Here is a 56864-nt window from a genome sequence, read left to right as displayed (position 1 = left end):
GCCTCCAGCGTCCGGGTCACCAGCTCGTGCGGCGGGTCCTGCTCCAGGTAGAAGTGCTCCCCGGGCAGCGTCCGGAACCGGAACGGACCCCCGGTGACCCCCCGCCAGGCCGCCGCCTGGGCCGCGCTCACCCGGGGGTCCGAGGCGCCGACCAGCGCGGTGACCGGGCAGGCGAGCGGGCCGGCGGGACCGCGGCCGTACCCGGCGAGCATCCGGAAGTCGGCCCCGATGTAGGGCAGGACCAGGTCCACGAACGACCGGTTGCGCAGCAAACCCGGGTCCGTGCCGCCCAGTTCGAGCAGGGTCCGGGTGACCGCCGCCTCGTCCCAGGTGGTCGCCGCCGCCGGGTCCGGCAGGTGCAGCTGCGGGGCGCGGGCCCCCGAGGCGAACAGGTGGTCCACGGCGCGGCCCGCCGCCTCCAGGGCCCGGGCCGTCTCGTAGGCGACGGTCGCCCCCATGCTGTGCCCGAACAGGGCGAGCGGCCGGGAGTCGTCCACCGCCAGCAGCTCCGCCGCGATCTCCCGCGCCATGGGCGCGAGTTCGGTGGCGTACGGCTCACCGAACCGCTCGGCGCGCCCCGGATAGCACACCGCGAGCACCTCCACCGTGCCGAGGGCCTTCCCCCAGCCGCGGAAGAAGTACGGCGAGCCGCCGGCGTGCGGGAAGCACACCAGGCGCCGCTCGGCGAAGGGTCTCGGTTCCACCACTTGTGTCCACAGCATGCTGCCCCCTGGGATCGTCGCTCGCTCACGCACTCACCGGTGCCCCGGCCATGCTCGTGCGCCGCGCTGACACCCCGCTGACACGGCGGCCCCCGCCCGTGCTGTCAGCCGCCTGTCAGGGCCGCTCGCCAGCATGGACGGTACGGGCCTCCTGCCGCCAGCGGCAGGACCCGTCCCGTCCCCCGACCCACCCCAGGAGCATCATGCCGCCGGCCACCTCGACGTACCCCTCGATCACCGAGGCCATCATGATGCCGCGCCTCGTCCGGCTCGGCTCCAACCTCTACGGGGCCGTCTTCACGCTGATGAAGCTGCTGCCCGCCCACTACATCCTGCAACGCGCCCGGGACCGGGGCGAGCTGGGATCCGACACGGTCATCGTGGAGACCACCTCCGGCACCTTCGGGCTGGCCCTCGCCATGCAGGCCGCCCTGCTGCGCCGCAAGCTGATCCTGGTCAGCGACCCGGCGATCGACGCCAACCTGTACCGCAGGCTCACCGACCTCGGCGCCCGCGTCGAGATCTGCCAGGAGCCGTCCCCGGTCGGCGGCTACCAGACGGCCCGCCTGAACCGGCTCGCCGAGATCCGGGCCGAACTGCCCGACTCGTTCTGCCCCGAGCAGTACAGCAACCCCGACAACCCGCGCTCCTACGGCGCCGTCGCCGACCAGCTGCAGCGCACCCTCGGCACGGTCGACTGCCTCGTCGGGCCGGTCGGCTCCGGCGGCTCCATGTGCGGCACCACCCGGGGTCTGCGGGTCCGCACCCCGCACACCGTCGCCCTCGGCGTCGACACCCACCGCAGCGTCCTGTTCGGCCAGGAGGACGGCCCGCGCGAGCTGCGCGGCCTCGGCAACAGCCTGTGGCCGGCCAACCTCGACCACAACGTCTTCGACGAGGTCCACTGGCTGTCCGCCGCCGAGGCCTACGCCAGCACCCGCGCGCTGCACACCCGGCACGCCCTGTTCCAGGGCCCGACCAGCGGCGCCGCCTACCAGGTCGCCCGCTGGTGGGCCGAACGCAACCCCGACCGCACCTGCGTGGTGATGCTCCCCGACGAGGGCTACCGCTACCAGGCCACCGTCTACGACGACGCCTGGCTCGCCGCCAACGGCCACGCGGCGGCGGACCGCCCGGCCGAACCGCTGCGGGTCACCGGGCCGCAGGCCGCGGGGGAGCGCTGGTCCCGGCTGGTCTGGCGCCGCCGCGGGTACGACGCGGTACCGGGCACGGTCGCGCGGCCCACCGGGGACCGGACGGTGCCGGCGGACGGGGTGCTGTCATGAGCGTCCAGGACCCCGGAGCCGGGGACACCGGCCGCCTCACCCGCACCCTCGCCCCGCGCACCCGCCGCATCGTCTACGGCGAGCAGGGGCCCGACGACATCCGCCGCGAGCTGGAACCCATCACCACGGTCGACCTCGCGCACATCGTGATGCTCGTCCGCAGCGGGCTGCTGCCGGGCACCGCCGGGGCCCGCCTCGTCACCGCCGTCCGCGCGCTGCGCGACAGCGGCTTCCGCGCGCTGGACGGCCTCGACGCGCCGCGGGGCGCCTACCTCATGTACGAGGGCCACCTCTCCGACGCGCTGGGCGCGGACGTCGGCGGCAAGCTGCACACCGCCCGGTCCCGCAACGACCTCAAGGCGACCGTCACCGCGATGCGGCTGCGCACCGAACTCGGCGGCCTCTATGGGGAGCTGATGCGCCAGCAGGGCGTGCTGCTCGCGCGGGCCCGGGCGCACGCCGACGTCGTCATGCCCCTCTACACCCACTTCCAGCCCGCGATGCCGGTCAGCTACGGCTACTACCTCGCGGGCATCGCCGCCGCCCTCGACCGCGACCTCGCGGCCCTGGCCCACACCGTCGACGAACTCGACCGCTGCCCGCTGGGCGCGGGCGCCGTCGCCGGCACCGACCTGCCCATCAACCCCGAGCACACGGCCGCCCTGCTCGGCTTCACCGCACCGCCGCTGCACGCCACCGACGCCGTCGCCGCCCGCGACACCCTGCTGCGCTCCCTCGCCGTGGTCGCGTCGGCCGCGGTCACCCTCAGCCGGCTCGCCACCGACCTGCAACTGTGGAGCACCCAGGAGTTCGGCTTCCTCGACTTCCCCGAACGGCTCGTCGGGGGCAGCTCCGCGATGCCGCAGAAACGCAACGCGTTCCTGCTGGAGCACGTCAAGGCCAAGGCGGCGATCGCCGTCGGCGCGTGGACGGCGGCGGCCTCCGCCATGAAGTCGACCCCGTTCACCAACTCCATCGAGGTCGGCACCGAGGCCGTCTCCGTCGCCTGGCCCGCCCTGGCCGCCGTACGGGACCAGATCCTGCTGGGCCAGGTGCTGGTGTCCGGGGCGCGCCCGGTCGCCGGGCGGATGGCGGACCGCGCCCGGGAGGGCTTCGTCACGGCCACCGTGGTCGCCAACCGGATGGTCGCGCAGGGCGTGCCGTTCCGCACGGCCCACCACGTCGTCGGCGCGGCCGTGCGCCGTGCGGTCGAGGCCGGCGAGACCGAGCTCACCGGCCTCGACGGGACCGGGCTGCCCGGACTGCACGAGGTCGTCGCGGACCTCGACCGCGGCGGCGGCCCCGGGGAGTGCGCCAAGGTGGTGGACGCCCTGCGCGGCCGGCTGGCCGAGCACGCCCGGTGGGCCGCCGTCCACCGGGCCCGCCTGCGCCAGGCCGCCCGCCGGCTGGACGACGAGGCGGCGGCCGTCGTGGCGCGGTACGCCCCCGGAGGCGCGGGGTGAGCGGCGGCTGGTTCGTGTATCTGTACGGCGCCCTCGCGCGAGCGGGGCGCCGTCCGAGGGAGAGGCGTGCGATGAACGGCAGATGGATGGCGTTCCTGGAGAGCAACACCACCGGCACCGGACGGGAGTTCTGCGCCGCCGCCCGCGCCCGTGGTCTGCGGCCCGTCCTGCTCGCCCGCGACCCGGGACGGTACCCGTACGCGGCCGAGGACGGGATCGACACCCGGACCCTGGACACCACGGACCCGGACGCGGTGCTGCGCACCCTGACCGGCCTCGCCGACGACGCCGGCCTCGCCGGTGTCACCTCCAGCTCCGAGTACTACGTCGCGGCGGCCGCCCGGGCGGCCGCCCGGCTCGGCCTGCCCGGACCGGACGGCGACGCGGTGGAGGCCTGCCGCGCCAAGGACGTCCAGCGCGCGCGGCACCGCGCGGCGGGCGTCCCGGTGCCGGGGTTCGCGACCGTGACCGACCCGGAGGCGGCCGTCGCCGCCGCACGGTCCATCGGCCACCCCGTCGTGCTCAAACCGGTGAGCGGCTCCGGCTCGGTCGGCGTACGGCTGTGCCGCGACGCCGACGACACCCGCGCCTGGGCCCGCCGGCTCCTGGACGGCACCCCGGACGCCCGCATCCTGGTGGAGGAGGCGGTGTCCGGACCGGAGTTCTCCGTCGAGACCTTCGACGGCGAGGTCGTCACCGTGGTGGCCAAGCACATCGGCCCCGCCCCCTATTTCGTGGAGACCGGCCACGACGTCCCCGCCGTCCTCCCCGAGCCCACCGCCGGGGCCCTGGGGGAGACGGCCGTACACGCCGTCACCGCGCTCGGCCTCGGCTGGGGCGCCGCCCACACCGAACTGCGCTGGTCCAGCGGCGGCCCGGTCGTCATCGAGGTCAACCCCCGCCTCGCGGGCGGCATGATCCCGGTCGCCGTCCGCGCCGCCCTCGGCGTCGACCTCGTGGACGCCGTGGTGGCCCGGGCCGCCGGTCTGCCCGCCGCGGACCCGGTGCCCGGCACGGGCCACGCCGCCGTCCGCTTCGTCCGGGCCACCCGCGAGGGCCGGGTCGGCCGGGTGCGGGGACTGTCCGCGGCGGCCGCGGCCCCCGGCGTCCTGGCCGCCCGGGCGACCACCGCCGTCGGCCGGGACGTCCGGATCACGCACTCCTTCCAGGACCGCCTGGCCAGTGTGGTGGCCGCGGCCCCCGACTCGCCGCGGGCGGCCCGCCGCGCCCTGGCGGCCGCCGACCTCATCGAGATCGACCTGGAGCCGGCTGCCGCCGCCCCGCACCCGACACGAGAGAGGGCCCCCGTCCGATGACCGAGACCACCGCCCCCGGCGGGGGAGGGCGGGAGCACACCGGCCCCCTCGCCCCCGGCGCCGGGACACCGCCCGGGCAGGGCCCGGCCGAGTTCACCGCCGTCCTCCCGCGCTGGCGCGCCCCCCACGCCGGCGGCCCCGGCACCGCCACCCTCCGCGCCCCCCTGCCCCCCGGCCTCACCGACGCCCTGGACCGCACCGCCCGCGCCCTCGGCACCGGCCTGCCGTCCCTCCTGCTCGCCGCGCACGCCCGGGTCCTGGCCACCCTCACCTCCGAGCAGGGCGTCGTCTCCGGCCACGTACCGGCCCGGCAGGGGAGCGCGACGCGGGCGCTGCGCCTCACCGTCGCCCCGTCCACCTGGGCCGCACTGGTCGACGCCGTCGGCAGCGCGCCGCACACGACCGGGCCCCACGACGCCGTACTGGACCTGTCCGGGCTCGCGACCGGCACGCCCGGCGCGGGCCCGGACGCCGTGGTGCGGTTCTCCTGGGTACGCGACCGCCAGGGCGTCGCCCTGCACGTGACGTACGACCTCGCCGCCTTCGACGGCGACCACGCCGGGCGGCTCGCCGGATACCAGCTGGCCGCCCTGCGCCTGCTCACCGAGGACCCGTCCGCCCGCCACGATCGGCAGAGCCTGCTCTCCCCCGAGGAGGCCGCGACCCAGCTCTACGCCCTCGCCGGGCCGCGCGTCGACGCGCCCGCCCACACCTTCGTCGACCTGTTCCGGCAGCGGGCACGTCAGGACCCGCGCGCCCCCGCCGCCGCCCACGGCGCCCGCACCTGGACCTACCGGGAACTGGACGAACGCTCCGACCGCGTCGCCCGTGCCCTGGCGGCGGCGGGCGCGGGCGCCGAGGACGTGGTCGCCGTCGTCATGGACCGCACCCTGGACTGGATCGCGAGCGCCCTCGGCGTCCTCAAGGCGGGCGCCGTGTACCTCCCGATGTCCCCGGACCTCCCCGCGGAGCGGGTGGCCGTCCAGCTGGACGAGGCCGTCTGCGTGCTGGCCCTCACCGACGACCGCGGCGAGGCCGTCGTCCGCAAGGCCTCGGCCGAACTCGACCACGGTCCGGCCGTGCTGACGACACGGCACGTCGAGGACGCCTGCGGGCACCCCCTCCCGGAACCGCCGGCCCTCACCCAGGCCGCCTACATCTACTTCACGTCCGGCTCCACCGGCACCCCCAAGGGCGCCCTGTGCGAGCACGCCGGCCTGGTCAACCACCTCCACGCCAAGACCGACGACATGGGGCTCGGCACGGGGTCCGGCCAGGTCGTGGCACAGACCGCGTCCCTGGGCTTCGACATCTCCCTGTGGCAGTTCGCCGCGCCCCTGTCGGCCGGTGCCACCGTGCGCATCGTCGACACCGACGTCCTGCTCGACGTGTCCGGGTTCCTGGACGAGCTGGTCGCCGGCGGCGTGACCGTGGCCCAGACCGTGCCCGCCTACCTCGACGTCCTGCTGCGCCACCTGGAGCGGCACCCGCGCGGCCTCGGCCCCCTGCACACCCTCTGCGTCACCGGCGAGGTCCTCGGCCACGAGCTGGTCCGCCGCTGGTTCGCCGCCCAGCCGGGCGTCCGCCTCGTCAACGCCTACGGCGCCACCGAGGTCTGCGACGACACCATGCACGAGGTCCTCGACACCGTCCCCCGACACGGCTTCGTCCCGCTGGGCCGGTCCTTGAGGAACGTCAACCCCTACGTCCTCGACCACAATCTGCAGCTCGTCCCCCTCGGCACGACCGGCGAGATCGCGTTCTCCGGGGTCTGCGTGGGCCGCGGCTACATCAACGACGAGGACCGCACCCGGCAGGCCTTCGTCCCCGACCCGTTCCGCGCCGACACCCGCATGTACCGCACCGGCGACTTCGGCCGCTGGCTGCCCGACGGACGCCTGCAGTTCCTCGGCCGGCACGACGAACAGGTGCAGATCCGCGGCTACCGCATCGAACTCGGCGAGATCGAGCACCGGCTGGCGGCCATGCCCGGCGTGCGGGAGGCCGCGGTCGTCAGCGACGGCGACCCGGGCGCCGCCCGCGCCCTCACCGCCTTCTTCACCACGGACGGCACCGATCCCGAGCTGCCCGACGCCGCCCGGGCCCGGGACTTCCTCGCGGCCCTGCTGCCCGACTACATGGTGCCGACCTACTGCCACCGGCTCGAACGCCTCCCGCTCACCGCGAACGGAAAGGTCGACAAGTCGGCACTGAGCGAACTCGCCGGTACCCTCGGCCACGGCGGCGCCGCCCGGACCGCGCCCGCGACGGCCGACGAGCGGCGCCTCGCCGTGGCCTGGGCCGAGGTGCTCGGCGTCCCGCTGGAACGCATCGGCACCGACGACGCCTTCTTCGCACTCGGGGGCACCTCCCTGGCCGCCGCCCGCCTCATCGCCCACCTCGGCCGCCACCTGACGGTCGCCGACCTGGTCGCCCACCCGGTCCTCGCCGACCTCGCCCGCGTCCTGACCCGCCGCCGCGCCGGCGCGCCGGGCCGGGAACGGCACGGCAGGCTGCTGCACCCGCTGCTGGAGGTACCCAGCCCGCACCACACCCTGGTGTGCTTCCCGTACGCCGCCGGGAACGCGGTCAACTTCCGGGCGCTCGCGGAGGAGCTGAAGTACGACGGCATCGCCGTGTACGGCGCCGAGCCGCCCGGCCACGACTTCGCCGCCCCCGACGAACCCCTCCAGGACGTGCCCCGGCTGGCCCGCCGGGCCCGCGACGAGATCCTCGACCACCTCACCGGCCCCGTCCTGCTGTGGGGGCACTGCGCGGGCGCCGCGACCGCCCTGGAGACCGCCCGGCTCCTCCAGGAGGCGGGCCGGCCCGTCGAGCGGGTCTTCCTCGGCGCCCAACTGCTCCCCGACGCCGACCGGTTGCGGGCGGAGCTCGCCGACCTCGCGGCGGTGGACCGGCCCACCCTGCTGGGCCGGCTCCGCGGCGGCCGGGCGTTCGTGGAGCTGGACGCCTACCAGCCGGAGCGCGCCGCGGTCGCCGACCGCGCCTACCGGCACGACCTCGGCACCGCCCACCGGCACCTCATCCGCCTCCAGGAACAACCGGACCCGCGCCGGCTGGCCGCCCCGGTGGACGTCGTCGTGGCCCGCGACGACCCGCAGACCGCGGACGCGGCGCGCGCGGCCGGCGCCTGGCGCAGCCTCGCCGAGCACGTCACCCTCCACCAACTGGACGACGGAGGACACTACTTCGTCGGCACTAGGCCCGCGCTCAGCGCGGCGCGCGTACGGGCGGCGCTCGCCCCCGCACCCGCGTCCGGGCACCTGCCGGACCCACCGGAAAGGACGTACACGTGACCACGATCGACCACCGCCGGGTGACCGCCACCGGCGTCAGCACCGCCTTCGGCACCTTCGGTGAACTGCTGCAGGGCGTGCTGCCCGAGGACGACGGCAACTTCCTGGTCACCCTGCCGGTCGCCCGCTGGTCCACCGCCCGCTTCGAACTCACCCCGGACGAACCGGAGGTGACGGTCGGCCCCGCGCACAAGAAGAAGGCGCTTCGGCTGGCCCGGATGATCCTGGACGACTGCGGAACACCCGGCGGCGGGGTGCTGCACATCGACAGCACCCTGCCCGAGGGCAAGGGACTGGCCAGCTCCTCCGCCGACCTGGTGGCCACGGCACGCGCCGTCGCCAACGCCCTCGGCGTGCCCATGCCGCACCGCCGCATCGAGACGTACCTGGCGCGCATCGAACCCACCGACGGCGTCCTGTACCCGGCGATCGTCGCCTTCCACCACCGCAGCGTGCGGCTGCGCGCCCGGCTGGGCTCACTGCCCCCGATGACGGTCGTCGGCATCGACGAGGGCGGATCCGTCGACACCGTCGCCTTCAACGCCCTGCCGAAACCCTTCACCGCGGCCGACCGGCGGCGCTACGCCCGCCTCCTCGACCGCATCACCCACGCCGTGGCCCGCCACGACCTCCCCGAGGTCGGCCGGGTCGCCACCGAGAGCGCCCGCATGAACCAGGTCCTGCGGCACAAACGCTCGCTGGAGCCGATGATCCGCATCTGCGAGGACATCGGCGGGCTCGGCGTCGTCATCGGCCACAGCGGCACCTCGCTGGGCATCCTGCTGGACGCGGGCGCCCCCGGGCACGTCGGCCGGCTCGCCGCCGCCGCACAACGCTGCCAGGAGCTCGAGGGCAACGTGACGGTCTACCACACCCTCAGTTTCCACTGAGCCGCACGGGGGTCCACCAGGTGGTGGACCCCAGGTTCAACCGGTCGCTGCTGTCGCCGGCACACCCCCCGCGAAGAGCATGGATGCATGAAGAATCTTCCTGTACGCATGGCTCGTTGGAGCGCCGCCCACCCGTGGCGGGGCATCGTCGGCTGGCTGGTGTTCGTCGTCCTCTGCCTCGGCATCGGCATCTCCGTCGGCACCAACGCGGCGACCACCGAGGACTTCCGCATCGGCGAGGCGGGACGCGGTGAGGAGATCGCCGCCGAGGGCGGGCTCCAGCAGCGCCCCGTCGAACACGTCCTGATCACCGCCCGGCCCGGCAGCGGATCGTTCGACATCGCCGCCGCCGACACGGCCGCGGCCGACATCGCCGCCCGGATGCACAAGCTCCCCGAGGTCCGCTCCGTCGCCGACCCCGTGCACAACGCGAAGAACACCGCCGTCCGCGTCACGGTCACCCTGAAGGGACCCGAGCTGGAGGGCAAGAAGCACGTCGACCCGCTGCTCGCCCAGACCGCCGCCGTCCAGAAGGCCAACCCCGGCCTGCGGGTCGAGGAGACCGGGTCGCCCTCCATCAGCAAGGGCGTCGACGGACTGCGCGGTGACGACCTCTCCCGCACCGAGGTCATCGCCCTGCCGGTCACCCTCATCACCCTGCTGCTGGTCTTCAGCTCCATCGCCATGGCGCTCGTACCGCTGCTGCTCGCCCTGTCCTCGATCGTGGCGGCCGTGGGCCTGTCGATGGTGGCCTCGCACGCCTTCCCCGACGCGGGTGTCGGCACCAACGTCATCCTGCTCATCGGCCTCGCCGTCGGCGTCGACTACACCCTCTTCTACCTCAAGCGCGAGCGTGAGGAACGGGCCCGGTCACAAGGCAGGCTGAGCCCGCAGGCCGTGGTCGAAATCGCCGCCGCCACCTCCGGCCGCGCCGTCGTCCTCTCCGGTCTCGCCGTCGCCGTCTCCAGCGCCACCCTCTACCTCGCCGACGACGTCATCTTCTCCTCCATCGCCACCGGCGCCATCGTCGTCACCCTCGTCGCCGTCGTCAGCTCCCTCACCGTGCTGCCGGCCCTGCTCGCCATGATGGGCACGCGCGCCGAGCGCCGGGCGGAGCGCCGGGCCGCCCGCGGGCTCGCCCCGAAGAAGCAGAAGGCGCACCGGAACGGCCCCGGCCGGCTGACCGCCGCCGTGCTGCGCCCCGTCGCCAAGCGCCCCGCCGCCACCCTCACGGTCACCGTCCTCGCGCTGCTCGCCCTGGCCGCCCCGGTCCTCGGCCTGAAGCTCACCGACATGGGCCGCGAGACCCACTCCCGCTCCATCGTGGCCATGCAGGTCTACGACCGCCTCAACGCGGCCTTCCCCGACCTGAAGTCCATGCACCAGGTCGTCGTCCGCGCCGACGCCGACCGCTCCGCCGAGGTCACCGCCGCCCTGCGCGAACTCGCCGCCGACGTCAAGGACGACCCGCGCCTGAGCGGCACCTCCACCCTGACCACCTCGCCGGACAAGCGGATCAGCATGCTCCAGCTGCAGGTCCCGCACTACGTCAGCTCGGACGAGGCCCAGAGCTCGCTCAAGGACATCCGCCACACCTACGTCCCCGAGACGGTCGGCAAGATCACGGGCGCCGAGACCGCCGTGACCGGTGACGTCGCCCGCTACACCGACTACCCGACCCACCAGGAACAGAAGCTGCCGCTCATCATCGGGGCCCTCCTCCTGGTCACCTTCGGCATGACCGTCTGGGCGTTCCGCTCCGTCGTCCTCGGCCTGGTCGGCATCGTCCTCAACATGCTGTCCGCGGCCGCCTCGCTGGGCATCCTGGTCATGGTCTTCCAGCACACCTGGGCCGAGGGCCTGGTGGACTTCACCTCCACCGGATCGATCGGGTCCCGCGTGCCGCTGTTCCTCTTCGTGATCCTGTTCGGCCTGTCGATGGACTACCAGGTGTTCGTGATCAGCCGGATCCGGGAGGCCGCCCTGCGCGGGGTCCCGACCCGCAAGGCCGTCATCGAGGGCATCGGCAGCTCGGCCGGCGTGGTCACCAGCGCCGCCGTGGTCATGGTCACCGTCTTCGCGAGCTTCGCGGCCCTGCACCTGATCGAGATGAAGCAGATCGGTTTCAGCCTCGCCGTCGCCGTCCTCCTGGACGCCTTCGTCATCCGCATGCTGGTCCTGCCGTCCCTGATGCTCCTGCTCGGCGAGGCCAACTGGTGGCCCTCCAAGGGAGTCCGCCGTGCCCGCACCACCACCGAACCGGCCGCCCGCTCCCTGGAAGCCGTCCGGTGACCCCCGCCGCCGATACGATCTCCCAACGCCCCCCCGATTGAGGTGAATCAGCGTGTCCCAGTGGCAGCAGCAGCCGAGCGACCGGCTCACCCTGGACCGGATCCGTCGCTGGAACCTGGCGGGCTGGATCCTGCTCGGCCTGCTGCCGACGGCCGTCGCCGTGGCCGACCGGTCCCCGGCCCGCAAGTTCTGGCTGCTCGGCCTGCTCGCCCTGATCGCGCTGTGCCACACCGTCACCCTCGTCCGGCCCCGCAACCGGGTCCTGACCCGCCGCGCCTACCTCGGCGTCCTCGCCCTCGTCCTGGGCGCCAGCTCCTACCTGCTCGACGGCGGTGCCGCCTTCTACGTGGTGTCCCTGCCGCAGTTCTGGCTCTTCACCCGCGGACCGCGGGAAGCGGCCGCGTTCAGCGGTGCGGCCGCCGCCCTCACGGTGTTCGGCGGCACGCTCGGCCAGGGCTGGAGCCCCCAGTTCCTCACCGGCAACGCGGTGTTCACGGTCATCGCCTACGCCGCCGGGGTCGGCCTGGGCCTGTGGATGCACCGCTTCGTCGGCCAGAGCAACGAGCGCCAGGAGCAGCTGACCGCGGAACTGGTCCTCACCCAGGAGGAACTGGCCGCCGCCTACCAGCGCCAGGGCGCGGCCGAGGAACGCGAGCGGATGGCCCGGGAGATCCACGACACCCTCGCCCAGGGCTTCGCCTCCATCGTCGTGCTCGCCGAGGCCGCCCGCGCCGCCGTCGACGCCGACCCCGGGCGCTGCGCACAGCAGCTCGCCTCCATCGAGCAGACCGCGCGCGAGAACCTCACCGAGGCCCGCGTCCTCGTCGGCTCCGTCCCGGCGAGCGGCGTCGCACCCGGCTCGGTCGCCACCACCCTGCGCCGGACCCTGGACCGCTTCGTGCAGGACACCGGCCTCACCGTCACCGCCGAACTGCCGGACGTCGACCTGGACCAGCGCACCCGCGTCGCCCTGCTGCGCTGCACCCAGGAATCCCTCGCCAACGTGCGCAAGCACTCCGGCGCCTCCACCGTCGGGGTCGTCCTGTCCGAGGTACCGGGCGGGGTCGAGCTGGAGATCACCGACGACGGCAACGGGTTCGTCGTGGAGGAGTCCCGCGGTTTCGGCCTCGACGGCATGCGCCGGCGCCTCGCCGAACTCGACGGTGAACTGACCGTCACCAGCTCCCTGGGGGACGGCACCCGCGTCCTCGCCACTCTTCCCACACAGGGCCCCGAACACGGCTGAGGCGCGGCCTCGGCTCCCGCCGGGCCGTCGTGGCCACCCGATCGCGAAGGACATCAGATGACCGACACCGACAACGACCGGATCCGCGTGGTCGTGGTGGACGACCACGCCGTGATGCGCGCCGGGGTCGTCGCCCTGCTGACTGGCGAGCCCACCATCGAGATCGTCGGCGAGGCGAGCGACGGACGCGAGGGCGTCGACCTGGTCCGGCGGCTCGCCCCCGACGTCGCCCTCCTCGACCTGCGCATGCCGGTCCTCGACGGCGTCGCCGCCACCACCGAGATCGTCGCCCTGCCGGTGCGGACCCGGGTGCTGATCCTCACCACCTACGACACGGACGTGGAGATCGAACGGGCGGTGGAGGCCGGCGCCGTCGGGTACCTGCTCAAGGACACCACCCGGGAGCAGCTCGCGGACGCCATCCGTTCGGCGGCGCGCGGGGAGACGGTCCTCGCGCCCAAGGTCGCCGAACGCCTCGTGGCCAGAATGCGCCGTCCGGAACCGGTCGCTCTGACCGCGCGGGAACGCGACGTGCTGCTCGCGGTCGCCGACGGGCTGTCCAACGCGGAGATCGGCCGCCGCCTCGTCATCGGCGAGGCCACGGTGAAGACCCATCTGCTGCGGGTCTTCGCAAAACTCGACGTCAGCGACCGCACGCGGGCCGTCGTCGTCGCCCTCGAACGGGGCCTTCTCGCCCGCTCCTGACCATCCATGTCATCTCCACACGTATCTGTCGTGAGCGCACAACTCCTTACGTGATCCACATCTCCCTCGCTTATGCTCCGCACGGGTGGCGCCGCGTGAGAGGGGATGCGAACGTGATGTGCCGACACAAGTCCTCGCCAAAGGTGACCGAGGGTGCCGGGCAGCCGGACGCACTGCTCGTCAGGAGCGGGCACCTTCCCGCCCCCCGGCTGGGCCGGCTCGTTCTCCTCGCCGCGCTGCTGTGCTACTTCAGCATCACCCTGCTCAACATCCTCAGCTCCCACGCCTCGGCGACCGAGGCCGGCCTCGCGGTGGTGTGCCTGTTCGGCATCATGGGGCTCCAGCTGCTGCACTCCAGACCCGGTGCGCAGCTGGAGCCCGCGCCCCGCAAGGCGGTCACGCTGAGCGTCCAGGCGCTCCTCACCTACCTGCCCTTACTGATCTTCCGGACGCAGTGGGGCTCGATGGCGGGGTTCCTCGCCGGCTCCCTGCTGCTCCTCCTGCCGCCGAACCGGGCCTGGCTCATGTACGCGGTGGTGGGCGCCTCGATGCTCATGCCGCCGCTCCTCGCCGACCTGCCCCTGGTCGAGATGTTCTACTACGTCCAGTCCACCCTGCTGACCGGCCTCGTGGTCTTCGGTCTCACCCGGCTGGCCGACCTGATCCGCGTCCTGCACGAGACCCGCGGCGAACTGACCCGCGTCGCCGTCACCCAGGAACGCCTCCGCTTCGCCCGCGACCTGCACGACCTGCTCGGCTACAGCCTCTCCGCGATCACGCTCAAGGGCGAGCTGATCCACCGCCTGCTGCCCACGCACCCGGGCCGCGCCAAGGCCGAGGTCGAGGAGGTGCTCACCATGTCCCGGCAGTCGCTGGCCGACGTGCGCAGCGTCGCCAGCGGATACCGTGACATGTCCCTGCAGGAAGAGATCAGTTCGGCCCAGTCCGTGCTCAGCGCCGCCGACGTGCGCGTCGACGCACGGGTCCGCGTCGGAGAGCTGGAACGCGAACTGGACACGGTGTTCGCGACCGTCCTGCGCGAAGCGGTCACCAACGTGCTGCGCCACAGCCGCGCCACCTACTGCGAGATCACCGCCGAACGCACCGCGGACCGGGTGCGGCTCGTCATCGTCAACGACGGCGTGGCGAGCGGTTACCGGGACTCCTCCCCGCACAGCGGCAGCGGCCTCGGCAACCTCCAGACCCGGCTGAGCGCCGTCGGCGGCACGCTCACCGTGCACCAGGGCGAGGACGGAACGTTCCATCTCGCGGCCCGGGTGCCCGAACACCGGCGCTCCGGCACCGCGCGGACCGCCGACGCCGACGACGGCCAGTCGGCCGCCTGAACGCGGACCAGTCTGTTGAACCGCGTAGTTGATAGGGTGACGGGCGTAGATCGCTTTGCCAAATGGGGGTGGCGTTGCGGTGATTCGGATATTGCTCGCAGAAGACATGAACATGGTCCGGGGGGCGCTCGTCGCGCTGCTGAGCCTGGAAAGCGATTTCGAGGTCGTGAGCGAGCTGGAGCGCGGGGACCAGATCCTCGACGCCGCACTCAAGGTCGAGCCCGACATCGCCGTGATCGACATCGACCTGCCGGGCCTGGACGGCCTCAGCGCCGCCACGCAGATCCGTGAACGGCTGCCCCACTGCCGGACGTTGATGCTCACCAGCCTCGGCCGTCCCGGCACCCTGCGCCGCGCCCTCGCCGCGGAGGTCGACGGATACCTCCTCAAGGACGAGTCGCCCGCCGAACTCGCCCACGCCATCCGGCGCGTGGTCGCCGGCCACCGGGTCATCGACTCCAAACTCGCGCTGGCCGCGTGGAGCGGTACGGAGAGCCCGCTCACCGAGCGGGAGACCGAGGTGCTGCGCCTGGCCGCGGAGGGCTCGGAGGCCAAGGAGATCGCCGGCACGCTCCACCTGTCCACCGGAACCGTGCGCAACTACCTGACGACGGTGGTCGCGAAGCTGAACGCCCGCAACCGGGTGGACGCCATCCGCATCGCCCGTGACGCGGGCTGGCTGGTCTAGGGCCGCTCTTCCGGATCCTGCCGGGGTCGCGCGGGGGGACCCCCCTCGCGTCGACGTCCTCCTCCGCCGTGCGGCCGCACGCACCAGACCCCGCTCGGGTCGGCCGACAGGCACCGTCGCGCGGAGCCGGCCCGATCCGAGAGAGAGGCCCTGGCGCGCCGGGTCCGCCAGGAGTCGCCGCCGTCACTCACACCGGTGAGCGCCGCCGTGCCCAGCGCCGTACCCGGCGTCGTACTCCCCGCCGTACTCCGCGTCGTCCACCGGAGCCGCCATGCCGGCCGCCGCCAGATAGCGGATGATGCCCTCGGTCATCTGCGGCGGCAGCGGCAGCGAGGCCGACGCCTTGTCCGGGGTGACCGGCCAGGCCAGCATCGCGACCACGAGCGCCGCCTCCGGCCGGTGCAGCACGACCGTGTGGCGGCCGCCGACGGCCTCCAGCGACAGACCCGAGTCCAGCCGGGTCAGGACGACGTGGCGGGGCAGCCGCACGGGACGCTGGCCCGGCAGCCAGACCAGCGCCAGCGGGGCGTCGTGCGCCACCGGGAACACCGACAGCAGCGGACCCCGGAGATCGTCGACGCTGAGCGTGCGCACCACCAGATGGGAGAGCCTGCTCAGCGCCGGCAGCATCACCGCGTACAGGTCGACGTGCTGCCCGGCGGCGTTGGCGAGGGACACCGGCCCCAGTTCCATCCGCCGCAGGGCCTCCCGCACCTCGGCACAGGGCCGCTCCACGTAGTCGACCCCCCAGCGGCTCTTCAGCACCACCTGGTCGTTCTCGTCGTCGTGCTCCACGATCACGTCCTCGGACAGCGACCACAGATGGACCGTGACGGCGGCAGCGGGTATGTCTTGCATGACTTACCTTTTCCTGTCAGGAGAGCCTGGCGGGCCTGGCGCTACAGCGGTGCCAGCGTGCGCAGCGGGGCGTCGAGATGCGGCTCACCGGCCAGCACCCGGCAGTGCAGCTCCTGGAGCCGCCGTGACGGCTCGATCCCCAGCTCCCGCACCGAGGTCTCCCGCAGCCGGCGGAACGCCTCCAGCGCCTGCGACGGACGACCGCTGCGGCTGAGGGCCACCATGAGCTGGGCGTGCAGGTTCTCCTGCAACGGGTGGAGGGTGGTCAGCGCGGTCAGCTCGCTCACCAGACGGGCGTGGCGGCCCAGTCGCAGCTCCGCGTCGATGCGCGTCTCCAGGGCGGCGAGCCGCATCTCGTCCAGCCGCAGCGCCTCGGCACGCAGCGCCCCCGACGCCCGTACGTCGCCCAGCGCCTGCCCCCGCCACATCGCGAGACCGTCGGACAGCAGGCGTACACCCCGGTCGTCCTGACCGTCGGCGATCGCCTGGTGACCCTGCTGCACGAGACGCTCGAACTCCCGTGCGTCGACCCGGACCTGCGGCATGTGGAGCTGGTACCCGCTGTGACCGCGCAGAAGGATCCGTTTCGGGTCGATCCGGGGCGTGAGCCGGGAGGCCACGGGGGCGATGCGCTGCCGCAGCTGCTTCACGTACGTCTGTACGGCCGCGGACGGGCCGGTCGGCGGGCACCCCTCCCACAGGCCCTCCGCGATCGAGGTCATGCTCACCTCGCGCCCGGTGTCGATCGCCAGCAGTGCCAGGAGCCTGCGCTGCTTGGCCGCGGTGGGGACGATGGACGCACCGTCGATGCACGCCGTGAACGGCCCGAGGAGCCCGATGTCCAGATGCGCCATGCCAGTTCCCTTCTCTCCGGATGGCGTGAGCCTGGCACGAGGGGCCGAGCGGCGGACAGTGACAGCCCCACAAGAAGGGGATGAATGTGAAAGCCCGCCCATATGAGAACTTCACGTCCCCGTGAGCCGCCCCCGGCCCGGCCCTTCGGGAAACGGGCCGGGCATGCTCTCCCCGTCCGGACGGAGGCCGTCACTCCTCGAACAGCGCCTCCTGCTCCCCCTCCCTCAGCCGCCGCAGCCGCCGGTTGCGCGTGCCCACGACCACGGCCGTCGCCGCCGCCGTCGCGCCGAGGGCGGCCGGGACCATCCAGCCGCGGTCGAGGACGTGTCCGAGCACATGGTCGAGGGAGAGCCGGCCGGGGCCGGTGACGGCGAGTCCGGCCGCGGCCAGGCCCAGGGTCGCCGCGTGCTCGTAGCCGCCCTCCTGGGCGAAGAAGCCGTTGGGCGCGTGGACCGCCGACGCCCCGGCCATCGCGCCGGCCGCCGCCGCGCCCGCCGCCGGGGTGGCGAGGCCCAGCGCCAGCAGCGTGCCGCCGCCCGCCTCCGCCAGGCCCGCCGCCGTGGCGCTCGCCTTGCCCGGGACGTAGCCGACGGACTCCATGAACTGGCCGGTGCCCTCCAGCCCGTGACCGCCGAACCAGCCGAACAGCTTCTGCGCGCCATGCGCGGCCAGCACTCCGCCGGTGCCCAGCCGGAGCAGCAGCAGGCCCAGATCACGTCGGTCGTAACAGCTCACGGTGACTCCCCGGCAGACAGGCGGACAGGTCCCTCCCCGGCTCCCACCCTCGCACCCCCGGCCCCGGCCGGCCCGTCCTGGCTGCCGTTCGGGTGGCGGGACCGGGGGAGCGGTGTGAGCCTGACGCCATGACGATTCAGCCGGCCAGACTCAGCGATCCGGCGGTCCGGGCCTTCGTCCACGCCGTCAACGCGCACGACCGGGAGGGCTTCATGTCCCTGCTCGCGCCCGGCGCGACCATGGCCGACGACGGCTCCGACCGGGACCTCGCCGAGTGGATCGACCGGGAGATCTTCTCCTCCCACGGCCACCTGGAGGTCGACAGCGAGTCCGGCGGGGGCCGCACCCTGCTGGCCCGCTACAGCAACGACACCTGGGGCGAGATGCGCACCAGGTGGAGCTTCACCGTCGACGAGGACGGGCGGATCTCGCGGTTCGAGACCGGACAGGCGTAACCCGCCCCGCGTGGGCCCGCGTTCGCGTGCGCTGCGGCCTCCGGCGTCCGGGGCATGACGGCACGGTCGCCGGGACGCGCCGGCATCGAGGTGAGGGCGAGGGAGCGGGGTGGCTCATCGGATTCTCATAACGCGGCAAATTCCGGTCCGTCGGGCCCCACGGGTCGCGAATCCCCTGCTCGAAGCGGTGTACGGTCCCCGGGTGCGCGAATGTTCCCGGCTCAGCCGGCGTGCCGTCCTCGGGCTGACGGCCGCCGCCCTTCCCCTGTCCACCGCCGCCGAGGCCGCCGCCGCGACCCCGGTCGTCGGCGGTGAACGCCTGGCCCGCACCGGCGTCCAGGTGCGCGGCGCCTCCGGACTGCCCGGCAAGCTCACCGCCCAGGCCTGGCTGGTCGCCGACTGCGAGAGCGGGGAGGTGCTCGCCGCGTTCAACGCGCACCGCCGGCTCGCGCCCGCGTCCACCCTGAAGATGCTGTTCGCGGACACCGTGCTGAAGAAGTTCGGCCGCACCGAGCGGTACGAGGTCACCGACGCCGACCTCGCCGACGTCCCGGCCGGCTCCAGCCTCGTCGGCATCAAGCCCGGCCTCACCTACACCGTCGAGCAGTTGTGGCAGGGCGTGTTCCTGCGCTCCGGCAACGACGCCGTGCACGTGCTGTCCCACATGAACGGCGGCATCGCGAAGACCGTCGCCGAGATGCAGGCCAAGGCCGAGGACCTCCAGGCCCTGGACACCCATGTGGTCAGTCCCGACGGCTTCGACCACAAGGGGCAGCTCTCGTCGGCGTACGACCTGACGCTCTTCGCCCGCCACGGCCTGAAGGACGCCGACTTCCGCGGCTACTGCGGCACCCGGACCGCCGACTTCCCGGCGGGCGGCAAGAAGACGTTCCAGATCCAGAACACCGACCGCCTCCTGACCGGGGCATGGGGCCTGAAGACGTACGAGGGCCTGATCGGTGTCAAGAACGGCTACACCAGCCACGCCGGCAACACCTTCACCGGTGCGGCCACCCGCGGCGGGCGGACCCTGCTGGTCACCGTGATGCACCCCGAGTCCGGCGGAAACGCCGTGTACGAGCACACCGCCGCACTGCTCGACTGGGGCTTCACACGCGGGCGTTCGGCCCAGCCGGTGGGCATCCTGGTCGCGCCGCTCAGCGAGGGCGGGGCGGGCACGGGCGCGAGCGCGGCGCCCGGGCGGAAGACCGTGCAGGCGGCGGCGGGCGCGCCCGGCCCGGCGCCCGGGGGCGGCGCGGGGTGGCAGGCCGCCGGTGGCTCCGCCGGGGCGCTGGCGGCCCTGGGACTGGGTGCCTGGGCCCTGCGCCGGCGCCGGGCACGGACGGCGACGGCGCCGGAGGAGAACGGAACCGGACCGCGCGACACCGTGTGACGTGGTGCGGCGGCCGTTCCACCGGCCGGCGTGTACCCGCGGCCCGCCGCGAGGTCCACCCCCAACTCCGGCCCGGTGGAACGGCCGCCGCCTCCCCCCTCGGAGTGGCCGCGGAACTTCCGTGCATCACATGTGAAGCTCTCGTGGAGAAAAGTTGAGCACAGGTCCACGACCGGCCGCAATAGCGCGGATGTTCTACTTCCGCTTGCCGGGGTGCCGGGGGAGCGCCGCTCAGCCCCGCCCGACGTACGGCATCGTCGTCGCCAGCACCGTCGCGAACTGCACGTTCGCCTCCAGCGGCAGCTCCGCCATGTGCCGCACCGTGCGCGCCACGTCGGCCACGTCCATCACCGGTTCCGGGGCCACCTCCCCGTTCGCCTGGAGCGCCCCCGTCCGCATCCGGGCCGTCATGTCGGTCGCCGCGTTGCCGATGTCGATCTGCCCGACCGCGATCCGGTACGGCCGCCCGTCCAGCGACAGCGACTTGGTCAGACCGGTCAGCGCGTGCTTGGTCGCGGTGTAGGCGACCGAGTGCGGGCGGGGCGCGTGGGCCGAGACCGAGCCGTTGTTGATGATCCGGCCGCCCTGCGGATCCTGTTCCTTCATCCGCCGGTAGGCCGCCTGCGCGCACAGGAACGCCCCGTTGAGGTTGGTGTCCACCACGTGCCGCCAGGCGTCGTACGGCAGTTCCTCCACCGGGACCCCGCCCGGCCCGAAGGTCCCCGCGTTGTTGAACAGCAGGTCCACCCGGCCGAACCGCTCCACGACCGCCGTGAACAGCGCGTCGACGTCCTCGGGCCGGGACACGTCGGCCGGTACGGCGAGCGCGGCCGCCCCCGGCACCAGCGCCGCCGTCCCCGCGAGCGGCTCGGCGCGCCGGCCGGCCAGCGCCACGGACCAGCCGGCGCCCAGCAGTTCCACGGCGACGGCCCGCCCGATGCCCGAACCGGCCCCGGTCACCACCGCGATCTTCGAGTGCGTGTCAGTCATGGCACCGCAGCGTAGGCGGCGAGTCCGCCATGCGGAATCAGGTGTCCGCCATACGGTTAACCGACGAGCGCCGTCTCCTCGGCGCCCGCCGCCTCCTCCGCGGGGTACCGCACCCCGATCCGCTCCCGCACCCCGTCCAGCGTGCGCATCACCGCGAGCGTCCCCTCGAGCGGCACGAGCGGCGACTCCTTCTCACCCGCCCGCAGCGCCCGCATCACCTCCGCCGCCTCGTGCCGCAGACTGGTGCGCGGCCCGTCGGCCGGATCGGCGGTGAACTCCTCCGGGTCACGGCCGTCCCGGTGCAGGACGAAACGGTCCGGGTGGAAGAACCCGGACGGGATGTCGATCCGGCCGCGCGAACCGGTGACCGACGCGGTCACCGCCGTACCCCCGACGATCGAGCAGTGCAGCGAGGCCAGCGCCCCGCTCTCCCAGGACAGCACGGCCCCCGTCTGCAGATCGACGCCCTCCGGCGACAGCACCGCGCTCGCGGCGATCCCGTCCGGCTCGCCCAGCAGCAGCTGCGCGAACGACACCGGGTACACACCCAGGTCCAGCAGCGCCCCGCCGCCCAGCGCCGGATCCCGCAGCCGGTGCGCCGCGGGGAACGGCCCGGCGAGCCCGAAGTCGGCGTGCACGGTCCGCACCTCGCCGATCGCCCCGTCCTCCACCAGCGCCTTCAGCCGCCGCACCAGCGGATTGCAGTACATCCACATCGCCTCCATCAGGAAGCGGTCGTGCTCCCGCGCCAGCGCGACGAGTTCCTCCGCCTCGCGCAGGTTCAGCGTGAACGGCTTCTCGCACAGCACGTTCCGGCCCGCCGCCAGGCACAGCCCGGCCGCCGCCCGGTGCGCCGCGTGCGGCGTGGCGACGTACACCACGTCGACCTCCGGGTCCGCCGCCAGCGACTCCCAGTCGCCGTACGCCCGCCCCACCCCGAACCGCTCGGCGAACGCCTCCGCCGACTCCCGGCGGCGTGACGCCACCGCCACGATCTCCGCGTCCGCGAGATCGACCAGATCCGCCGCGAACGCCGCCGCGATCCCGCCCGTCGCCAGGATCCCCCACCGCACGCCCTGCTCCGCCATCCCCACCCTCGCTCACGTGTGCCTCGGCAGTGTGTACGAGCTGAGAGCATAGGGGCCGGCCGCACCGACGACACCGATGTCAGACGAGCGGCGGACGAGCAGCGGACAAGCAGCAGCCGAGCACCAGGGAGGGGCACATGCCGGACCACGCGGCGGCACCGACACCGGAACAGGACCAGCGGTCCGGCTCCGCCCCCACACCTTCACCCGCCCGAGCCCCGTCCCGCACCGGCCCCCTGGTCACCTTCCTCCTCGGCAGCCTCACCGCGACGACCCCGCTCGCCATGGACATGTACCTCCCGTCCCTGCCGGAGGTCACCCGCTCCCTGCACGCCCCCGCCGTCACCGTCCAGCTCACCCTCACCGCCTGCATGGCCGGACTCGCGCTCGGCCAGCTGGTCGTGGGCCCCCTGAGCGACCGCTGGGGCCGGCGCCGCCCGCTGCTCACCGGGCTCGCCGTCTACCTCGTCGCCACCGCCCTGTGCGCCCTCGCGCCCACCGTCGAGACACTGACCGCCTTCCGGCTGGTGCAGGGACTGGCCGGCGCGGCCGGGGTGGTCATCGCCCGGGCCGTCGTACGCGACCTGTACGACGGCGTCGCCATGGCCCGCTTCTTCTCCACCCTGATGCTGATCTCCGGCGCCGCCCCCATCGTGGCCCCGCTCGTCGGCGGCCAGATCCTGCGGGTGACGGACTGGCGGGGCGTGTTCATGGTGCTCACCGCGATCGGCGCGCTGCTCACCGCCCTGGTCTGGCTGCGGCTGCCGGAGACCCTGCCCCCGGCCGAACGGCACCGCGGCGGCATGGGCGAGACCCTGCGCGCGATGCGCTCCCTCCTCGCCGACCTGCCCTTCACCGGCTACATGCTCGCCGGAGGCTTCGCCTTCGCCGCGCTGTTCGCCTACGTCAGCGCGTCCCCCTTCGTGATCCAGGAGATCTACGGCGCCTCCCCGCAGACGTTCAGCCTGCTGTTCGGCCTCAACTCCGTCGGCCTGGTCGTCGCCGGGCAGATCAACGGCAAGGTGCTGGTCGGCCGGGTCAGCCTGGACAAGGTGCTCGCCGCCGGACTCACCGTGATCGTGCTCGCCGCGACCGCCCTGCTGCTGATGTCCACCGGCGTCCTCGGCGACCCCGGGCTCGTCCCCGTCGCCGCCGCCCTCTTCGTCCTCATGTCGGCGATGGGCATCACGCTCCCCAACGCCCAGTCCCTCGCCCTGCTGCGCACCAGGCACGCCGCCGGCTCCGCCTCCGCGCTCCTCGGCACCTCCTCCTTCCTGGTCGGCGCGGTCGCCTCCCCGCTCGTCGGCGTCGCCGGGGAGCACACCGCCGTACCCATGGCCGTCGTCCAGCTGACCGGAGCACTGGTCGCGGCGGCCTGCTTCGTGGGACTGTGCCGTCCCTGGACGGCACGGGCCGCCGCCCGTGCCGGCTCGGAGGGAGACGAGAGCTGAGCACCCCGAGACTGCGCACCGGCACACCGGAACGGGCCGGGCTGGACCCCGCCGCCCTCGCCCGACTGGTCGACGAGGTGCGCGCCCTCACCGCCGGCGAGCGCCCCTGGGCGGCCGGCGCCGTCGTGCTGGCCGGACGCGGACCCGTGATCGCCGTCGCCGAGGCGTCGGGCTGGGCGGTCCGCTACTCCTCCTGCGACCCCGAGTCCGGCACCGGCGTCGAGCTGCCGCCCGCCGCCCGGGTCCCGGTCACCCTCGACACCCCCTTCGACCTGGCCTCCCTCACCAAGCTGTTCACGTCCGTCGCCGCCGTGCAGCAGATCGAGCGCGGCACCCTCGGCATGGACGCCCGGGTCGGCGACTACCTGCCCGACTTCCACGCCGCCGCCGCGTACCGCGTCACGGTACGGCAGCTGCTCACCCACACCTCCGGCCTGCGCCCCGAACTCCCGCTGTACGACTGCCCGGACGACGCCACCCGCCTCGACCTCCTGCGCGCCGAGGCCCCGTCCGCCGACCCCGGCGAGTACCGGTACTCGGACCTCAACATGCTCCTGCTCCAGCACGTCCTGGAGCGCATCACCGGCCGCACCCTCGACGTCCTCGTCCGGGACGGCATCACCCGGCCGCTCGGCATGACCGCCACCGGGTTCGGACCCCGCCCCGGCGCCGCGGCCACCGAGGACCAGCGGCGGCCGTGGGCCAAGGCCGACCGGGGGATGCTGCGGGGCGTCGTGCACGACGAGAACGCCTGGGCGCTGGGCGGGGTCGCCGGCCACGCCGGCCTCTTCTCCACCGCACCCGACCTCGCCGTCTTCTGCCGCGCCCTCCTCGCGGGCGGCTCCTACGGCCCCGCGCGCATCCTCGGCCCCGACTTCGTGGAGCTGCTCTTCACCCCGCCCGGCCTGGGCTTCGCCCTGGACCAGCCCTCTTTCATGGGCGAACTCGCCGGCCGCGGCGCCGCGGGCCACACAGGCTTCACCGGCACCTCCCTGGTCCTGGACCCGGCGACCGACACCTTCCTCGTCCTCCTGGCCAACACGGTCCACCCCCGCCGCCGCCCCCCGGACAGCGCCCCCCGAGCCCGACTGGCCACACACCTGTCGAGAGCCCTGAACTGAGCCGGACACGTGCCGCCACCCTCCCGGCCACCCGGGCGGTGAGCCGGCCGTACGCGGTGATCGCCTCCGCGGTGGCCTCCGGGCCGTCGTGGTAACCCCGCATGACGTTGGCCCCTGCCTGCCGCCACCCTCCCAGCCACCCGAGCGGTGACTCCCGTGACGGCTCCCGGCCGACCGAGCCGGGTGGCGCGGCCGCGCCTTTTCAGCCACCCGCGCGACGTTTCCCTCTCAGCCGCCCGCCCGGCCCCTGCGTGCGGGCGCCTTCCCGGCCACCCGGGCGGTGGCTCCCGTGACGGTGCCCTCCCGGCCGACCGAGTCGGGTGGCGTGGCCGTGCCTTTCCGGCCGTCCCCAGCGGGCCCCGAGCGGCGTTTCCCTCGCAGCCGGCCGCCCGGCCCCGGCGTGCGGGCGTCTTCCCGGCCACCCGGGCGGTGACTCCGGGACGGTGCCCTCCCGGCCGACCGAGCCGGGTGGCGCGGCCGTGCCTTTCCGGCCGTCCCCAGCGGGCCCCGAGCGGCGGTTCCCTCGCAGCCGGCCGCCCGGACCCCGCGTGCGGGCGCCTTCCCAGCCACCCGGGCGGTGACTCCGTGACGGTGCCCTCCCGGCCGACCGAGTCGGGTGGCGGGTGGGCATAGGCCGGGGGTCTGGGGGCGGAGCCCCCAGCAGGCCGGCATCAGCGCAGGGCGCCATGCAGCCGCCGCCCGGCCGGATGGCATCCGCAGGGTGCCGTGCAACCGCCGCCCGGCCGGATGGCATCCGCAGGGTGCCGTGCAGCCGCCGCCCGGCCGGACGGCATCCGCAGGGCCCCGTGCCACCGCCACCCCGCCGGACGACCCCCGGAACCCCCGCCCAGCCGAAAGGCCCCGCGCCATAGAATCGCCGGGTGAACGACCCCGCCTCCCCGGCCGCGACCCTCCGCACGGCCCTGGCCGACCTTCTCGACGGCATGTCCCCCACGGAGGTCACCGCCGCCGTGGACCGGCTGATCGCCACCTACCGCGGCGACACCCCGACCCACGCCCCGATCCTCCGCGACCGCGCCGACGTCGCCGCGTACGCCGCCTACCGCATGCCGGCCACCTTCGAGGCGGTCCGCTCCGCGCTCACGGCCTTCGCCGACACCGTCCCCGGCTGGACCCCCGGCAGCCACACCGACGTCGGCGGCGGCACCGGCGCCGCCACCTGGGCCGTCTCCGCCACCTGGCCCGGCGCGCGCAGCGTCACCGTGCTGGACTGGGCCGAGCCCGCCCTCGCCCTCGGCCGGCGGATCGCCGCCGCCAACCCGGCCCTGGAAGGCGCCCGCTGGCAGCGCGCCCGGATCGGCGGGGACCTCGCCCTGGACGCCACCGACCTGGTCACGGTGTCGTACGTCCTGAACGAACTCGCCGAGCCCGACCGCGCCGCCCTCGTCGACGCCGCCGCCGGCGCCGCGCGGACCGTCGTGATCGTCGAGGCCGGCACCCCGGCCGGCTACCAGCGGATCATCGAGGCCCGCGACCGGCTGGTCCGCGCCGGCTTCCGCGTCGCCGCCCCCTGCCCGCACAGCGCCGCCTGCCCCATCGCGCCGGGCACGGACTGGTGCCACTTCTCCGCCCGGGTCGGCCGCTCCTCCCTGCACCGCCAGGTCAAGGGCGGTTCGCTGGCGTACGAGGACGAGAAGTTCTCCTACGTCGCCGCCACCCGGCTGCCCGCCGAGCCCGCCCCCGCCCGCGTGGTCCGGCGCCCCCAGATCCGCAAGGGCCAGGTGCTGCTCGACCTGTGCGAGACCGAGGAACGGCTGCGCCGTACGACGGTCACCAAGCGCCACGGCGACCTGTACCGGGCCGCCCGGGACGCCGACTGGGGCGACGCCTGGCCGCCGTACGACTCCGCGTCGTAGCCCGCCGCCCCGGCTTGTTACTTTCGACCCCATGGTCGACAAGTCCGCCCCCGACGCCACCCGCCGCAGCGAGAAGTCCCGCCGGGCGATCTACGCCGCCGCCCTCGCCCTGGTCGGCGAGGTCGGCTACCCCAAGACCACCGTCGAGGCCATCGCCGCCCGGGCCGGGGTCGGCAAGCAGACCATCTACCGGTGGTGGTCGTCCAAGGCGGACGTCCTGCTGGAGGCCTTCCTGGACCTCGCCGCGCAGGCGGCCCAAGCGGCGGGGCAGGAACCGGACGCCGCGGTCCCGGACACCGGCGACCTGGCCGCCGACCTGAAGGCGGTGCTGCGGGCCACGGTGGACGAGCTGCTCGACCCCCGCTTCGAGGTGCCGGCGCGGGCGCTGGCCGCGGAGGGCGTGGTGAACGAGCAGCTCGGCCGCGAGTTCGTCGGCGCACTCCTCGAACCGCAGCTCCAGCTGTACGTCGCCCGCCTGCGCTCGGCACAGGACGCGGGGGCGGTCCGTGCCGACGTCGACCCGCGGATTGCGCTGGAGCTGTTCGTCTCCCCGCTCGCGCAGCGCTGGCTGCAGCGGACCGGACCGATCTCGTACGACTACACGGACACCCTGGTCGAGTACGCCCTGCACGGCATCGCACCCCGCTGACGTGCCTCCGCACAACGCCTGACGTGCCTCCGCACAACGCCTTCCGGACCCCCCGAAGTACGCGAAGATGGGACGATAAGGCATGCTGTCCGCACACCAGCGAGGCGACCACGGGACCGAGGGGATAGATGAGCGAGACGTTCGGCGGCCGGACCGGCCGGCAGGGCAGACTCTCCCAGTGGCTGCTCGGACGCCGCGCGAAGGAGACCGCCGCGGACGACGGCGGCCGTGAGCCCCTCCTGCTGGCCGCCGCGGCGGCGGGTCTGCCCCTCGCGCCCGCCGCGCACCCCGCCGACGGCTACCGCTGCTCCTGCGACCGCGTGGGCTGTCCCACCCCGGCCCGGCACCCGGTGTCCTTCGCCTGGCAGACCCAGTCCACCACCGACCGCGCCCAGATCGAGCGCTGGGCCCGGCACCAGCCGCAGGCGAACTTCATCACCGCCACCGGCATGGTCCACGACGTGCTGGACGTGCCCCTGGAGGCCGGCCGGGAGGCCATGGAGCGGCTCCTCGGCTCCGGCGTGGAGGTCGGACCGGTCGCCGAGAGCGACGACGGCCGCATGCTGTTCTTCACCCTCACCCGGGGCACCCCCGAGGACGAGGACGAGTGGTGGCCCTGCGAGCTGGACTGCCACCCGGAGACGATGGACGAGCACCCCGGCCTGCGCTGGCACTGCCGGGGCTCCTACGTCCTCGTACCGCCCGCCCGGCTGCCCGGCGTCGACGACCGGCAGGTGCGCTGGGTGCGCGGCCCCGAGCACCCGCTGCCCGACCCGTTGACCCTGCTGGAGGCGCTCACCGACGCCTGCGCCCGGCACGTGGGCGCCGAGGCCGGCCGGCACGGCACGGCCTGGCCCCTGCACCGCTGACCGGCCGCCGGTCCGCCCGCCCCGCTACTCGCCCTGGGCGGACGTCAGTCCCTGGACCCGCCCCAGCATCCGCACCGGGCCGCCGCCGGCCGGGTCGAGGACGGCCTCGTTGGCGACCGACTCCATCGTCAGGGACTGCTTCACCTCGCCCTTGACCAGGGCCTGCACGGACTTGTTCGGGACCTGCACCAAGCCGCCGGTGTAGGCGGTCTGCTTCTCGTAGTGGTGCGTGGTGAAGAAGACCAGCGCCCCGCCGTCCGCGGTGCGCAGCGCGAGCGGCGCGTACGCGCCGCGGGTGAGCGGCTCGTCGATGAACTGGCGGACCAGGCCGGGCTTCCTGGCCTCCTTGGCACGGTCGGCGCGCAGCTTGCTGGTGTCCGGACCGTCGGCGAAGGTCTTCCCGCCGCTCTTCAGGTAGGACGCGTAGGACGTGCTCAGCTCGTCCGGGCGGACGGCGAGTTGCGTGGTGCCGGCGGGCACGGCCTCGGCCCAGCCGTCCTCGTCCTTCCGGAACTCCGGCACCGTGCCGGGGGCCATGAGCGTCAGATAGGCCACCCGCCAGCGCTCGCCGAGGTCGCCCCGGGTGAAGACCAGCACCCAGCGGTAGCTCCCGCCCTTGTTGCCCTGGGCGTCGGCGACGAACCAGCGGGGCCAGCCCGCCTTCTTCGGGATCGTGATCCGCACGTCCGTCAGTTTCAGGGGGGTGTGGTCCGGGTTCCCGGACGGGCTGTTGACGTGCCCGGCCTTCAGCCGGGCCGCGTCGATGTCGGCGAGGGCGCCGGTCACGTAGGGCGCGTCCAGGGAGCTGTCGTAGGCCTTGTCGGCCTTGTTGTACGCGTCCGTGAACGCGGTGAGCGCCTTGGCGGCCTCGGCGCGGGTGGCCGCCGGGAGCACCTCGCGCTCCCCGTGCACCACCACGCATCCGCTCGCGGTCAGCGACAAAGCGGTCAGCGAGGCCGCTATGAGTGCGTTCCGGTCACGCCTGGGAAGCCGTCGACGGCTGCGTTCCCTGGTCATCGGGCTCCTTCACCTTCCCCTTTCCGGAGGCGAACCCTACCGGGGAGAGGAACAGCGCGAGCACCGGGACCAGGTACAGCGCCCACACCGTGATCTGGACGACCGTCGGGTCGGGCTGGAAGTTGAACACGCCCTTCAGCAGGGTGCCGTACCAGCTGTCCGGCGGGATGACGCCGCTGATGTCGAAGGCCAGTTCGTTGATGCCCGGGATCCAGTCCGCCTCCTGCAGGTCGTGGAAGCCGTACGCGAGCACGCCCGCGGCGACCACGACCAGCATGCCGCCGGTCCAGGTGAAGAACTTGGCCAGGTTGATCTTCAGCGCGCCCCGGTAGAACAGCCAGCCCAGGAGGACCGCCGTGGCCAGGCCCAGCGCGACACCGACCAGCGGGCGCGGGGTGCCGTCGCTCGCCGCGTGCACCGACGCCCACACGAACAGCGCGGTCTCCAGGCCCTCCCGGCCGACGGCGAGGAAGGCGGTGGCGACCAGCGCGCCCGTGCCGAGCTTCAGGGCCGCGTCCAGCTTGCCGTGGAGCTCCGACTTCAGGTGCCGGGCGGTGCGCCGCATCCAGAACACCATCCACGTCACCAGGCCCACGGCGACGACCGACAGCGAGCCGCCGAGCGCCTCCTGCGCCTGGAAGGTCAGCTCCTGGGAGCCGAACTCCAGGGCGCAGCCGAAGCCCATGGCGATGGCGATCGCGATGCCGATGCCGATCCAGATCGGCTTCACCGCGTCCTTGCGGCCGGTCTTGACCAGGTAGGCGATGAGGATGCAGACGACGAGCGACGCCTCAAGCCCCTCGCGCAGGCCGATCAGGTAGTTGGAGAACACCGGCTACGCCTCCTTCGAGAACAGCGTGCGGCCCCACCAGTCGCCGGAGTCCCGGACGCCGGGCGGGACGGCGAAGACCGCGGAACCCACGTGCTGGATGTACTCGTTGAGCGCGTCGTGGGCCGAGAGTTTGCGCTGGAGCGGGATGAAGCCCTTGCGCACGTCCCGCTGGTAGGCGAGGAAGAACAGGCCCGCGTCGAGCCGGCCCAGGCCGTCGGTGCCGTCGGTGAAGGAGTAGCCCCGGCGCAGGATGGTGACCCCGTTGTTGGAGTCGGGGTGCGCGAGCCGCACGTGCGCGTCCGGCTTCATCGCCTTCAGGAACGGCTCGTCGTGCTCCTTGGCCTTGCCGACGGGGGCGCCCTCGCGCTTGTCGCGGCCGAACACGTCCTCCTGCTCCTGCAGCGAGGTGCGGTCCCAGGTCTCGATGTTCATCCGGATCCGCCGGGCGACCAGGTACGACCCGCCGGCCATCCAGTCCGGCCCGTCGCCCTCGCCGACCCACACGAACTTCTTCAGCCGCTCGGTCTCGGTGCCCGCGATGTTGCGGGTGCCGTCCTTGAAGCCCATCAGGTTGCGCGGGGTCTGCGCGTCCGGGGTGGTCGAGGAGGTCTTGCCGAAGCCGAGCTGCGACCAGCGGATGGCGACCTTGCCGAAGCCGATCCGGGCGAGGTTGCGGATGGCGTGCACGGCGACCTGCGGATCGTCGGCGCAGGCCTGGACGCACAGGTCGCCGCCGGTGCGGCTGCGGTCCAGGTTGTCGCCGGGGAACCTGGGCAGGTCGACCAGGGCCTCCGGCCGCCGGTCCTTCAGCCCGAACTTGTCGAACAGCGACGGCCCGAACCCGATGGTCAGCGTCAGCCGGGAGGGCTTGAGCCCGAGCGCCTCGCCGGTGTCGTCCGGCGGGGCCTCGGCGAGTCCGCCGTAGGCGCCCTCGCCGACCGCCTTGCCCGCGGTCATCCGGCGGGCCGCGTCGGTCCAGTCCTTCAGCATCCGGACGAACGCGTCGCGGTCCTCGGTCTTCACGTCGAACGCGGCGAAGTGCAGCCGGTCCTGCACCGGGGTGGCGATGCCGGCCTGGTGGGCACCGTGGAACGGCACCGCGCCACCGGTCTCGGCGGCGGCCGGGTCCATGTCGTCGCCCGTCCTGGCCATCGCCGCGGCCCCGCCGGCCACGGCGGCCCCGAGCGCGAGCCCGGCACCGCCCCAGCCGATCAGCGCCCGGCGCGACGGACTGCTCTCCCGGGACTCCCGGGCCTCCTGGGTCTCCTGGCTCTCGGTCATCGCTTGCGCCCCCCTGCTTACTTCACGACCGCGGCGGCGAGCTTGGACAGCGGCTCGGCGAGCGCGTTCACCGCGTCCGACAGCTCCTTGCGCTGGTCCTTGGTGACCTTGTCGTAGGAGACGAAGTCGTAGGACGTCTTGTCCGTCCGGTACTTGTCGAGCAGCGCGTCCAGCGCCGCGAACTGCTCGTCCAGTTCCCTGGCCAGCGCCGGGTCGTTCTTCGCGGCGACCGGCTTCAGCAGGTCGTACGCCTTCTGGGCGCCCTCGACGTTGCCCTTGAAGTCGACCAGGTCGGTGTGGGCGTAGCGGTCCTCCTCGCCGGTGACCTTGCCGGTGGCGACCTCGTCCAGCAGCTCCTTGGCGCCGTTGGCCATGGAGGACGGGGTGATCTCGGCCTTGCCGACCCGGCCCTGCCAGTCCTTGAGGTCCGTCAGCAACCGGCCGGCGAGGGCCTTCTCCTCGGCGCCGATCTTCTTGTCGTGCCAGAGGGCCTTCTCCAGCCGGTGCCAGCCGGTCCACTTCTGGCCGTCCTCCAGGCCGTCCTCGCGGACGTCGACCTTCGGGTCGATGTCACCGAAGGACTCGGCGACCGGCTCGGTGCGCTCCCAGCCGAGGCGGGAGAGGCCGTAGGCCTTCTTCGCGGCATCCAGGTCGCCGGCCTGGACGGCCTTCACGAAGGCCTCGGCCTTCGGCAGCGTCTCGTCGGCCTGGTCCTGGGCGTACTGGCGGTAGTCGGCGACGGCCTTGTCCAGCCGCGGGTCACGCTTGGCCGCGCTGCCGCCGCCGGTCACGGTCAGCTTCTGCCGCACGCCGTGGCCCTTCATGCCGGGCCGGCAGGCGATCTCGTACGACCCGGCCTTCACCTCGGCGGTCAGCGTGTACTTGGTGCCCGGGCCGATGTTCTCCTTCTCGGAGACGATCCGGTCGTCCGGGAACAGGATCTCGACCTCGGTCGCCTGCGACCCCTTGTTCTCGATTTTCAGCGTGACCTGCCCGGCCGGCACGGAGGTGCTGGAGGTCTCGCACTTCGAGTCGGCGGCCGTGACCTGGATGGCGTCGCCGTCCTTGGCATCGCTCTTCGCGGTGCAGGCCGAGAGGGCGGTCAGAGCCGCCGCGGTGGCGGCGGCGGTGACGGTCAGTCGGACGGCTCGCATGCGGGCTCCAAGCGGATCTGATCTGGTGAGGCTGCCCTAACTTACATGAGGCTTACCTCACCCATACCCCTGCGTGCCGTGATTCAGCTCTCACCGTGAGATCACCGACACGGCCGGATCGCGATGTCTCAAAAGAGACGGCAAACAACGGCAAAGGCAACGCCAAGCGGTGGGAGGGTGGTGGTCATGGGGGAGAGCGCGCGCAGAGAACTGCTGGGGCCCGGCGGCCTGGTGCTGGACGTGCGGAACAGGCCGGGACCGCCGCCGTTGCGCTTCGAGGCGGCCGACGGCGGCCGCCTGCTGCTGCGGCAGGACGAGCGGGTGCTGCTGCTGGCCCGGGTGGAGGAGGCGAACCAGGGCGTGTACGTCAGCCGGTACGCCGGTTACCGCCCGCCCCTCCCGCCGATGCGCTCGGCGCTGATGCGCGACCCGGGCAACTGGGTGCACGCCTACGCCCGATGGCTGGAGGAGACGCGCCACGGCCCGCTGCACGACTCCCGTTGGCGTCTGGGAGTGCGCACGGTGTTCCCGCCGTACGTCTGGCACGCCGCCGACTTCGTCCGCGCGTGGCCCCACTGCCATCTCGACTGGTCCGGATACGGCTGGCACGGAGTCGTTCCGCTGCGTCCGCTCTCCTCCGAGGACGCGCCCCGGGTGCGGGCCTACCGCAAGCACGCCCGCGACGGCACCCTGGCTCCGGTGCTGCTCTGGTGGGTCACCGCCCTCGACGGCTGGCTGCTGCTCGACGGGCACGACAGGGCCGTCGCGGCGGTCGCGGAGGGGCGCACTCCGCCGTGTGTGGTGCTCGCCCGGGTACCGGACGAGGAGGACTGGCGGCGGGAGGCCCGCGAGGCGACCGAAGCCCATCGGGTGCGGTCGGCCGCCGCGGGCCCCGAGCAGCGCGAGACGCTGGCGCGGGCCTACGCCGACACCCTCTCCGGCCTGCCGTACGAGGAGGCCCGCACCCGGTCCTGGCCGCTGCCCGGCGGTGCCCCCGCCTGGGAGGCGCTCGCCGCGGACGCGGTGTTTCAATTCCCCGGTGACTGATTACGACGTACTCCGCGTCTTCTGCGGACCGAACGGCGGCTACGGCAACGAGCTGGGCGTCGTCCGCGACGGTTCGGTGCTGCCCGAGCGGAGCGACCGGCAGGCGCTCGCCGGCAAACTCGGCTTCAGCGAGACCGTGTTCGTGGACGACCCCGAACGCGGCCTGATCGACATCTACACCCCCACCCTCCGGCTGCCCTTCGCCGGTCACCCCTGCGTAGGCACGGCCTGGCTGCTCGACGTACCGGAACTGGTCACCCCCGCCGGAGTCGTCGGCGCCCGGCTGGACGGGGAGTTCAGCTGGATCGAGGCCCGCGCGGAGTGGGCGCCGCCGCGCACCCTGCGCCAGTACCCCGACGCCGCCGAGGTGGACGCGCTCCCGGTGCCGCCGAAGGGGGAGTGGATCTACGCCTGGGCCTGGGAGGACGAGGCGGCCGGGCGGATCCGGGCCCGCGCCTTCCCCGGCCGCGACGACGGCATCGAGGAGGACGAGGCGACCGGCGCCGCCGCCCTGCTCCTGACCGAGCGACTGGGCCGGGCCCTCAACATCGTCCAGGGCCGGGGCTCGCAGATCCTGACCGCGCCCCAGCCGCACGGCTGGATCGAGGTCGGCGGACGCGTCCACCTGGAACGCTGACGCACGGCGCCGGCGCGCCGACGGCCGGTACGGCGTCCGGGGGACCGTCCGGGCACCCGTCCGGGTGGATCCGCGTGTGCGCGCGAGGGCGAACGGGGACCACTGGGCGTGACCACTCCGCCTCCCCGAGAGGAGCACCCATGCGCATCAGATCAGTCGTGGCCGCGACCTGTCTCGCCGCCGCTCTCGCCGCCGCCGGCGCGACGACGGCCGGTGCCACCAACTACGGCGCCAAGGACGACGACGAGGCCGTCTGCAGCCCGTACGCCGGTTCGCTCACGTCACTGGAGAACCACCTCACCTGGTCCGGCGCCCACTGCAGCGACTACCTGCGCTGATGCGACCCGGGTCCCCCGCACGCGGTGCGGGGGACCCGGTCGTCCAGGGCTCGCGCGCTCCGCGCGCGGTGCTCAGGGGAGAGTCAGGATCTCCGCGCCGGTGTCCGTCACGACCAGCGTGTGCTCGAACTGCGCGGTCCGCTTGCGGTCCTTCGTCACGACCGTCCAGCCGTCGTCCCACATGTCGTACTCGTGGGTGCCGAGCGTCAGCATCGGCTCGATCGTGAAGGTCATCCCGGGCTGCATCACCGTCGTCGCGTGCGGACTGTCGTAGTGCGGGATGATCAGCCCCGAGTGGAACGACGTGCTGATGCCGTGACCGGTGAAGTCCCGGACCACGCCGTAGCCGAAGCGCTTGGCGTACGACTCGATGACCCGGCCGATGACGTTGATCTGACGGCCCGGCTTCACCGCCTTGATCGCCCGGTCGAGCGACTCCCGGGTGCGCTCCACCAGCAGCCGCGACTCCTCGTCCACGTCACCCACGAGATAGGTGGCGTTGTTGTCGCCGTGCACCCCGCCGATGTACGCCGTCACGTCCAGGTTGACGATGTCCCCGTCGCGCAGGACGGTCGAGTCCGGGATGCCGTGGCAGATGACCTCGTTGACCGAGGTGCACAGCGACTTCGGGAAGCCCCGGTAGCCCAGCGTGGAGGGGTAGGCCCCGTGGTCGCACATGTACTCGTGGGCGACCTTGTCCAGCTGGTCCGTGGTGACCCCCGGCGCGATGATCTTCGCGGCCTCCGCCATCGCCCGCGCGGCGATACGGCCGGCGATCCGCATCGCCTCGACCGTCTCGGGTGTCTGCACCTCCGGCCCGGTGTACGGCGACGGCGCGGGCTTGCCGACGTACTCGGGGCGGCGGATGTTTCCGGGAACCGGACGGGTGGGAGACAGCTCCCCTGGTACGAGCAGCGACTGGCCAGACATGCCAGCGAGTCTAACCAGCGGACATGGGGGAACATGTCGGTGGCGAGAGGAGCTGGTCATGGCCCTGTTCAAGAAGCGCACCGCAGGCAAGCCGGGCGAGTGGTACTACTGCCTGGAGCACAAGAAGGTCGAGGAGGGCCCGGACTGCCCGGGCAAGGACCGCTTCGGGCCGTACGCGTCCCCCGAGGAGGCCCGGCACGCGATGGAGACCGCCGCCGAACGCAACCTGCAGTGGGAGAACGACCCCCGCTGGCACGACGCGGCCGCCGGCGGCCCCACGGAAGAGAGCTGAGCGGACCGCGGACGCCCCGCCGGCCGGCGGGGGGCCGGCGGCGGGTGGCCGGGCGAGGCACCACGGAGCCGGCGACCAGGGGGACGGCCGGTTCACCAGGGGGCCGGCGGGGGAGCCGTCAGCGCTTCCGTCCAGCGGGACAGGCGGTCCCGGAACCCGCGCCGCGCCCGCGGAGGGCCCCCGTTCTCCCCGGCCGCCGCGCTGACCAGGTGCTGCACCGTGTCCAGGTCGAGCTCCGCCCCCTGCGGCACGGCCAGCGTGTCATGGGCCATCGCGGCCAGCTCGCCCCCGCCCGCGCCCAGCGCCAGCACCGTCACCCCGGCCCGCCGGGCGTCGTGCACCCGCTCCAGCAGCGGCGCCGGCTCCCCGGGCGCCACGACCAGCAGGGTCTCACCGCGCCGTGCCGCCGCCAGCCGCCCCGGCCCGACCGCCAGATGCGCGGGATCCGAGGGGCGCGCGTGATGCCGTACCAGCGTCGGCGCCAGCTCCGGCGTGCCCGACCAGGCCGCCTCGTCCACCAGGTGCGCGGCCAGGTGCCAGGGCTCGTACTCCGGCGTGCCCACGAGCAGCAGCCCGCCCCCGTGCGCGACCACCGACCCGCGCAGCACCCCCGCGAACCTCCGGGTGGCCCCCAGCCACTCGGTCCCGGCGAGTACTTCCCGCAGCAACGCGACCCGTACGGCGTCCATGCGACCGCATCCTGCCGCAACCGCTCACCCGTGACGCCCCGTTCACCCGGAATTCGCCCGACCCGGGGATGGTGGCGGTCCGTCCGCAGGCCTTCAGGAGCCGCCCGATGACCGACGTGACCGTCCCCTTCCGCGCGGGCCGCGAGGGATACGCGAGCTTCCGCATACCGGCCGTCGTCGCCTCCCGCTCCGGCACCCTGCTGGCCTTCTGCGAGGGCCGCGTCGACTCCGCCGCCGACCACGGGCACGTCGACATCGTGCTGAAACGGTCCACCGACGGCGGCCGCGCCTGGGGACCGCTCCAGGTCGCCGCGCGCAACGGCACGGACCTCGCAGGCAACCCCGCCCCCGTCGTCCTGGACACCGGCCGGATCCTGCTCGTGCACGTACGCGCCTCCGCCTCCGCCACCGAGGCCGCCATCCTGCGCGGCCAGGTCGCGGACGCCGACGGCCGCAGGGTGTGGGTGCAACACAGCGATGACGACGGACTGACGTGGTCCGAGCCCAGGGAGATCACCCCGCAGGTGAAGAAACCCGGCTGGCGCTGGTACGCCACCACCCCCGGCCACGCCCTCCAGCTCGGCTCCGGCCGCGTCCTCGTCCCGGCCAACCACACCCTGCCGCCCACCGGCACCGACACCGGCGCCGAGGCGAAGTACAACAGCGGACACTGCCTGCTGAGCGACGACCACGGCGAGACCTGGTACCTCGGCTACCTCGACGAGAACACCGACGGCTACGTCAACGTCAACGAGACCACCGCCGCCGAACTCCCCGACGGCCGCGTCTACCTCAACACCCGCAACGACTCCCCCTCGCCCGGCAACCGCGCCGACGCCCACTCCGAGGACGGCGGGAAGACCCTCGTCAAACCCTTCCGGCCGCAGGCCGGACTGACCGCACCGGTCTGCGAGGCCGCCGTGCTCCAGCTCCGCGACCCCGACCTGCTCCTCTTCTCCGCCCCCGCCGACCCCGGCGGCGCCCGCGCCCTCATGACGATCCGCGCCTCCCGCGACGGCGGCACCACCTGGACCACCGCGTACACCGTCGACGGGCTCCCCGCCGCCTACTCCGACCTGGTCCGCGTCGACCCGCACACCGTCGGCCTGCTGTACGAGACGGGCGACTTCGGCGCCTACGAGACGATCACCTTCCGCCGGGTGCCCGTGCACCGGCTGACCTGAGCCGGTACCGGCCCGGCGGCGGACGTAGAGTCGGCCCATGACCTCTACCGACAGCGCACAGACCCCTGCCAAGGCCCCCGCCAAGGACCCCTGGGACCTGCCCGACGTCTCCGGGTACGTCGTCGGCGTGCTCGGCGGCACCGGACCGCAGGGCAAGGGCCTCGCCTACCGGCTCGCCCGGGCCGGGCAGAAGGTGATCATCGGCTCCCGCGCCGCCGAGCGCGCGCGGGCCGCCGCCGACGAACTCGGCCACGGCATCGAGGGCGCCGACAACGCCGAGACCGCGCGCCGCAGCGACATCGTGATCGTCGCCGTACCGTGGGACGGCCACGGCGGCACGCTGAAGTCCCTGCGCGAGGAGCTGGCCGGCAAGCTCGTCGTGGACTGCGTCAACCCGCTCGGCTTCGACAAGAAGGGCGCCTACGCCCTCAAGCCGGAGGAGGGAAGCGCCGCCGAGCAGGCCGCCGCGCTGCTGCCGGACTCCCGGGTCACCGCCGCCTTCCACCACCTGTCGGCCGTCCTGCTCCAGGACCCGCAGACCGAGCGGATCGACACCGACGTCATGGTGCTCGGCGAGGAACGCGCGGACGTCGAGATCGTGCAGGCGCTGGCCGGGCGCATCCCCGGCATGCGCGGCGTCTTCGCGGGCCGGCTGCGCAACGCGCACCAGGTCGAGTCGCTGGTCGCGAACCTGATCTCCGTCAACCGCCGGTACAAGGCGCACGCCGGGCTCCGCGTCACCGACGTGTGAGCCGAGGAGGGCGATGGGGGACACTGGTCGGCGAAGCAGTGTCCCCCGACAGGAGCCCACCCCCATGCCCCGCATCGCCCTCTACCCCCTCGTGGTCTGCGTCCTCGCCGTCGCCGCGGCCGTCGTCTCCTTCGCCCGCGGCAGCTGGCTGGGGATCGTCTGGGTGCTGCTGGCGGGCCTGTCGTCCAACATGACCTGGTACTACGTCAAGCGCGGCAGGGCGGACCGCAGCGGGTCCGTCACCGGCTGACCGAGCAGTAGTCGTTGGTGCCCTCCCAGAACCGGTACAGCTCCTGTCCGCAAGCCTGGGAGAAGTCGTCGACGTTCAGCGCCCGCATGACCGAGTCGACCACGTCGAAGAACACGCCGTTGACCGACGGCAGCCACAGCAGCGCGAACACGAACAGCAGACCGAACGGAGCGAACGGCTCCACCTGCCGCTTCACGTTGTACGACAGCCACGGCTCGATCACGCCGTAGCCGTCCAGGCCCGGCACCGGCAGGAAGTTCAGCAGCGCCGCCGACACCTGCAGCAGCGCCAGGAACGCCAGCGCGAACCGGAACTCCGCGGGGACGCCGTCCAGCGCGTCCAGCCAGAAGGGGGCCGTGCACACCGCGGCGAACAGCACGTTCGCCAGCGGGCCGGCCGCCGAGATCAGGCTGTGCCGCCAGCGGCCCCGGATACGGCTCCGCTCGATGAACACCGCGCCGCCGGGCAGACCGATCCCGCCCATGATCACGAACAGCACCGGGAGCACGATGCTGAGCAGCGCGTGCGTGTACTTCAGCGGGTTCAGCGTGAGATAGCCCTTCGTGCCGACCGTGATGTCCCCGCTGTGCAGGGCGGTGCGCGCGTGCGCGTACTCGTGCAGGCACAGCGAGACGATCCAGGCCGCCGTCACGAACAGGAACACCGCGATGCCCGGCTGCGTGGCGAACCCGGTCCAGGTGGCCCAGCCGGTCACCGCCGTCACGGCCAGTATGCCGACGAACACGGGGCTGATCTGCCGGTCGCCGCGGCGGCTGGTGGCGGTGGTCATGGGCAGGCTCCTGGTCTGCGGGAACGGACGGAACTGCGACCGTACCGGCCGCGGACACGTGGGGAAAACGTCTCACGGCCGGCGCCCGGTTCCGGGAAGGTGAAGGAATGGCACGGATGAGGGTGTTCTACGCGGACTGGCAGATGGAATGCTGCGGCACGCCGTTCGCCGTGGGGGACGAGGTCGCCTGGTGCCTCCTCCCCACGACCGGCCAAGAGGGCCGCTACGGCGAGACCGCCCTGGTGGAGAACCACGGCGGCCCCGACCACGAGACCCTCGGCCGGGTCCACGCCATCGAGCTGGTGCACCAGCGGTACGTGGTCCACACGGACCCGCGCGTCCGAGAACGCGTCGACCGGGCGCTCCGGCCCCGCCCGGGCCCCGAGGGCGTGGTCCTGCTCCCGTCCCCCCACCGCTGGGAAGAGGTCCCGGGCGCGCACACCCTGGAGCCGGTCGCCACCTGCCCCAGGTGGTTCCCCCACGAGGAACCCGCCCCGGACCCCACCCCCCAGCGGCTCCACCGCACCACGGGCGCACTCGTCACCCTGGACGTCACCGGCACCCGGCCACGCCTTCCGGAGCCCCCCGACCCACCGGACGACGCCGGGCCCGGGCTGCGCGGTGCCCCTGGGGAGGGCGAGTCCGGCGGTGCCGTGCCGGGGGTAGCGGGCGGCCCCGAGGCGGCCGGCGGTGTCGAGCCCTGAGGCCCCCGGGCCCCCGGGCCTCCGGGCCCTGGCCTCCCGGCCCCCCGTGCGGCCCCCGCGCCGCGCCGGGTGAGCCCGGTGACTGGGGCTGATCGCTCCGGGGACAATGGGCCCGTGCGTTATCGGCTGCTCGGCACCACCCAGGCAATCCGTCCCGACGGTACGGCCGTCCCGGTCGGCGGGGCGCGGCTGCGTGCTCTGCTGAGCGTGCTCGCGCTGCGGGCCGGGCGGACCGTGCCCGCGCCCGTGCTGGTGGACGAGGTGTGGGGCGCCGACCCGCCCGCGGACGCCGCCGGTGCCCTCCAGGCGCTCGTCGGCCGGCTCCGGCGAGCCCTCGGCGCCGACGCCGTCGCCTCCGCCGACGGCGGCTACCGGCTCACCGCCGCCCCCGACGACGTGGACCTCTCCCGCTTCGACCGGCTCACCGGCGACGGCATCGCCGCCCTGGCCGACGGCGACCCCGCCAAGGCCGCCGCCGTCCTCGACGACGCCCTCGCCCTGTGGCACGGACCCGCCCTCGCCGACCTGCCCGACCGCACCGCCGAGGCCGCCCGCTGGGAGACCCGCCGGCTCGACGCCCAGCGCGCCCGGCACACCGCCGCCCTCGCCCTCGGCCGGGCCGAGCAGGCGCTGCCCGAACTGACCGCCCTGTGCGACAGCCACCCCCTGGACGAACAGCTCCAGGCGCTGCGGCTGCGCGCCCTGCGGGACGCCGGCCGCCCCGCCCAGGCCCTCGCCGCCTACGAGGACGTACGCCACCTGCTCGCGGACCGGCTCGGCTCCGACCCCGGCCCCGACCTGCGCGCCCTGCACGCCGAGCTGCTCGGCGAGGAACCCCCGCCCAGCCGTCCCGCCCCGAGCCGGCCCGCGGCCCGCCCGGGCAACCTGCCCGCCCGGCTCACCTCCTTCGTCGGCCGGGAGAGCGACATCCGGGCCATCGGCGCCGACCTCGGCGCGGCCCGCCTGGTCACCCTCATCGGACCCGGCGGCGCGGGGAAGACCCGGCTGTCCCTGGAGGCCGCCGAGGCGGTACGGCCCGCCCTCAGGGACGGCGTCTGGCTCGCCGAGCTGGCCCCCGTGGACGACCCCGACGCCGTACCGCAGGCCGTGCTCACCGCGATCGGCGCCCGCGAGACGGTGCTGCACGGCGCCGGCGTGGACGGCATGCGCGCGGTCTCCGAACGGCACGGCGACCCCGTCGAACGGCTCGTGGAGCACTGCGCCCGGCGCCGCATGCTGATCATCCTCGACAACTGCGAGCACGTCGTCGACGCGGCCGCCCGGCTCACCGAGCGGCTGCTGGCCCGCTGCCCCGAGCTGACCGTCCTCGCCACCAGCCGCGAACCCCTCGGCGTGCCGGGGGAGCTGCTGCGGCCCGTGGAGCCGCTGCCCGAACCGGTCGCGCTGCGGCTGCTCGCCGACCGGGGCGCGGCGGCCCGCCCCGGCTTCCGCCCCGACGACGACCCGGCGGCGTGCGCCGAGATCTGCCGCCGCCTGGACGGCCTGCCCCTCGCGATCGAGCTGGCGGCGGCCCGGCTGCGCATGCTCACACCCCGCCAGATAGCGGACCGGCTGGACGACCGGTTCCGGCTGCTCACCTCCGGCAGCCGCACCCTGCTGCCCCGCCAGCAGACCCTCAGGGCCGTCGTGGACTGGTCCTGGGACCTGCTGGACGCCGGCGAACGCGACGTCCTCGCCCGGCTGTCCGTCTTCGCCGGCGGCTGCGACCTGGCCGCCGCCGAGGCCGTGTGCGGCCCGGCCGCCCTCGACGCCGTCGGCTCCCTGGTCGACAAGTCCCTGGTGGTGGCCGCCCCCGCGGCCGACGGCGGCATGCGCTACCGGCTGCTGGAGACCGTCGCCGAGTACGCCGCCGAACGCCTCGCCGAGACCGGCCGCCGCGGCGAGGCCGCGCGCGCCCACCTGATCCACTACCGCGAACTCGCCCGCGCCACCGAACCGCTGCTGCGCGGCCCCGAACAGCGCGCCGCCATCGACCGGTTCCAGCTGGAGTACGAGAACCTGCGCACCGCCTTCCGGTACGCCGTCGCCGAACGCGACGAGCAGGAGGCCCTGTGCCTGGTGCTGTCGCTGCTCTGGTTCTGGCAGATGCGCGACCAGCGCATCGAGACCCGCGCCTGGTGCCGGGAGGCCATGGCGCTCGGCCCCGACCCGTTCGCCGAACCGGTCCGCCGCGCCGCCCCCGTCTGGCAGCGCTGCACCGACGCCCCGCCCCCGTACACCGGCGAGATCCTCGCCGAGGCCCGGCGCGGCGTCCACCTGGCCCACCTGGCCTGCATGGACACCGAGATCGACGCCTGGCAGACCCCCCACGCCCAGGCCAAGCTGCGCGTGGTCGCCCAGGTCTACGAGCCCGGCCTGCCGCAGACCTGCCGGGCGCCGGGCATGCTGTGGTTCTTCGCCGAGCTGCTGACCGGCGGCGCGGAGCGGCTGCGCACCATCGTGGACGCCGCCGTGCGCACCTGCCGGGACACTCCGGGCTACGAGTGGGAGCTGGCCGGCGCCCTCCAGCTGCGCGCCAACTTCCTCGCCAACCGCACCGCCTGGGCCGGTGACGCCACCCGCGACGCCGACGAGTCCCTGGAGATCTACCGCCGCCTCGGCGACGCCTGGGGTGCCACCGAGGCCCTGTCCGCCCGCGGCGAGGCCCACGAACGCAAGGGCGCCCACCGGGACGCCGCCGCCGACTACCGGGCCGCCATCGAGCACGCCGAACGCCTCGGCGCCCGCGCCCAGGTCGCCGTGCTCCAGGCCCGCCTCGGCAACGTGCTCATGGAGGCCGGCGAGACCGAGCGCGGCGAGCGGATGATCCGCGAGGTCATCGCCGGCCAGGACGGCACCCACAGCGAGGCGATGCCCGCCGCCCGGCTCTTCCTCGCCGCCTGGCTCGGCCTGACCGACCGCACGACGGAGGCACGCGAACAACTCCGGCTGCTGCGCGAGGAGATCGCGATCGCCCACTTCATCGTCTTCGACGCCATCATCGTCTGCGAGGAGGCCTGGCTGGACGCCGTGGACGACCGCACCGAGGACGCCCTGGAACGGACCCGCAAGGCCCTCGGCCTCGCCGCCGACCCGCTGACCTCGGCCGTCACCCCCCATCTGCACTCCATCGGCCTGACCGTCGCCGCGATGGCCCTCGCCCGCGCCGACGGCGGCGGCCGCGCCACCGACGCCGCCCGCTGCCTGGGCGCCGCCGGCGCACTGCTGCCGCCCGGGCACGTGGTCACCGGCGTGGAGCGGCGCAGCCGCGAGCTGGCCGAGGCCCGCATCCGCCAGGTCCTGGACGCGCGGTCGTACGAGGCCGCGTACGCCGAGGGCGGTGGCCTCTCCCTCGCGGAGGCCACCGCCCTGGTCTGAATGCCGGAGAGCACCGGCTCGCTCACGCCGACGGCTTCCCGGTGCCGTCAGCTCTTGGTGCGGAACTTGTGGATCGCGACCGGCGCCATGACGGCGGTCAGACCGACCGACCAGATCACCGTCACCCACAGGTCGTGTGCGACCGGGCCGCCCTCCATCAGGCCGCGCGCGGTGTCGGCCAGCGCGGAGAGCGGGTTGTAGTCGGTGAACGACTGCAGCCAGCCGGGCATCGACGCGGTCGGTGCGAAGATCGACGAACCGAACTGCAGCGGCATCAGCACCAGGAAGCCCATCGCCTGCACCGACTGGGCGTTCTTCATCACCACGCCGAGGGTCAGGAACACCCACATCAGCGCCGAGCCGAACAGCACGGACAGCCCGACCGAGGCCAGCAACCCCACCCAGTCCTTGATGTCGTAGCCCACCAGCACGGCGACCACCATCAGCACCGCGGTCGCGAAGAGCATCCGCATCAGCTCCACCGCGATCTTCGCGAAGAGCACCGAGCCGCGGCCGATCGGCAGGGACCGGAAGCGGTCCATGACACCGGAGTTGAAGTCCTGGTTGAAGCCCGTGCCCACGCCCTGGGCCATGTTCATGCCCATCATGGCCATCAGCCCCGGGATGACGTACTGGACGTACCGCTCCTGGCCGCCGCCCAGCGACTGCCCGATGGAGCCGCCGAAGACGTACACGAACAGCAGCGTGAAGATGACCGGGAACAGGATGGCGTCGAACATCGACTCCGGGTCCTGCCGGATCCACAGCAGGTTGCGGCGGATCAGCGCGCCGGTGTGCCGCAGATGGGCCCGCAGCGGTATCGGGGTGTCGGCCTTCGCGGCGGCGGGGGAGAGGGTGGCGGAACTCATACGGCGACCTCCTGGCGGTCGTCGGCGGGCACGGTGTCCTGCGGGGCACTGGCGCGGTGGCCGGTGAGGGACAGGAACACCTCGTCCAGGCTGGGCAGTTCGGTGGTGATGGAGGAGAGCGTGATGCCGCGGGCGGTGACCGCGCCGACCACGGCGGTCAGCTGCTCGTCGCTCAGGATCGGCACCAGCAGGGTGCCGGTCTCGGCGTCGACGGTGGTGGCCGCGAGCCCGGTGATGCCCAGGTCGTCCAGCATCGCCGCGAGCGGGCGCAGCTCCTGCGGGTCGACCGGCCGCACGCGCAGGGTGCGTCCTCCGACGCGGGCCTTCAGCTCCTCGATGCCGCCGTTCGCGATGACCTTGCCCCGGTCCACCACGGTCAGCTCGGAGGCGAGCTGCTCGGCCTCCTCCATGTACTGGGTGGTGAGCAGAACGGTGACGCCGTCGCCGACCATCGCCTTCACCTCGTCCCACACCTCGTTGCGGGTGCGGGGGTCGAGCCCGGTGGTCGGCTCGTCCAGGTACAGCACGGCGGGCCGGCCGATCATGGAGGCGGCCAGGTCCAGTCGCCTGCGCATACCGCCGGAGTACGTGCCGGCCGGGCGCCGGGCGGCCTCCGTCAGCGAGAACCGCTCCAGCAGCTCGTCGGCGCGGGCCCGGGCGTCCTTGCGGGACAGGTCCAGCAGCCGGCCGATCAGGTACAGGTTCTCCCAGCCCGGGAGCTTCTCGTCCACCGAGGCGTACTGGCCGGTCAGCCCGATCACCCGGCGCAGCTGACGGGGCTGGCGGACGACGTCGTAGCCGGCCACGACGGCCTGCCCGGCGTCGGGGGTGATCAGGGTGGACAGGATCCGTACGAGGGTGGTCTTGCCGGCGCCGTTCGGCCCGAGCACACCCATCACGGTGCCCTCGCGCACGTCCAGGTCGACACCGTCCAGTGCCTTGGTCTCGCCGTAGTGCTTGACCAGTCCCCGTACGGTCACGGCGGAACGCCCGCCGGCGGGGTTGTCGTCGATGCGTGTCATGCCGACGACAATGCCAGGCCCCACCGACAAACCACCGACACCCGCCCGACACCGGCCGACATGGCCCGACGGACCGCCGACACCGGCCTCCACGTCCCCGCGCATGGCGGTCCGGCTTCCGTGGGCTCGGCATCTGCTGCGAGCCCCGCGTCCACCGCGCCCCTTGACCGGCTGATCACCGCCGGCGTGGCCCGCCAGCGGGTCAGCGGCCCGCCGGGGTCGGGTCCGGACTGACCGGTTGCCGCGGCGAAGGCTCCGTGAACGACGACTTGTGTACGGCGAAGACCGCGTCGCAGCGGTCCCGGACGGTGGCGTCGTGAGTGGCGAGCACCACGGCGCATCCGGCGCGGTTCAGTTCGCGGAGGATGTCGATGACGGCCGTGGTGTTGGCGTCGTCGAGGGCGCCCGTGGGTTCGTCCGCCAGGACCAGCGTCGGCTGCTGGACGAGGAGCCGGGCCAGGGCCACACGCTGCTGTTCGCCGCCGCTCAGTTGGTGAATCCGTGTTCCTCCCCGGCCCGCGAGGCCCACGCGGTCCAAAGCCTCGGCGATGCCCGGTCCGCCGCTGCCCTGTCTCGTCCGCCGTGGTTTGACGGCCACTTCCAGATTCTCGTCGACGGTCGCGTTCTCGATCAGGGCGTAGTGCTGGAACAGGTAGCCGAGGCTGGCCCGTCGGAACCGGCGGGTCTCTTTCCTGCCGAGGCGCGTGATGTCCTTTCCCTGGTATCGAATCGTCCCGGTCGTCGGTTTGTCGAGCAGTCCGAGGCAGTTGAGGAGGGTGGATTTGCCTGACCCGCTGGGGCCGACGAGCGCGAGCATCTCACCCTGGCGCACAGTGAAGTCGACATCGCGCCAGAGAACTCGGTGCTCGAACACTTTGGACAGGCTCTCGACCTCGACCACAATGTTCTCAGGGTTGGTGGAGGAAATCCCTGCACCGGTAGGGTTCATGCCGCAGTCGCCCCTTCCTTCACTATCCGACGATGGAAGAACCCGAGAGCCAGCAGCACCGCTCCAAATTCGACCGCGACCAAAGCGGTGATGAGACCGACGTCCAGCGCGGTGAGGTGAGTCGGCTGAAAAGGAGCGGGGGCACCGGCGGCCGCAAGTTCCTTCAGATGCTGTTCCTGCTGCCACGTCTCGAATGGAATCCGGGTGGCAAAGATTGCCCCGATAGCCAATTCGACGGCGAGGATGAAGCGATGCGTGGCGACATACCGCCAGCCGCTGATGTGTCGTGCGAAAATCTTCTGCGCGTTCTTGCGGGCGTAGATGAGGCAAACGCCCACACCGGCGACGATGAGAATAGTGACGGCAACGACAAGGTTGAACACCTGCAGCCGTAGCTCGCTGACGGATTTTCTGAGATCCAAGGCGGTTTTCTGGCCGACGGGGCTCATCCCGCTGATGTAGCTCTGCAGCCCGTTCGTCTTGATGCCGTTCAGCGCGTCATTCGGATCCGGGAAGACTACTCCCGCCTGAGTGGCGTAGGTGGTGTAGGCGTCATCGGTGAGGAATCGTGAACCATTGGGTACGGCGATGATCACCGGATCGAGCAGCATGGACCTGTCCTCGTCGGGACCGTGTGCCGAGTTGTAGACGTAGGCGCCGCTGTTGTACCCGAAGAGGCGCTGTCCCGATCTGCTTTTCAACGCCTTGAATGGGATATGGCGATCTTGATGCGGGTCGATGATTTCTGACGCCGCCTTCGTGATCACCGCTGCATGAGAAGAAAGAGACTCGGGGATGATCACGCGCACCGGACGTGTGTCCGGGGCCTTGCCGCGCTCGGCCTGAGAGGTAAAGCGCAACCCTGCTGGATCCCGTACGGGCCGCTCGGCAAGGTAAGTGTCGTTGACGACGAGGAATTCGCCGGATGGCAGATGGGCACCGGGAGCGGATATCTGGAGGTCCTTCCGGCCGGCGAGGACGACCTCCCCGCGCTGGTCGGCCTGGCGCAGCCACGGTCCCACATGCTCGTCCAGTTGCTCCGTGTGCATGGCGAAGGCGCCACTGAGCCGGATCGAGACCGCGTCGCCCACCGTCTCGTAGACCTCTTGGTTCTCCAGGCGCATCACCACGCCCCGGCCCGCGACGGTGACGTTCGTCGCGATACCGAGCGCGAGCAGCAGCGCGGGAATGCGCACGAGGTAGACGCTGATGGATGCGGCTCGTGCGGGCAACGCGCCTTTGAGGGCCTGCAGTACGTCCACCCTGTAGGTCAGGGCGAGCATGCCCAGGTGGGCCGCGAGTACAAGGGCGACCAGGACGACGGCGGCCGCCGTGGCCACCTCGGCGAACAGTCCGAGCCAGGCGAAGCCGTTGTAGAAGCCGAGGAAGGCGGCTGTCAGCACCGCCACAGTGCCGGCCGCGGCGATCCAGAAGACGGCCAGTTGTCGTAGGTCACGCAGGAAAATGCCGATCAGGGACATGCCCTGCATGCGGAGAACGCCATATCCCTTGGCGTTGAGGAGCACGCTCGCGCCGGTCATCGTCACGGCCGCGAGGGCGACCACGCAGAAGGCTTGGAACAGCGGGTCGTCTGAGTGCTGCTCGGTCAATTCAGAGTAGGACAACGGGTGGGTCACGCTGGTGGTGAGACCAAGACCACCGAGTTCGGCCACCAGCGCGTCGACTGCCTCGGGTGGCCCGAAGACGTAGTACGAGCCGCGGGGATCGTATGGCCCCGCCTCGGATATCGGGTGCACGCGTGTCGCGTAGTTCCTGCTGAATTCTGGATATCCGCGGTCCAACCATCCCGCCGTCACGGAAGTGTCGCCGCCCGGAGCCAGATACAGATGCCGGAGCCCGTCGGGATTCTTTAGATCAGGTATCTCACGGGCTATCCCGACTTTGTGATCGGACGAGAAAGCCTTGACGGCCTCGACGACTTGGGTTCCGTTCTTCGACCCGTCGGAGTCGATGATTTCGACCAGTGCCGAGTTTCCCAGCACTCCGGTCTCGTCGAGACCGCGTACGAAAAGAAAGGCCAGCGCTGCGGCGAAGGCCAGCACCGCGACGTGGACGACTCTTGCCCCTCGATGCAGCATCTGATATCGATCCAGTTCAAACTCATGGGAGAACAGCTGCGGGGGCGGGGAGCGCCCGCCCCCGCAGCTGGCCGGTCAGCAGCTGGGGTCGTAATAGTAAGAAATGCTGCCGCCGTTCTTCGTGCCCGAGGCGAGAGACCATTCACCCTTGGTCGTGCAGCCGCTCTTGAAGGTCTGACTCCCGATCTTCACCGACGACGCGTGCCAGTTTTTCGGGTGCTTGAAGTTAGACCAAGCCGTGTTGGCGCCCTCGTCGTAACTCCACTTACCGCCGGCAACGTCGATGGTGGTGGCGATCGCGGGGGTTGCCGCAGCGAAAATGAGGGCTGCAGATGCAACGGCGGCCTTGACCACGTTTCTCCTGTGCATGAGATCCACCTCTCACTGGAGTTTCCTGTGGGCTTTCCGTGAACAGTTCAAAAGCTTTGACCACGGGATGATCGCGATGCAACCGTTTTATCGCCGATCGGTGGACAGATGGCCGAAACGCCATCGCTTGTCAGGTGAGTTGGCGCGAATGAGGGCAGAGGAATTGAGACAGTGGCGTGATCTCTCGGGGTGTAGTGACGGCGGGATCGGGGGCGTTGCCGCGCGGGCCGTTGCATTTCGCTAGGGTGCTGCGGGCGACGGCCGTCAGGTGACCTCTGACGGCCGGTTCTCATCGACACCGCCCCGGGAGTCCTTCCTCATGCCGACCGGCCGAAAATTAGAGACGGCGTTCCGCTTTCCGCTGTCCCGGAAACCACCTGCGGCGCTGACTCCCCCGTATCACGCCGGTCTCGTGTGGTTGCTGCCGGCGCTGTGGACGTTAGCCTTCGGCCTGTGGGGGTTGTCGCGGCAGCACAGTGTGTGGCGGGACGAGGCCGCGACCTGGCAGGTGGCCCGACGCTCCACGGCGGAGATATGGCACATGCTGGCGAACGTGGACGTGGTCCATGGGCTCTACTACCTGCTCATGCACCTGCTGTTCGAGTGCTTCGGCCCCAGTACCACGACCCTGCGGCTGCCCTCGGTGATGGCAATGGCGGTGGCGGCGGCCTGCGTGGCCGTCATCGGCCGCCGCCTGTCCGGTGCCTGGGCGGGTCTGGCCGGCGGAATGGCTTTCGCGCTGCTGCCGGCCGTGCAGTTCTATCTCCAGGAGGGCCGCTCGTACGCGCTGGTGGCGGCCGGCGCCGGGATCTCCACCCTGCTCCTCGTGACCGCCCTGGAACGGCCGGTCGGGACGAGTCACTGGGTCGCCCATGGCGCCGTCGTTCTCCTCACGGGCCTCCTGAACTGGCTCTCACTCATGATCCTCGCGGCGCAATTGGCCACCTTGCTCTGGGTCCGGGCCGAGCGCGCGGTCCTGACTCGTTGGGCGGTCGCGGCCGGGTGCGCCACCGCGGGTGTACTGCCGTTGATCGTGTTCAGCCGGAGCCAGTCCGCGCAGTTGTCCTGGATCCCGCCGCTGTCCGGGCACATGCTGATCGGTCCAGGGGTCCTGCTGGCGATCGGTGGTGCCGGCGCGCTGCTGGACCGGCCGCGGACGGCCCGGTTGTCGGCGGCGGCCGTGGGACTGCCGCTGCTGGCGGTGCCGCAACTCGGCCTCGTCCTGCTGTCCCTGGTCCAGCCGGTGTTCCTGGACCGCTACGTCCTCTACAGCATGCTGGGCCTGGCACTGCTGATCGGTACGGCCGTCGGCTCGGCGGTACAGGCGGCCAAGCCCCGCTTCCCGAAGACGTCGAGGTGGATCCTTCCCGCGGTGCTCGCCGTGGCGGTGCCGGCCCTGCTGCCACAGTCACTGGCCAAGAGATCCCCGGCGAGCAGGGTGGACGATGTCCTCGCGGTCGCCTCGGACGTACGGCACTTGAAGCACAGGGGGGATGCAGTGCTCTTCATCCCCTCGGCCCGCAGGGACACTGAGTCCGTCTCGCCGAACGCCTTCGCAGGGCTCCGGGACATAGCGCTCGCGGAGACCCCGGAGGAGTCCGGCACCCTGAAAGGCGTGGAGGCGGCCCCGGGGCGCATACGTATCGCGATCCTGGCCGAACACCGAGTCCTCCTGGTCTCGGACTCATCCGGGGTGGCCCGCCCGCTGACGGCCGCGCGCGACAGAATGAAGATCGCCGTTCTGCGCAAGTACTTCACACCGATGGCCGATGAACAACGTCGCGGCCGCAGGGTGACCGTGTACGAACGCCGGCCCGGGCCTCGCTGACGACGTGTGCCCGCCCAGCGCGGTCGGTCACCCGTCACAGCGCCTGGCGGATCGCGCGGCGCGTGTTCGGGCGCAGCCCGGGCCAGGCACGTACGGGCCGGCTGTCGGCCGCTGTGCGAGCGCACCCAGTGCGGCGGGCACCTCGCCTTTGGTCGCGGCAGGCTCGGTGGTGGCCGGGACGAGCAGGACGGGGACGACGCCTCGCCTGCCGGAGACGGTCGGTGCGCGGGGGCTGGGTGGCGCGATCGGCGGTCACGGCGCGAACCGCGCCGGCCGCTGCCGGGCGGTCCGGGAAGACGAACGTGCACACCCCTTGTAACCGCCAGGCGCGGAAACCGGCCGGCCCGCCGACGGGGGATGATCGGCGGGCCGGCCTGTGGTGCCGCAGTGGCTCAGTGGACGGAGTGCTCCTCCAGCGGGAACGTTCCGCCGACGACGTCCTCCGCGAACGCCTTCGCCGCGTCGCCCATGACCTCACGGAGGTTCGCGTACTTCTTCACGAACTTCGGCACCCGGCCGGACGTCAGGCCCAGCATGTCGGTCCAGACGAGCACCTGCGCGTCCGTCTCCGGTCCGGCGCCGATGCCGACCGTCGGGATGTGCAGCACGCGCGTCACCTCGGCCGCGAGCTCCGCCGGCACCAGCTCCAGCACCACCGCGAACGCGCCCGCGTCCTGCACGGCCTTGGCGTCCCGCAGCAGCTGCTGCGCCGCCTCCTCGCCCCGCCCCTGCACGCGGTAGCCCATCGCGTTGACGGACTGCGGGGTCAGCCCGATGTGGGCCATGACCGGGATGCCGGACTCCACCAGCAGCCGGATCTGTTCGTGCGACCGCTCGCCGCCCTCCAGCTTGACCGCGCCGACCCCGGCCTCCTTCACCAGCCGGGTCGCCGAGCGCAGCGCCTGCACCGGGCCCTCCTGGTAGGAGCCGAAGGGGAGGTCGCCGACGATCAGGGCGCGCTGCGTGCCGCGTACGACGGCGGCGGACAGCATGGTCATCTCGTCGAGGGTGACGGGCACGGTGGTCTCGTACCCGAGGTGGCAGTTGCCCGCGGAGTCGCCGACCAGGATCACGGGGATCCCGGCCTCGTCGAAGACGGAGGCGGTCATCGCGTCGTAGGCGGTGAGCATGGGCCACTTCTCGCCCCGCTCCTTGGCGAGGGCGATGTCGCGGACGGTGATGCGGCGGGTGCCCTTTCCTCCGTAGAGGCTCCCGTACAGCGCCTTGCTGCCGTCGGAAGGTGTGTTCTGGGCAGCCGAAAGCTGCGTCATGGCAACGGCTCCTTCAGTCATCTCGAAGCGCCCTTACGGCGTCCCCGGATCGACTCCATGGTGGCACCTCGTGCCATCGGGGGCCAGGGGTACCCCCCTGTGATCCCCCGCCCAGGACGGGAACCCGGGCGAGCCGGGGGGTGCGTAAGCCCCTCGCGAGTAAGGTCTCGGTAAAGAATTAAGATACGAGACGGTTCCGTATCGAAATGATCGTAGGCTCGAACCCATGACAAGTCCCGTCCCTGCCTCCCGAATACCGGAAGCGGTCCACCGGCGCCGCTGGGCGATCCTCGGCGTGCTGATGCTGAGCCTGCTCATCGTCGTGCTCGACAACTCGATCCTGAACGTCGCGATCAAGACCATCGCGACCCCCGCGCCGACCGGCCTCGGCGCCACCCAGAGCGAGATCGAGTGGGCGATCAACGCCTACACCCTCGTCTTCGCCGGCCTGCTGTTCACCGCCGGACTCGTCGGCGACCGGATCGGCCGCAAGAAGGTGCTGCTCGGCGGCATCGCCGTCTTCGGCATCGGCTCCGCCCTCGCCGCCGAGTCCGGCTCGCCCGGCCAGCTGATCGCCTACCGCGCCCTGATGGCCCTCGGTGCCGCCTTCGTGATGCCGGCCACGCTCGCCGTCCTCATGAACGTCTTCGAACGCGAGGAACAGCCCAAGGCCATCGGCATCTGGGCCGGAGGCGTCGGCCTCGCCATCGCCATCGGCCCGATCACCGGCGGCGCGCTGCTCGACCACTTCTGGTGGGGCTCGGTCTTCTTCGTCAACGTGCCCATCGTGATCGTCGCCCTGGTCCTGATGACCTGGCTGGTGCCCGACTCCCGCGACCCGAAGCCCGGCCGCCTCGACCCCGTCGGCGTGGTCCTGTCCGTCGTCGGCCTGGTCCTGCTGGTCTACGGCATCATCAAGGGCGGCGAACTCGCCGACTTCACCGACGCCAAGGTGCTGGCCACCATCCTCGCCGGCCTCGCCGTCCTGGTCGCCTTCGTCGTCTTCGAGAAGCGCAGCGACCACCCCTCCCTCGACGTCACCTACTTCCGCAACAAGGTCTTCTCGGCCGCCATGAGCGCCATCGCGCTGGTCTTCTTCGCGCTGATGGGCGTCACGTTCTTCGGCGTCTTCTACACCCAGAGCGTGCGCGGCTACTCCCCGCTGGAGTCCGGCGTGCTGATGCTGCCGCTCGCCCTCGCCCAGCTGGTGTTCGCGCCGCGCGCCCGGCTCGTGGTCGACCGGTTCGGCAACAAGGCCACCACCACCGGGGGCCTGCTGCTGATCGCCGCGACCCTGGCCGCGTTCGCCGCCTTCGAGGCCGACACGCCCATCTGGCTGCTGGAGGTCGTCTTCTTCCTCATGGGCGCCGGCATGGCGCACATCATGACGCCGACCTCCGTCGTCATCATGCAGGCCCTGCCCCGCGAGAAGGCCGGCTCCGCCTCCGCGCTCAGCAACACCTTCCGCCAGGTCGGCGGCGCCCTCGGCATCGCCGTCCTCGGCTCGGTGCTGGCCACCTCCTACCGCGACGGCATCGAGGACAAGCTCGGCCTGCTGCCGCCGGGCGTGCGCGCCACCGCCGGCGAGTCCATCGAGGCCACCCTCGGCGTCGCCGAGAAGCTCGGCCCGCGCGGCGAGGCCCTCGTCACCCCCGCCCACGACGCCTTCCTGCACGCCATGCACGTCACCGCCCTGTGCGGTACGGGCGTCGCGCTGATCGGCGCCGTGGTGACCGCCCTGTTCCTGCCGGGCAGGCCGCCGGCCGGTCAGCGGCGGGAGGAGGAGCCGGAACTGGTCGCCGCCGGGGAGTGAGGTCCGCGCGCGGTTCCACGGGGGAAGGAGGCCGCTGCGGGACAATTCCCGCAGCACAGTGAGAGGACGGAACGACGTGAGCCTTGCCGACCAGCGGTCGCGCCCGGACGGACCCGCCCGGGGCCGCCCGCGCAGCGAAGCCGTGGAACACGCCATCCTGGAAGGCGTGATGAAGCTCCTGGAGGAGGGCGTGCCCCTCGCCGAGCTGTCCATCGAGCGGGTCGCGCGCACGGCCGGGGTCGGCAAGGCCACCATCTACCGCCGCTGGAGCGGCAAGGAGGAACTGTTCGTCGACGTCGTACGCGCCGCCGAACCCCCCGACCCCGAACTCCCCGGCACCTCCGTGCGCGACGACCTCGTGGTGCTGCTGGAGGCCCTGCGCCAGCGCGGACTCGTCAGCCGCTCCTCGGCGATCCTGCACAACGTGTACGCCCAGATGAAGTCCGCCCCCAAGGTGTGGGCGGCGTACCACGCGAGCGTCATAGAGCCCCGGCGCGTCCTCACCCTGGACGTGCTGCGCCGCGGGCAGGAGAACGGCGAGATCCGGGCGGACGTCGACCTGGACCTGGCCAACGACATGTTCGTCGGCCCCATGCTCGTCCGCTCGGTGATGCGCCCCGAGGCGGACCTGCCCGAGGGCCTCGCGGAGCGGATCGTCGACGCGGTCCTCGACGGCCTACGGCCCGTCAGGTCGACAGTCTCGTAGCGCCCGTGTGCGCGTTTCGTCACAGACCCCGCCCCCGCGGGGGCTGACCGGAACTCCCCGCCCCGGCCCGTTCGTCCTCGTCTTCCGTACGGCCGTCATGGGACGGCGGGAACGGAGCCGATCATCCCCTAGGGTCGGAAGAGCACGGGGGCGAACGGTGTGCACGGCAGGCAGTGAGGCAGACGGTATGGCGCAGCAGGCGTACATGACGGAGACGGTGGGCGGCGGCTCGGGGCCCGAGCGACCGGGATCCCGGCTTCGGCGCCTCGCGCACCGCCTGTTCTCCGGCTGGCGGAGCGACCCACGGATCTGGCGGCGCGGCCTCGTCCTGGCCGTTCTGGCCCTGCTGCTCGCGCTGGTGATGCTGGTGCACGCCCACATCCCCAACGCGGTGGGCAACCTCGGCTCACTCACCGAGACGTTTCTGCCCTGGCTGGGCCTGGCCATCCCGGTGCTGCTGGTCCTCGCCCTCGTCCGGAAGTCCGCGACCGCCCTGGCCGCGGTCGTCCTCCCGGCGGTCGTCTGGCTCAACCTCTTCGGCGGGCTGCTGACCGACAGGGCGGGCAGCGGCGGCGACCTCATGGTGGCCACCCACAACGTCAACGCCGACAACCCCGACCCGGCCGCGACCGCACGGGACGTGGCCGCCTCCGGCGCCGACGTCCTGGCGCTGGAGGAACTGCCCGCCTCCTCCGTTCCGGTCTACGAGAAGGCACTCGCGCCGACGTACAAGTACCACGCGGTGGTCGGCACGGTCGGCCTGTGGAGCAAGTACCCGATGACCGGTGTCGAGGCCGTGGACATCAAGCTCGGCTGGAAGCGGGCCATGCGCGCCACGCTCGCCACGCCCAGGGGCCCGATCGCGGTCTACGTCGCCCACCTGCCCTCGGTGCGGGTGAAGATGGAGGCCGGGTTCACCGCCCGGCAGCGGGACAAGAGCGCCGACGCGCTGGGCGAGGCCATCGCCGACGAGCCGCTGAAGCGGGTCGTCCTCCTCGGCGACCTCAACGGCACGATGAACGACCGCGCGCTCAACGCGGTCACCTCCCAGCTGCGCTCCACGCAGGGTGCCGCGGGCAGCGGCTTCGGGTTCAGCTGGCCGGCGTCGTTCCCGATGGCCCGCATCGACCAGATCATGGTCCGGGGGGCCGAGCCGGAGAGCAGCTGGACGCTGCCGCGCACGAACAGCGACCACCTGCCGGTGGCGGCGCGTGTGACGCTCGACACGTCCTCGTAACCGGTTGGAATACCGAGCCTGGGAGATTTTGTTCCGGAACTGAACTTACACGCGACGGAACTCCGCTCAGCCCGCTCTCCCCCTTCGAAAGGCACAGGCTCTTCCATGCCCCTGGCCCTGCTCGCACTGGCCGTCGGCGCCTTCGGTATCGGTACCACCGAGTTCGTGATGATGGGCCTCCTGCCCGACGTCGCGGACGACCTGGACATCTCCCTCCCCGCCGCCGGCCACCTGGTCTCGGCGTACGCGCTCGGCGTCGTCATCGGCGCCCCCCTGCTGGCCGCGCTCACCGCGCGCATGCCCCGCCGCACGGTCCTGATCTCCCTCATGGCCCTGTTCGTGGCCGGCAACGCCCTGTCGGCGTTCGCCCCCGGCAACGGCTCCCTGCTGGCCGCCCGCTTCCTCAGCGGCCTTCCGCACGGCGCCTTCTTCGGCGTGGGCGCGGTCGTCGCCACGGGGATGGTCCCGCCCGAGCGCAAGGCCCGCTCGGTGTCCCTGATGTTCCTCGGCCTGACCGTCGCCAACGTCGCGGGCGTGCCCGTGGCCACCCTGATGGGCCAGCACCTGGGCTGGCGGGCCACCTTCCTCGGGGTGAGCGCCATCGGAGTGGCGGCGATAGCCTCCCTCGCCCTCCTGATCCCGCACGACGGCAGGCACGAGGCCGCCTCGACCGGCCTGCGCGGCGAACTGGCCGCCCTGCGGTCCCTGCCGGTCTGGCTGGCCCTCGGCACGACGGTGGCGGGCTTCGGCGCGCTCTTCGCGGCCTACAGCTACGTGACGCCGATGCTGACGGACACCGCGGGCTACGCGGAGACGAACGTGACCCTGCTCCTGGCCCTCTTCGGCGTCGGCGCCACGGCCGGCAACCTCCTGGGCGGCCGCCTGGCGGACCACTCGCTCCGGGCCACCCTCTTCGGCGGCCTGGCGTCCCTGGCGGCCGTGCTCCTGCTGTTCCCCCTGCTGATGCGGGCGGAGTGGAGCGCGGCCCTGGCGGTGACCCTGCTGGGCACGGCGGCGTTCGTGACCGGCTCCCCGCTCCAGCTGATGGTCATGGAGAAGGCCGCGGCGGCCCCCTCCCTCGCCTCCTCGGCCAACCAGGCCGCCTTCAACCTGGCCAACGCCGGCGGCGCCTGGATCGGCGGCCTGGCCCTCGCGGCCGGCTTCGGTACGACGTCCCCCGCCCTCGCGGGAGCGGCCCTGGCGGTCCTGGGCCTGGGCGTGGCGGGCGTGGCCTACGCGGTGGACCGCGGGCGGACGGCCCCGTCGGCGGGCCGGGTGGTCGCGTCCGGCGTGCCGGAGGAGTCGGGGGCGCTGCGCGGCTGAGGCCGTGCCCCGGGGCCGGCCGCGGGCGCCGGTCCCAGGGAAACGGCGCGGCCCCGGCCGTCCGTGGTGGCGGCCACCGCCGTGTGCGCGGTCGCGTACGGGGGCCGGTCTCGGCTCGGGTCCGGTGCTCTTCGCGCTGCGGAACCGGACGCCGGGGGGTTGGCGGGCCGGAGGGCGGTTCGTTCGGGCGGGTCGGTGAGCTGGGTGAGGGTGCGCCCGGTCACGGTTCGGCTGGGACTCGGTGCTCTTCGCGCCGTGGGACCGGACGCCGGGGGGTTGGCGGGGTGGGCGGCGGTTCGTTTGGGCGGGTCGGTGAGCTGGGTGAGGGTGTGCCCGGTCTCGGCTCGGCTGGGACTCGGTGCTCTTCGCGCCGTGGGACCGGACGCCGGGGGTTTGGCGGGGCGGACGGCGGTTCGTTCGGGCGGGTCGGTGAGCTGGGTGAGGGTGTGCCCGGTCACGGTTCGGCTGGGACTCGGTGCTCTTCGCGCCGTG

50 protein-coding genes (1 of these 50 running past the window's edge) are annotated in these 56864 nt (G+C 72.9%); 31 read left to right on the top strand and 19 right to left on the bottom strand.

Annotated features, from left to right (window positions below; genetic code table 11):
* Positions 1-722, bottom strand: partial view of a thioesterase II family protein gene (locus tag ACZ4VF_RS10615; protein WP_467924779.1) — the 5' portion only. The gene continues 28 nt to the left of window position 1, outside the view; the window shows 722 of its 750 coding nt (coding positions 1-722); it begins with the start codon at positions 720-722; the stop codon falls past the left edge of the window.
* A 203-nt stretch (positions 723-925) separates the two neighbouring features.
* On the opposite strand from ACZ4VF_RS10615, the gene ACZ4VF_RS10610 reads away from it, so the two are divergent.
* The 10 genes from ACZ4VF_RS10610 to ACZ4VF_RS10565 all read left to right on the top strand — a co-directional run bounded on the left by ACZ4VF_RS10610 (position 926) and on the right by ACZ4VF_RS10565 (position 15271).
* Positions 926-2008 (top strand): pyridoxal-phosphate dependent enzyme, encoded by a 1083-nt coding sequence (locus tag ACZ4VF_RS10610; protein WP_467924777.1) that lies wholly within the window; start codon positions 926-928, stop codon positions 2006-2008.
* Positions 2005-3471, top strand: coding sequence for an argininosuccinate lyase (argH, locus tag ACZ4VF_RS10605; protein WP_467924775.1), 1467 nt, complete (start codon positions 2005-2007; stop codon positions 3469-3471). Before ACZ4VF_RS10610 ends, argH begins: the two co-directional genes overlap by 4 nt.
* A 71-nt stretch (positions 3472-3542) precedes the next feature.
* Positions 3543-4787: an ATP-grasp domain-containing protein gene (locus ACZ4VF_RS10600; RefSeq protein ID WP_467924773.1), complete on the top strand. Its 1245-nt coding sequence runs from the start codon at positions 3543-3545 to the stop codon at positions 4785-4787.
* Positions 4784-8104, top strand: coding sequence for a non-ribosomal peptide synthetase family protein (locus ACZ4VF_RS10595; protein WP_467924771.1), 3321 nt, complete (start codon positions 4784-4786; stop codon positions 8102-8104). Before ACZ4VF_RS10600 ends, ACZ4VF_RS10595 begins: the two co-directional genes overlap by 4 nt.
* Complete coding sequence (locus ACZ4VF_RS10590) at positions 8101-8994, top strand: GHMP family kinase ATP-binding protein (RefSeq protein WP_467924769.1); 894 nt, start codon at positions 8101-8103, stop codon at positions 8992-8994. The genes ACZ4VF_RS10595 and ACZ4VF_RS10590 overlap by 4 nt, the downstream gene beginning before the upstream one ends.
* A gap of 87 nt (positions 8995-9081) precedes the next feature.
* Positions 9082-11286 carry an MMPL family transporter gene (locus ACZ4VF_RS10585; RefSeq protein WP_467924767.1) on the top strand — a complete coding sequence of 735 codons (2205 nt, stop codon included), beginning with the start codon at positions 9082-9084 and terminating at the stop codon, positions 11284-11286.
* Between the two features lie 52 nt (positions 11287-11338).
* On the top strand, positions 11339-12532 hold the full coding sequence (locus ACZ4VF_RS10580; protein ID WP_467924765.1) for a sensor histidine kinase: 1194 nt from the start codon (positions 11339-11341) through the stop codon (positions 12530-12532).
* A 57-nt stretch (positions 12533-12589) separates the two neighbouring features.
* The gene (locus ACZ4VF_RS10575; RefSeq protein ID WP_467924763.1) at positions 12590-13237 is read left to right on the top strand and encodes a response regulator; all 648 of its coding nucleotides are present in this window, start codon (positions 12590-12592) and stop codon (positions 13235-13237) included.
* Between the two features lie 143 nt (positions 13238-13380).
* Positions 13381-14583, top strand: a complete 1203-nt coding sequence (locus ACZ4VF_RS10570; protein WP_467924761.1) for a sensor histidine kinase — start codon at positions 13381-13383, stop codon at positions 14581-14583.
* 79 nt (positions 14584-14662) lie between these two features.
* Positions 14663-15271, top strand: a complete 609-nt coding sequence (locus ACZ4VF_RS10565; protein WP_467924759.1) for a response regulator transcription factor — start codon at positions 14663-14665, stop codon at positions 15269-15271.
* A 183-nt stretch (positions 15272-15454) separates the two neighbouring features.
* On the opposite strand, the gene ACZ4VF_RS10560 is transcribed toward ACZ4VF_RS10565, so the two are convergent.
* The 3 genes from ACZ4VF_RS10560 to ACZ4VF_RS10550 form a co-directional block, all read right to left on the bottom strand.
* Entirely contained in the window at positions 15455-16129 is a 675-nt protein-coding gene (locus ACZ4VF_RS10560; protein ID WP_467924757.1) for an NADH oxidase, read from the bottom strand.
* Positions 16130-16170: 41 nt separating this feature from the next.
* Entirely contained in the window at positions 16171-16983 is an 813-nt protein-coding gene (locus tag ACZ4VF_RS10555) for an AfsR/SARP family transcriptional regulator (RefSeq protein ID WP_467924756.1), read from the bottom strand.
* Between the two features lie 190 nt (positions 16984-17173).
* The gene (locus ACZ4VF_RS10550) at positions 17174-17719 is read right to left on the bottom strand and encodes a DoxX family membrane protein (protein WP_467924754.1); all 546 of its coding nucleotides are present in this window, start codon (positions 17717-17719) and stop codon (positions 17174-17176) included.
* Between the two features lie 128 nt (positions 17720-17847).
* Here ACZ4VF_RS10550 and ACZ4VF_RS10545 point away from each other — a divergent pair, with 128 nt between their 5' ends.
* Together ACZ4VF_RS10545 and ACZ4VF_RS10540 are read left to right on the top strand one after the other, a co-directional pair.
* The gene (locus tag ACZ4VF_RS10545; RefSeq protein ID WP_467924753.1) at positions 17848-18174 is read left to right on the top strand and encodes a nuclear transport factor 2 family protein; all 327 of its coding nucleotides are present in this window, start codon (positions 17848-17850) and stop codon (positions 18172-18174) included.
* 202 nt (positions 18175-18376) lie between these two features.
* The gene (locus ACZ4VF_RS10540; RefSeq protein WP_467924751.1) at positions 18377-19567 is read left to right on the top strand and encodes a D-alanyl-D-alanine carboxypeptidase family protein; all 1191 of its coding nucleotides are present in this window, start codon (positions 18377-18379) and stop codon (positions 19565-19567) included.
* Between the two features lie 231 nt (positions 19568-19798).
* On the opposite strand, the gene ACZ4VF_RS10535 is transcribed toward ACZ4VF_RS10540, so the two are convergent.
* Both ACZ4VF_RS10535 and ACZ4VF_RS10530 read right to left on the bottom strand, forming a co-directional pair.
* Positions 19799-20557: an SDR family oxidoreductase gene (locus ACZ4VF_RS10535; protein ID WP_467924749.1), complete on the bottom strand. Its 759-nt coding sequence runs from the start codon at positions 20555-20557 to the stop codon at positions 19799-19801.
* Positions 20558-20613: 56 nt separating this feature from the next.
* Positions 20614-21645 (bottom strand): Gfo/Idh/MocA family protein, encoded by a 1032-nt coding sequence (locus ACZ4VF_RS10530; RefSeq protein ID WP_467924747.1) that lies wholly within the window; start codon positions 21643-21645, stop codon positions 20614-20616.
* A gap of 137 nt (positions 21646-21782) precedes the next feature.
* Here ACZ4VF_RS10530 and ACZ4VF_RS10525 point away from each other — a divergent pair, with 137 nt between their 5' ends.
* The 5 genes from ACZ4VF_RS10525 (at position 21783) to ACZ4VF_RS10505 (ending at position 27612) form a co-directional block, all read left to right on the top strand.
* Positions 21783-23096 (top strand): multidrug effflux MFS transporter, encoded by a 1314-nt coding sequence (locus ACZ4VF_RS10525; RefSeq protein WP_467924745.1) that lies wholly within the window; start codon positions 21783-21785, stop codon positions 23094-23096.
* Entirely contained in the window at positions 23036-24217 is a 1182-nt protein-coding gene (locus ACZ4VF_RS10520) for a serine hydrolase domain-containing protein (RefSeq protein ID WP_467924743.1), read from the top strand. The genes ACZ4VF_RS10525 and ACZ4VF_RS10520 overlap by 61 nt, the downstream gene beginning before the upstream one ends.
* 881 nt (positions 24218-25098) lie before the next feature.
* The gene (locus ACZ4VF_RS10515) at positions 25099-26094 is read left to right on the top strand and encodes a small ribosomal subunit Rsm22 family protein (RefSeq protein WP_467924741.1); all 996 of its coding nucleotides are present in this window, start codon (positions 25099-25101) and stop codon (positions 26092-26094) included.
* Positions 26095-26125: 31 nt separating this feature from the next.
* Positions 26126-26743: a TetR/AcrR family transcriptional regulator gene (locus ACZ4VF_RS10510; protein ID WP_467924739.1), complete on the top strand. Its 618-nt coding sequence runs from the start codon at positions 26126-26128 to the stop codon at positions 26741-26743.
* A 128-nt stretch (positions 26744-26871) separates the two neighbouring features.
* Entirely contained in the window at positions 26872-27612 is a 741-nt protein-coding gene (locus tag ACZ4VF_RS10505) for a bifunctional DNA primase/polymerase (protein ID WP_467924737.1), read from the top strand.
* A gap of 24 nt (positions 27613-27636) precedes the next feature.
* Here ACZ4VF_RS10505 and ACZ4VF_RS10500 read toward each other — a convergent pair whose 3' ends face one another.
* From ACZ4VF_RS10500 to efeO, 4 genes are read right to left on the bottom strand one after another with little or no spacing between them, the layout of a single operon-like run.
* Positions 27637-28629: an SCO2278 family lipoprotein gene (locus ACZ4VF_RS10500; protein ID WP_467924735.1), complete on the bottom strand. Its 993-nt coding sequence runs from the start codon at positions 28627-28629 to the stop codon at positions 27637-27639.
* Complete coding sequence (efeU, locus tag ACZ4VF_RS10495) at positions 28589-29461, bottom strand: iron uptake transporter permease EfeU (protein WP_467924733.1); 873 nt, start codon at positions 29459-29461, stop codon at positions 28589-28591. The genes ACZ4VF_RS10500 and efeU overlap by 41 nt, the downstream gene beginning before the upstream one ends.
* Before the next feature lie 3 nt (positions 29462-29464).
* Positions 29465-30742, bottom strand: coding sequence for an iron uptake transporter deferrochelatase/peroxidase subunit (efeB, locus tag ACZ4VF_RS10490; protein ID WP_467924731.1), 1278 nt, complete (start codon positions 30740-30742; stop codon positions 29465-29467).
* 17 nt (positions 30743-30759) lie between these two features.
* Positions 30760-31896, bottom strand: coding sequence for an iron uptake system protein EfeO (gene efeO, locus ACZ4VF_RS10485; RefSeq protein ID WP_467924729.1), 1137 nt, complete (start codon positions 31894-31896; stop codon positions 30760-30762).
* A 186-nt stretch (positions 31897-32082) separates the two neighbouring features.
* Here efeO and ACZ4VF_RS10480 point away from each other — a divergent pair, with 186 nt between their 5' ends.
* The 3 genes from ACZ4VF_RS10480 to ACZ4VF_RS10470 all read left to right on the top strand — a co-directional run bounded on the left by ACZ4VF_RS10480 (position 32083) and on the right by ACZ4VF_RS10470 (position 33918).
* A complete protein-coding gene (locus ACZ4VF_RS10480; RefSeq protein ID WP_467924727.1) occupies positions 32083-32943 on the top strand; it encodes a hypothetical protein in 861 nt (286 codons plus the stop codon).
* Complete coding sequence (locus ACZ4VF_RS10475; protein WP_467924725.1) at positions 32936-33580, top strand: PhzF family phenazine biosynthesis protein; 645 nt, start codon at positions 32936-32938, stop codon at positions 33578-33580. The genes ACZ4VF_RS10480 and ACZ4VF_RS10475 overlap by 8 nt, the downstream gene beginning before the upstream one ends.
* Before the next feature lie 140 nt (positions 33581-33720).
* A complete protein-coding gene (locus ACZ4VF_RS10470; RefSeq protein WP_467924723.1) occupies positions 33721-33918 on the top strand; it encodes a hypothetical protein in 198 nt (65 codons plus the stop codon).
* Positions 33919-33990: 72 nt separating this feature from the next.
* Here the strand turns inward: ACZ4VF_RS10470 and map are convergent, their stop codons facing one another.
* A complete protein-coding gene (map, locus tag ACZ4VF_RS10465) occupies positions 33991-34848 on the bottom strand; it encodes a type I methionyl aminopeptidase (protein WP_467924721.1) in 858 nt (285 codons plus the stop codon).
* A gap of 58 nt (positions 34849-34906) precedes the next feature.
* Here map and ACZ4VF_RS10460 point away from each other — a divergent pair, with 58 nt between their 5' ends.
* Positions 34907-35140: a hypothetical protein gene (locus tag ACZ4VF_RS10460; RefSeq protein WP_467924719.1), complete on the top strand. Its 234-nt coding sequence runs from the start codon at positions 34907-34909 to the stop codon at positions 35138-35140.
* A gap of 92 nt (positions 35141-35232) precedes the next feature.
* Here the strand turns inward: ACZ4VF_RS10460 and ACZ4VF_RS10455 are convergent, their stop codons facing one another.
* On the bottom strand, positions 35233-35829 hold the full coding sequence (locus ACZ4VF_RS10455) for a hypothetical protein (protein WP_467924717.1): 597 nt from the start codon (positions 35827-35829) through the stop codon (positions 35233-35235).
* Between the two features lie 107 nt (positions 35830-35936).
* Here ACZ4VF_RS10455 and ACZ4VF_RS10450 point away from each other — a divergent pair, with 107 nt between their 5' ends.
* From ACZ4VF_RS10450 to ACZ4VF_RS10440, 3 genes are read left to right on the top strand one after another with little or no spacing between them, the layout of a single operon-like run.
* Positions 35937-37013, top strand: coding sequence for a sialidase family protein (locus ACZ4VF_RS10450; RefSeq protein ID WP_467924715.1), 1077 nt, complete (start codon positions 35937-35939; stop codon positions 37011-37013).
* Between the two features lie 37 nt (positions 37014-37050).
* Positions 37051-37764 (top strand): NADPH-dependent F420 reductase, encoded by a 714-nt coding sequence (npdG, locus tag ACZ4VF_RS10445; protein WP_467924713.1) that lies wholly within the window; start codon positions 37051-37053, stop codon positions 37762-37764.
* Between the two features lie 13 nt (positions 37765-37777).
* On the top strand, positions 37778-38014 hold the full coding sequence (locus ACZ4VF_RS10440) for a hypothetical protein (protein WP_467924711.1): 237 nt from the start codon (positions 37778-37780) through the stop codon (positions 38012-38014).
* On the opposite strand, the gene ACZ4VF_RS10435 is transcribed toward ACZ4VF_RS10440, so the two are convergent.
* Complete coding sequence (locus ACZ4VF_RS10435) at positions 38004-38804, bottom strand: site-2 protease family protein (protein ID WP_467924709.1); 801 nt, start codon at positions 38802-38804, stop codon at positions 38004-38006. The genes ACZ4VF_RS10440 and ACZ4VF_RS10435 overlap by 11 nt on opposite strands.
* A gap of 116 nt (positions 38805-38920) precedes the next feature.
* Here ACZ4VF_RS10435 and ACZ4VF_RS10430 point away from each other — a divergent pair, with 116 nt between their 5' ends.
* Together ACZ4VF_RS10430 and ACZ4VF_RS10425 are read left to right on the top strand one after the other, a co-directional pair.
* A complete protein-coding gene (locus ACZ4VF_RS10430) occupies positions 38921-39508 on the top strand; it encodes a DUF6578 domain-containing protein (protein WP_467924707.1) in 588 nt (195 codons plus the stop codon).
* A gap of 114 nt (positions 39509-39622) precedes the next feature.
* Positions 39623-42886, top strand: coding sequence for a BTAD domain-containing putative transcriptional regulator (locus tag ACZ4VF_RS10425; RefSeq protein ID WP_467924705.1), 3264 nt, complete (start codon positions 39623-39625; stop codon positions 42884-42886).
* A 47-nt stretch (positions 42887-42933) separates the two neighbouring features.
* On the opposite strand, the gene ACZ4VF_RS10420 is transcribed toward ACZ4VF_RS10425, so the two are convergent.
* From ACZ4VF_RS10420 to ACZ4VF_RS10400, 5 genes are all read right to left on the bottom strand, one after another.
* Entirely contained in the window at positions 42934-43755 is an 822-nt protein-coding gene (locus tag ACZ4VF_RS10420) for an ABC transporter permease (protein WP_467924703.1), read from the bottom strand.
* Positions 43752-44777, bottom strand: a complete 1026-nt coding sequence (locus ACZ4VF_RS10415) for an ATP-binding cassette domain-containing protein (protein ID WP_467924701.1) — start codon at positions 44775-44777, stop codon at positions 43752-43754. Before ACZ4VF_RS10415 ends, ACZ4VF_RS10420 begins: the two co-directional genes overlap by 4 nt.
* Positions 44778-44979: 202 nt before the next feature.
* Complete coding sequence (locus ACZ4VF_RS10410) at positions 44980-45726, bottom strand: ABC transporter ATP-binding protein (protein ID WP_467924699.1); 747 nt, start codon at positions 45724-45726, stop codon at positions 44980-44982.
* The gene (locus ACZ4VF_RS10405; protein WP_467924697.1) at positions 45723-47789 is read right to left on the bottom strand and encodes a hypothetical protein; all 2067 of its coding nucleotides are present in this window, start codon (positions 47787-47789) and stop codon (positions 45723-45725) included. Before ACZ4VF_RS10405 ends, ACZ4VF_RS10410 begins: the two co-directional genes overlap by 4 nt.
* Before the next feature lie 111 nt (positions 47790-47900).
* A complete protein-coding gene (locus ACZ4VF_RS10400; protein ID WP_467924695.1) occupies positions 47901-48179 on the bottom strand; it encodes a lactococcin 972 family bacteriocin in 279 nt (92 codons plus the stop codon).
* Between the two features lie 427 nt (positions 48180-48606).
* On the opposite strand from ACZ4VF_RS10400, the gene ACZ4VF_RS10395 reads away from it, so the two are divergent.
* Complete coding sequence (locus tag ACZ4VF_RS10395) at positions 48607-50022, top strand: glycosyltransferase family 39 protein (RefSeq protein WP_467924693.1); 1416 nt, start codon at positions 48607-48609, stop codon at positions 50020-50022.
* A 392-nt stretch (positions 50023-50414) separates the two neighbouring features.
* Here ACZ4VF_RS10395 and panB read toward each other — a convergent pair whose 3' ends face one another.
* Positions 50415-51293, bottom strand: a complete 879-nt coding sequence (gene panB / locus ACZ4VF_RS10390; RefSeq protein WP_467924691.1) for a 3-methyl-2-oxobutanoate hydroxymethyltransferase — start codon at positions 51291-51293, stop codon at positions 50415-50417.
* 226 nt (positions 51294-51519) lie between these two features.
* Here panB and ACZ4VF_RS10385 point away from each other — a divergent pair, with 226 nt between their 5' ends.
* The 4 genes from ACZ4VF_RS10385 to ACZ4VF_RS10370 all read left to right on the top strand — a co-directional run bounded on the left by ACZ4VF_RS10385 (position 51520) and on the right by ACZ4VF_RS10370 (position 56372).
* On the top strand, positions 51520-53106 hold the full coding sequence (locus tag ACZ4VF_RS10385; RefSeq protein WP_467924689.1) for an MFS transporter: 1587 nt from the start codon (positions 51520-51522) through the stop codon (positions 53104-53106).
* A 76-nt stretch (positions 53107-53182) separates the two neighbouring features.
* Positions 53183-53812 (top strand): TetR/AcrR family transcriptional regulator, encoded by a 630-nt coding sequence (locus ACZ4VF_RS10380; RefSeq protein ID WP_467924687.1) that lies wholly within the window; start codon positions 53183-53185, stop codon positions 53810-53812.
* 187 nt (positions 53813-53999) lie between these two features.
* Positions 54000-55049 carry an endonuclease/exonuclease/phosphatase family protein gene (locus ACZ4VF_RS10375; protein WP_467924685.1) on the top strand — a complete coding sequence of 350 codons (1050 nt, stop codon included), beginning with the start codon at positions 54000-54002 and terminating at the stop codon, positions 55047-55049.
* Between the two features lie 105 nt (positions 55050-55154).
* Complete coding sequence (locus tag ACZ4VF_RS10370) at positions 55155-56372, top strand: MFS transporter (protein ID WP_467924683.1); 1218 nt, start codon at positions 55155-55157, stop codon at positions 56370-56372.
* The last annotated feature ends 492 nt before the right edge of the window (positions 56373-56864 follow it).

It is taken from the genome of Streptomyces sp. NPDC029151 (genome assembly GCF_055564315.1).
This window is presented reverse-complemented; position numbering and strand designations above follow the sequence as displayed.

Coding starts and splice junctions, on each gene's coding strand:
- ACZ4VF_RS10585 (WP_467924767.1), top strand. CDS start 9,082: ATGAAGAATCTTCCTGTACGCATGGCTCGTTGGAGCGCCGCCCACCCG.
- ACZ4VF_RS10375 (WP_467924685.1), top strand. CDS start 54,000: ATGGCGCAGCAGGCGTACATGACGGAGACGGTGGGCGGCGGCTCGGGG.
- ACZ4VF_RS10595 (WP_467924771.1), top strand. CDS start 4,784: ATGACCGAGACCACCGCCCCCGGCGGGGGAGGGCGGGAGCACACCGGC.
- ACZ4VF_RS10610 (WP_467924777.1), top strand. CDS start 926: ATGCCGCCGGCCACCTCGACGTACCCCTCGATCACCGAGGCCATCATG.
- ACZ4VF_RS10535 (WP_467924749.1), bottom strand. CDS start 20,557: ATGACTGACACGCACTCGAAGATCGCGGTGGTGACCGGGGCCGGTTCG.
- ACZ4VF_RS10555 (WP_467924756.1), bottom strand. CDS start 16,983: ATGGCGCATCTGGACATCGGGCTCCTCGGGCCGTTCACGGCGTGCATC.
- ACZ4VF_RS10575 (WP_467924763.1), top strand. CDS start 12,590: ATGACCGACACCGACAACGACCGGATCCGCGTGGTCGTGGTGGACGAC.
- ACZ4VF_RS10530 (WP_467924747.1), bottom strand. CDS start 21,645: ATGGCGGAGCAGGGCGTGCGGTGGGGGATCCTGGCGACGGGCGGGATC.
- ACZ4VF_RS10545 (WP_467924753.1), top strand. CDS start 17,848: ATGACGATTCAGCCGGCCAGACTCAGCGATCCGGCGGTCCGGGCCTTC.
- ACZ4VF_RS10385 (WP_467924689.1), top strand. CDS start 51,520: ATGACAAGTCCCGTCCCTGCCTCCCGAATACCGGAAGCGGTCCACCGG.
- ACZ4VF_RS10410 (WP_467924699.1), bottom strand. CDS start 45,726: ATGAACCCTACCGGTGCAGGGATTTCCTCCACCAACCCTGAGAACATT.
- ACZ4VF_RS10370 (WP_467924683.1), top strand. CDS start 55,155: ATGCCCCTGGCCCTGCTCGCACTGGCCGTCGGCGCCTTCGGTATCGGT.
- ACZ4VF_RS10600 (WP_467924773.1), top strand. CDS start 3,543: ATGAACGGCAGATGGATGGCGTTCCTGGAGAGCAACACCACCGGCACC.
- ACZ4VF_RS10420 (WP_467924703.1), bottom strand. CDS start 43,755: ATGAGTTCCGCCACCCTCTCCCCCGCCGCCGCGAAGGCCGACACCCCG.
- argH (WP_467924775.1), top strand. CDS start 2,005: ATGAGCGTCCAGGACCCCGGAGCCGGGGACACCGGCCGCCTCACCCGC.
- efeB (WP_467924731.1), bottom strand. CDS start 30,742: ATGACCGAGAGCCAGGAGACCCAGGAGGCCCGGGAGTCCCGGGAGAGC.
- ACZ4VF_RS10455 (WP_467924717.1), bottom strand. CDS start 35,829: ATGGACGCCGTACGGGTCGCGTTGCTGCGGGAAGTACTCGCCGGGACC.
- ACZ4VF_RS10525 (WP_467924745.1), top strand. CDS start 21,783: ATGCCGGACCACGCGGCGGCACCGACACCGGAACAGGACCAGCGGTCC.
- ACZ4VF_RS10415 (WP_467924701.1), bottom strand. CDS start 44,777: ATGACACGCATCGACGACAACCCCGCCGGCGGGCGTTCCGCCGTGACC.
- ACZ4VF_RS10510 (WP_467924739.1), top strand. CDS start 26,126: ATGGTCGACAAGTCCGCCCCCGACGCCACCCGCCGCAGCGAGAAGTCC.
- ACZ4VF_RS10560 (WP_467924757.1), bottom strand. CDS start 16,129: ATGCAAGACATACCCGCTGCCGCCGTCACGGTCCATCTGTGGTCGCTG.
- map (WP_467924721.1), bottom strand. CDS start 34,848: ATGTCTGGCCAGTCGCTGCTCGTACCAGGGGAGCTGTCTCCCACCCGT.
- ACZ4VF_RS10430 (WP_467924707.1), top strand. CDS start 38,921: ATGAGGGTGTTCTACGCGGACTGGCAGATGGAATGCTGCGGCACGCCG.
- ACZ4VF_RS10470 (WP_467924723.1), top strand. CDS start 33,721: ATGCGCATCAGATCAGTCGTGGCCGCGACCTGTCTCGCCGCCGCTCTC.
- ACZ4VF_RS10500 (WP_467924735.1), bottom strand. CDS start 28,629: ATGACCAGGGAACGCAGCCGTCGACGGCTTCCCAGGCGTGACCGGAAC.
- ACZ4VF_RS10450 (WP_467924715.1), top strand. CDS start 35,937: ATGACCGACGTGACCGTCCCCTTCCGCGCGGGCCGCGAGGGATACGCG.
- ACZ4VF_RS10460 (WP_467924719.1), top strand. CDS start 34,907: ATGGCCCTGTTCAAGAAGCGCACCGCAGGCAAGCCGGGCGAGTGGTAC.
- ACZ4VF_RS10435 (WP_467924709.1), bottom strand. CDS start 38,804: ATGACCACCGCCACCAGCCGCCGCGGCGACCGGCAGATCAGCCCCGTG.
- efeO (WP_467924729.1), bottom strand. CDS start 31,896: ATGCGAGCCGTCCGACTGACCGTCACCGCCGCCGCCACCGCGGCGGCT.
- npdG (WP_467924713.1), top strand. CDS start 37,051: ATGACCTCTACCGACAGCGCACAGACCCCTGCCAAGGCCCCCGCCAAG.
- ACZ4VF_RS10440 (WP_467924711.1), top strand. CDS start 37,778: ATGGGGGACACTGGTCGGCGAAGCAGTGTCCCCCGACAGGAGCCCACC.
- ACZ4VF_RS10505 (WP_467924737.1), top strand. CDS start 26,872: ATGAGCGAGACGTTCGGCGGCCGGACCGGCCGGCAGGGCAGACTCTCC.
- ACZ4VF_RS10480 (WP_467924727.1), top strand. CDS start 32,083: ATGGGGGAGAGCGCGCGCAGAGAACTGCTGGGGCCCGGCGGCCTGGTG.
- panB (WP_467924691.1), bottom strand. CDS start 51,293: ATGACGCAGCTTTCGGCTGCCCAGAACACACCTTCCGACGGCAGCAAG.